Origin of the sequence: Bradyrhizobium sp. 195 (genome assembly GCF_023101665.1) — a bacterium.
Classification (GTDB): Bacteria; Pseudomonadota; Alphaproteobacteria; order Rhizobiales; family Xanthobacteraceae; genus Bradyrhizobium.
The window spans coordinates 7,929,937-7,987,607 of the sequence record NZ_CP082161.1 but is presented as its reverse complement, the minus strand read 5'-3'; the positions used below and the strand labels follow the sequence as shown (position 1 = coordinate 7,987,607).

Here is a 57,671-nt window from a genome sequence, read left to right as displayed (position 1 = left end):
CTTTCCGCTCGAAGTTCGCGCGCTGGCGATCGCGGTGTTCTATGCCGTCGGCACCGGTATCGGCGGCGTGGTCGGGCCGGCGCTGTTCGGCGTGCTGATCGATACGGGGTCGCGCACCAGCGTGTTCGCCGGCTACCTGCTGGGCTCAGCCCTGATGATCGCGGCCGCGATCGTGGCCTGGCGCTACGCCGTCTCGGCGGAGCGCAAATCGCTCGAACAAATCGCGCGGCCGCTCGCCTATATGGAGTAGACTGATGAAATCGGAACTTGCAGAAATGGCGTTGGACCAGCAGCCCACCGTATTCGACGACGACACGCCCGAAACGGTGCCGGTGCCGCATGCGCTCGTGCCGCATCTCAACGAGACCGCAATTCTGCTCGACATCGACGGGACCCTGCTCGACCTGATGCCGACCCCGCGTGAGGTGTGGGTGCCGCCGGGGCTGTCAGAAACGTTGAAGCATCTGACCGAGCGCACCTCCGGCGCGCTGGCGCTGGTCAGCGGCCGCTCGCTCAACGACATCGACCTGATCTTCGCGCCCGACGTGTTTCGCGCCGTCGCCGGCCATGGTGCCGAGATGCGACTGTCGGTCGACAATGAGGCCGATGCCGTGCACGCGCCCCCGCTGGACAAGGAGCTGAAGCGGCGGTTGGCGGCCATCGCCAAGCTCAGCCCGGGCATTCTGCTCGAGGACAAGGGTTATTCGCTCGCTCTGCATTACCGCCTCGCGCCGCATGCGGAGAAAGCGATTTATGAATCCGTCTCGGTGATCCGCGCCGACCTGCCCAATGCGCCCATCGAGGTGCTGCCCGGCAAGTTCGTCTGCGAGATCAAGCATTCCGGATTCACCAAGGCGACCGGCGTGCGTGAACTGATGAATCGGGAGCCTTTCAAGGGGCGGCGTCCGATCTTCATCGGCGACGACGTCACCGATGAAACCGTATTCGCGATCATGCCGGACATGAACGGCCTTGCCTTCTCGGTCGGCCGCCGTGCCATGGGCGTGAACGGCCATTTCGACGCCCCGAGCGACGTACGCGCGTTCCTTGCCCTCCTGCTCGATCCAAGGTGAAACCAAGGCGGCGCCACGCCGCCGACACGAAGCTCTGGGGATGGCGCCCATGCGGACCGCAATGAGTGCTGCGCAACAACGCCGCAAAAGCTGTCTTTGCAGTGAAATTCCCGGTTCCCACAAGCGAAACCAGTTCCAACGCGCACGCCCGATTTTGGTTTCAATTCGTTGAAACGATGATCAGGAACCATATTGATGAACGGCAGTTAAACGGGGTGGAATGAAACAGGAGGGGACGACCTGTGAACTTAGTCGTCGTTTCGAATCGCGTCGCGCGCGGCAAGCCTAACGAGCCCATGACGGGCGGTCTCGCGGCGGCCTTGTTGCCGGTGGTGGAACATTCGGGCGCGATCTGGGTGGGATCTTCGGGCCGGGTGCGCGATGGCCATCAGAAGGAACCATTCGCCGAGATCGAAGCACTGGGAACGGGCGCGATTGCGACGCTGGATCTGCCGGCGGCGCATTACGGCGGCTATTACGAAGGCTTCGCCAATTCGGCGCTGTGGCCGGCGCTGCATTCGCGCAGCGATCTGATTCGCGTCTCCCGCGAAGATTATGTCAGCTATCGCGAGGTCAACGCCTTCATGGCGCGCGCCTTGATGCGCTTCCGAAAAACCAAGACCGCGTTCTGGGTGCAGGATTATCACTTCCTCGCGCTCGGTGCGGAACTGCGTGATCTTGGCGTCAACGATCCGATCGGCTTCTTTCTGCATACGCCGTGGCCGGTCACCGCGGTAATGCAAGGCGTGCCCAATCATCGTGAGCTGATCACGGCGATGCTGGCCTACGATCTGCTCGGCTTCCAGACCAATGAGGATTGCCAGAACTTCCTCGGCTATGTCGGCGGCGAGCTCGGCCTCACCATCGAGGACGGTGTTGCGATCTCCCAGCATGGCCGCACCCGCTGCGAGGTATTTCCGATCGGGATCGATGCGGAGAAGTTCGCAGCCTATGCCGCGAAATCGGCATCGCATCCGGATGTGTCGCGGCTGCGGCGCAGCCTCAACGGCGAGCGGCTCGCGATCGGCGTTGACCGCCTCGACTATTCGAAAGGTCTCGTCAACCGCATCAGCGCATTCGACCGGCTCTGGACGGACCAGCCGCAGTTTGCGCGCAGCATCTCGCTGCTTCAGATCGCCAACCCCTCGCGCGGCGCGATCGAGGCCTATGGCAATCTCCAGAACGATGTCGCGCGCCTCGTCACCGACGTCAACGGCCGCCACGGCGAAGTGGACTGGACCCCGATCCGCTATTTGAACAAGGGTTTCAGTCAGGCCGTGCTCGCTGGTCTTTATCGGACAGCGCAGGTCGGCGTAGTGACGCCGCTCCATGACGGCATGAACCTCGTCGCGAAGGAATACGTCGCCGCGCAAAATCCCGCCGATCCCGGCGTGCTGGTGCTGTCGAAGTTTGCGGGCGCCGCCAACGAGCTCGATACCGCCTTGCTGGTCAATCCGCACGACATCGACGGCATGGCGCGCGCGATCGCGGTGGCGGCCGCAATGCCGCTCACCGAGCGCAAGATGCGCTGGGACGCGATGATGAAGAAGCTGCGCGGCCACACCATCCAGCAATGGTCGGCCGACTTCGTCGCAGAGCTGGAAAAATGCCGGACCGAGAAGGCCGTGGAAGCGCCGCTCGCAGCGCAGCCGCCGCAAGCACTGCGCTGGCTGAGGTCGGCGATATCAGGCGTGCGGTTGATTTAGGTTCCTGCGTCATGGCCGGGCTTTGTCCCGGTCATCCACGCCTCGCCCCAAGCTACAAAGAACGTGGATGCACGGCCTTCGCCGCGCCGAAGCGGCTTCGGCCGCGCAGGCGGACAAGCCCGGGCATGACGGCTAGCCGCAAATAACGAGCTTCAATAGCAATACGACACGCCATCCAGGATCGCGCACTGCCGCTTGTTCGGCGCGTTGGGATCGTCCATCGGCACCATGCCCTTGCCCTGGCCGACGAACACGCCGGGCCCGACATGCACCGAACTCTTGTTGCCGATGATCACGCTTGGATGCGGGCTCGAGCTCGAGCGCGTGCCGTCCGGCCAGATGATGGCATCGCCGGATAGCCCGCCGCGCCGCCCGTCGTTGCAGCTCACATCGACGCCCTGCCGGGTGCAGACCTGGGCCAGGGCCGGCACGGCGAAGACGGGGACAAGGGCCGATATCAGGCCCAGCACGGTGATGGTCTTGCGGATCGTCATGGCATCCCCGGTCGCGTTGGCGCTCTCGTGTGAATCGTCGTCCTAAACCCGCCGCGGGTTCAGCCGCCAGGCCGGCCAAGGCATGTGCGACGGCAGATATTATCTCGCAAATACAACAAGTTGCGGAAAATTCGCGCGATTCTTCTTCGATCCCTTGCAAAATCATCGGCGCCCCTTCAAGAGAGGGCGCTCCGGAGAGATGGCCGAGTGGCTTAAGGCGCACGCTTGGAAAGCGTGTGTGCGGGAAACCGTACCGTGGGTTCGAATCCCACTCTCTCCGCCACGAGTTATCCGCATACCCTTGATGTTAATTGATTTATCGAATTTCAGGGTAGCTGAGCCCCACATTCCGCCCCACACAAATTTTCGGTCAGTGCGCCTCGGTAGTCGGCCTGGCACTACCCAAAGCTCATCCACTCAACCCGCGGCCCCTCCAGTCCACGTGCCTTTGTCGGTCACAATCTTCAGAGTCACCGGTTCACAGCTCAGCCCGACGCCATAGGCGTCACCGGTCTTGATCGTCTTTTCAGTTACATTGATGAACTGCGCTGCCATCAGCATTACGAGGCCGTTGTCCAACACGCACTCTGGCCTGCCGTTGACGACAACCTGCTCAATAGTAATTGGCTGTTCGTTCATGGATACGATCTTTAAGTGGCTCCAACACTGCGTCGCCTTTCGGTCCAGATACCTGCACTCATGGGATACTTTAAGGGACGGCCCTGTCAGAGGAGCGTAGCCGGTAGCCACGTCGATAGCATTTGCGATTGCTGGTTTCAGCGACGGAAACCACGTGTACAGCGCCTGAATGTTGGTAATTGAAAGCGGAATGCCCAGCAGCAGAAGCAGGGTTACAGTCGCGCTGATCCTTTTCATTGAAGCCCCTTGTCCCAAAATACAAATCGGTCAGCAGTTGATTTTTTGAGGCTTTAAAGCCGTGGGCTAATAAACCACAGGTTGGTCTGGTCCGTACATGGACCTTCGCCAAGTTTTCGCGACCAACCTCAGGCGCATCCGGCATGACCGGAAGCTCTCGCAGGAGCGGCTGGCGAACGATGCTGGAGTGGACCGGGCTTACCTAAGCCGGGTCGAACGGGCCGTGACCTACGTCGGCCTGGAGATCATCGAGAAGCTGGCCAAGATCCTGGACGTGGACCCGGCCGAGTTTTTCCGGAAGCCAACCAGGGCTACTAGCCGTCGGAAGGCTGGCTGATTCCCCTTCCGGCCCCGTTCGTCTCTCCGGCATGATCGGAAGGGCATGACCAGCCGCGCTACTCACCGGGTCCAGAGAGCTTCCCGGCTTGGTCCCTACTCGTCCAGGGGTTTACGCGCGAAGCGCTGGACGAAATGGTTTCGTCCGGGAGACATGGCCATGCCGGGCTCAAAGGCAAGCTAGACGAGCGACAACGCGTCGGGGAAAGATGGTTGCCGGCGCAGACGGCCTTGGTGGACGGCCGGGATAAGGGACATGAAGGGCGACGTCGGAAGGACCGGGCCGTTGAGCACCTCACGTCCGAAATTGTCATTCCTCAGTTTGCGTTTGAGCGCCCGGACGAGCGTCTTCAACGGCTCATTAAGACGAATGTGCACCGGAGCGGTCCGTGTCCCGCTGAAAATCTTAGTGGCAATGTGAAGTACAAGCCTTAAGGAGAAACGATCAGCGACGAAGCCTCATGGTCCTCGTCCGGGAGGACTCGGAAAACGGGCCGGGAAGCTTGAAGCCGCCCAGCCCAACCGGAAAATCAAGCGGCTTTCCGGGACCTGCCGATGCCGCTGGTCTTGGCAGCTTGGCTGAAGTGCTCGTCCAGCTCGCCGGCACGGACAGCTCCGATCAGGGCATCGATGACAGCAGGCAGCTTGTCCTTCGAGCCGACGACGATGCCGGCCTTGCCCTTCTCGAACTCCATCGGCTTCGATCCAAACTTGACCGACATGACCACCTGTCCGCTCGCGTCGGTCTTCCACCAGGGACGGACAGCCTGTTGCTTGGTCGTAGCTTGACGCTCGCCGTTGACCTTGGTCCAGCGCTGGACGGTCCGGATGTGGTTCGGATCGGCGAGGAGCAACTTCTGCTCCTCCAGCTTGGCGATGAACTTGGTCCGGCGCATCTGGACCGGGTCATTGGCAGCTTTGGGCAACGCGGTGAACGAGAGGGACTTGAGGATCGGCATCCGGGTTCTCCGTTGTTGGGATAAACCCGCCCGATCCTAACTCGATCAATCGCATTGTACATGCCGTACACCGATCGTTGGTGCCACGGGAAGGTCGCCAGCTTACCCTTGTCGATGATCTTATTTGGATTTTTCCGATTATCGTAACAAGCGTTACACAGGCAAGTTGCCCCTACTATCGAAGTCGAACTTGAAGTTAGGATTTGCATCCCAAGCCTGAAGCAATCGCTTATAATCGCTGTCTTCAGAATGATCGTAACTGACAAAAACCTTGGGCTTAGCCATTCTGTTCACCTGCTCATGCGGTGTCGTTCCTCTATAAAAAATTGTAGTTCCGTATTCGTCGAGTCGCAATCTTTAGTTGTACTTGAGGCCCGAAGTTTACCTCGTCTGGATTGTAATTGCCGCGGTAATTGTTGAGGCTTGATCCTCCGTCGCTAGAAACGCCGCAGGAGCCATCGAAACCGGCTTTGCTAATGAATCAATACAACCACAGGACATGGGTGTCGAATCATGTGCAGCCGCGACGTCCCCATGGGTGCAGGAGGAAGCCGCACAGCAAAGATCTAAACCTCATTGAAGGGCGAGGCTTATCAAATGTTCCATAAAACGATTGGCAGCGATATTAGGCCCGGGGTTCCTAGACGGTTTTCTCTATGGAAGCGCGCCCGCGCGAGTTCCCAATAAAGTGCCCGCGGAATGCCAAAGCGTCCGACGCGCCTGGATCAAGGCAAGACGAAGACGCTACGCGACCCGTCAAAGGCAATGACCTAACATGTATGTTTGACGGTGCCGATTTGGAAAGCTGGTCCCCGGTTTGATGTGTCAGCTTTGGTTTTCCGCAATGCGGCGTCAGTCAGTCTGCTGTACTAGCGGAGACAATTTCCAATTGACAGAGAAATTAGGTGGTGAGAGCCTAGCAACTTTAGGTGACTGTCTCCTATTGCAGCAGGCTGTTTGCCGATGCGCTACATTTTCATTTCCTACGCCAGCTTAGATAGAGCGACCGTGAAGCCCATACTAGGGGCACTTCTGGCAGCCGGAATCCCACTATGGATTGATCGACCGGGTGAAGTTGGCATTGCCGCGCACCGATTAGCGCTCCCGGGTATACGGTCCGGCGCATCGTGGGAGGACGAAATACGCAAAGCGTATGAGGGCGCGGCCTGCGTTCTTTTCTTTCTCTCTCGAAATTCGAACAATCCCGCGCGCTCTGATTCTCTTTTCCGAGAGTTCGACCATGGCAGCGCAAAGAACAAGCTGGTCATAGCCAAACTTGACGATATTGGCCGCGAGGAAATGAGCGGCTTGGTGCGGATCAGGCAGGCCGTCGACCTGTCCGCTTTCGATCGGACGGGCTCCACCAACCTTGATGAATTAATTGCGGAGCTGCATCGATTTGTGTTGAATGAGGGAGTAGCGCCAAATCAGTCGGGAAAAGCGCGGTCGAAAAGATTCGCTCGGCTGCTACCTTATCTGTGCGACCGACGCACGCAACGACGATATTTCCGCGAAGCGATAGAATCCGAGCTGGAGCGGGATGTAGTGCGGCCGCAGATATTCTTCGTGCTAGGCGAGGACTCGCAATGCGCGGACAAATTCGTTGAGCAACTTTTCTTTGTTGATATGCCAGAGCTGCTGCAGCGTAATGGGCTCTCGAATGTGGTCGAAGACCGGCTGCTACGGTGGCCAGCGGACATCGATCCTCGCGCAGACGTTGATGAAATAAGAGATTATCTTAACGAGCTTCAATACGAACTCGCGGATAAGATCGGGCTCAAACACCGGTCGAGCCTCACCGAGATCGAGCGTCGGCTTCAGCGCCAAAGTGGAGCGCTGTTTCTCTATTTTGATGTCGATATCCGCAAGTGGAACACTGCACATCGTCGTCTGCTCGGGGAATGGATCAACTGGTGGAACTGGCTAAGCATGACGGGGCGCCACTATCCGATAATTGTAGTGGGACGATTTTGCTCTGCCGATCAGGGTATTTGGGCATTTGCAAGCAGGTCCCTGATCATGCGTCTCTTAAATGATCTTACGGTTCTCTCAACGAACGCGGGCAATCGAGTAATGACGGCGATTTTGCCGCAGCTCGGCCATATCGGTTTCGAGGATATTGAAGCTTGGATCAACGAGAATGCCGATTTTGCTGCCGAGGCTCCGCCCGATCTGCGCCAACGGCTCCGCAAATTTTTCACCGGATGGCTTGGCATTGGCGAACGTAAAGTGCCGATGGTGCAAGCGGCGACGTTATTGAGGATGATCATAGACGAGATGAAGATCAGTACTGATATTCCTCAATCTCAGGGCGGCGCATCATGACTTTGCTCTACCCAGCGACACCGTCGAGTGCGCCACCCAGCGCCCCGAAACCGCTTCCGCCGTCACCGGGCGCCGAGATGCGCGATCCCCGCGAATACCGCCGCGACCCGGGGCTGGTCGATGCCGTCAATGTCGCGTTGCTCCTGCGACAGCCGTTGATGGTGACTGGGGAACCAGGTACCGGAAAGACTGTGCTTGCAGCCAGTATTGCTTACGAACTAGGGCTTGGGCAGCCACTCATATTCGAGACTAAATCGACGTCGCAAGCGCGTGATCTCTTCTACGGCTACGACACGCTCGGTCGTTTCACCGCGAAGGAGCTCGCATCATCGGTCGGTCGGCCGGCAGACTACATCGCTTACAATGCGCTTGGTGAAGCGATCGTGCACGCCAACGATCCAGAGGACCTAAAGGACGTACTACCGGCAGGCTACGTCCACCACGGCAAGCGTCGCTCGGTGGTATTGATAGATGAAGTAGAGAAGGCTCCGCGCGATTTCCCAAATGATATGCTGAATGAAATAGAGCGTATGTATTTCCGAATTCCGGAACTAGGCAATCGCGCAATTGCAGCCGTCGACCCAAACTACCACCCTATCGTGGTAATGACTAATAACTCTGAGAAATCGCTGCCAGATGCATTCCTGCGGCGCTGTATCTACTACAATATCCCGTTTCCTGAGGCGAATGCCATGGAAGAAATCATACTCGCTCGCCTGCCGAGGTATTTTCCAAAAGACACCGACCTCTCACTGATGCGCGACGTCGTGAGGTTCGCCTTGTTCATTCGAAATGATGTAACCGGGCTGGAGAAGAAACCCGGAACGTCAGAACTTCTCAACTGGCTGAGCGCGATGGTGCGGTTAGGCGCATCACCGTCAAGCTCTCTCACCGATCCGGTAGCTCGAGACATTGCGCTGCGCAGTTTACCCGCACTAGCGAAAATCAGCGGCGACCAAGCACGGGTAAGCGAAATGCTTTCGGAATGGCGCGATGCCGGGCGCAGCTGAAGTTCAGCTTGCTCCTGAAACGTTCTATCGCCGGCTGCCAGAATATCTCGCGCGGCTCAGGCTTGAGGGACTAGCAATTGGCGTCGAGCAGGAATCACGACTTTTTATATTGCTGTCACGCCTTGAGAGCGCTGGCACTTTGCCCAAGATGGCGAGTACGTTGGCGCGCTATGTAGTACCTGTGCTCGCCGGCACACCAGCGCAGCAGGCGATTTGCCACAGCCACTTCCGCGCCATGTTCTCTGAACTGGACGAGGCGCCAGACCAAATAGAAAGGTCCGCCGCCGCAGAAGATAAGCCGGTGGAGTGGAAGATTTCGCTGCGCCATATCACTCGCGGCGTGACGTGGGCAGCGGTTGCCGTCGTGATCTTTGCTACGATCGCGATCGTAGTGTTCGCGGTGAGGTCGTTCGACCGCCGTGTGGACGAGAAGCCACCAATTGTCACGTCTCGAACCGAATCGAAATCCAATAAGCGATTGGACGATTGGATACAACAATACCCTCTCAAGGAATTGGATCTACCGAAACAAGCGCCGTGGAACCGGACTTTTCGCTGGTACTATACCGAGTTCGGCTGGCAGAAATTTGCTGCGGCGGCATTACCTTGGCTTGTATACGCTCTGGGCTTCAGCGCTTTAGTTTATCTAACATTAGCGCATCTTCGACGCGAGGCACTGCGCCAGAACCTTCGAACGCTACCATTCTCCTTTCGTAGCGATCGACCGCGTTTTGGTGACCGCGCGCTACTCGCCGACCTCCAACCCCTGCGCATTCTCGCGCGCCATGAAATTCGTGACATAGATTCCGAAGCTACTGTTTTTGCGACGGCAAAGCAGGGCGGTCTATTAACCCTACGCTGGCTAATGCGACCCATACCAGCGGACTTTGTTGTCTTGATCGACCGGCGCAGCCGGCTCGACCATCTCGCGGCCTACGGTGATGCGATAGTCGAAACGTTGCGTAGCAGTGGCCTCTTCGTCGAGCAGTTTGACTTCGACCGCTCGCCCTGGACCTGTCGGCGCAGGCGTTCCGGCGAGACTGAAACCTTGCGTTCCGTTCTCGGCAGTTTTCCGGGAGCAATCTTCCTGTTTTTCGTTACCGAGAGCGAATTGCTGGATCCTAGTTCAGGCGAACCGCGGACCTGGATCGACGAGATCGGCGGTACGACGAATATCTTCCTAATGGTACCGGCGGCGGGCCTCGGCGCAAGTCCGCTCGAGTTGGCATTTCCTGATGGCATCTCGGTCGCGGATGCTTCACCCACGGGACTTCGCGCGATTGCAAATCGTCTGCTCGGCCGCACCGTACCCACCACCGTGTGCGCTACCGTTCCGGGACTGTCACAGCTGGTCACCCGCATCAATGAACGTGCCGACCGGTGGATGCAAAGCGCTCAGCCAGCCGCGAGAGATCTAAACGCACTCGTAGCGGGACTGCGCCAAGCCGCCGGCGCCGATACCTATCGGTGGCTTGCTGCGACATCGGTTTATCCCGAACTGCGATGGGCAATGACGCTGCATCTACGTGATCGATTGACAAATCGCCGCGGCCTGCCAGCGACACTGGCTCCAGACATTCTGAATGTAGCACAGTTGCCTTGGTTCCGCCGGGGCTGGATGCCCGACTGGGTCCGGACGCGACTGCTCAAGGAGCTATCGGGTTCGGAACATCGTAGGGTGCGCTCGCTATTGATCGAGGCTATGGACATCGGTACTGCGACCCGACCGGCGGCGTCAGTAGACGTCTCGGTCCGGAACGCGGCCGGCGGGCCACCGACGGAACGCCTCCGCTCCGACAATATTCTCGTCGACTATCTGCTGCCCGGTCTTACCTCGAAGAGTCAGTTTTTCGCTGTCCCGGAAGAATGGGCTCGGAAAATCGCACGCCGTCCTTGGCGTAGGCTACTAACCGCCGCTGTTTGCGGTGCAGTATTGGCGGCGGTAGGATCATTTGGTGCGCTCTCCCTGGTGCCGATCGACAAATGCGATCTCTGGGGCACCAGTCCGCTCCAAACGGACAATGTTGGGCCTCCGTTTTCTAGTTTTCTTCTGGACCGTAGCGGTTACATCGACAAGGTGGTTGCCGCGTGCAAAGCGGCCATGGACCGCGAGCCAGATAAAGTGCGCTTTCGTTACCAATTTGCACGTGCACATGCGACAATTCCAAATGATCAGGTCAATGAAATCCTCTTCGAGCTAGCGAAGATCGACTATATTCCCGCGATAAACACTCTCGGGTACATGTATAAGGATGGAGTTTTTCCTCATGATCTGAGGAAAGCGGCTGAATTGTTTTTGAAGGCATACAGCCTCGGTTCCGTCGAGGCAGGAAAGAATTTGGCGGTTACTTACGAAGCACCTGAGTTTGACACGCCTTACTACCGAGGTGAGAGGTCCCGCCTTTTAAAGGAATACGCAGAAAAGGGCGGCTCGAAGCTAGCATCCTACGCGATGTCATTTCGCGACGGAACTTTCGGGTTTTCGTCCGATCAAAAGAAGTTTTTAGAAATTATCCGGCTTGGTGCCGAACGTAAGGATGGAGAATCAGCCGTCTGGCTTGGCTATCTCTACGGGACAGGAGAAATTTGCGAGGGGTGCACGCGAGATCCTAAGACGGCAAGTTGGTATTATTTGAAAGCGATCGAATGGGATGCAGTACCTTCAGCGGCTAGGCTTCTCGCGCGCAATTATTATTCGGGGAACGGCGTCGAAAGGAACATCAATCAGGCGCTTTACTGGGCGATGTTCGCGGCGCGTTTGGCTGAACAGGATGCGATCGAGCTGATCTACGAAATCTTCTCAGCGTCTCCGACAGAGTTCACAAAATTGGGGGTGGAGCCAACGCTGATTATGGCTCAGCTCAAGGAGTCCGCGGAGGGTGGTGATGAAAACTCGCAATATTCTCTTGGTATGATTTTGGAGTATGAACGGAAGATGGACGACGCGATTATCTGGTATCGCAAGGCGAGCAACCAGGGACATAAAAAAGCAACTGAGGCACTCCAACGGCTGTCCTCCAAGTAGAAGAACTTGCCTCGTTGTTCTAGCTAGTGGTTGTGCAGCTTCGTGCCGCGTAGCGCTCAATTACAAGCGCGATTATCAAGCAGCAAAGCACGTACGCCAATTGATTATGGAGTAACCCTTCTATCATCAGTCCCTACAAGTCCCTGACCGGTGGGCGTTTTGAAGACCAGACGGAAGCGACCCCTTCTCAGACCAATTATAATCCAGCATCGCGCTGGCGTTTCATCACGGGTCGCAAGAGTTGGCGAGGTGCAAGGGCTGGTTCGTCTGGTTCAGCTATGGACGAACGGGGGCCGGGGGTAGCCGAAAATGGGTCCCTCGAAGGCAACGCCCAGCGTCAAGCTCACAGTTCACCGTCCCGAAGGCAGACTCAAGTTCGTTGTTGAAAGATGGCCATGTGGGTCATAGAAGACGGTGGCGGGTCGAGGTCTGAGACACTGAAGAACGAAATGGATTTCGATCAGCCAGGCGAACAGCTCGCCGAGTTGTAGGATTAACCCTGTCAGACCGCGTCAATAATTACCTGTTGATCTGCTAGGCGGCAGATCAGACGATGTCATTATGACGCCGACACCCTTCGACCCCTCAGGCCCGTGACCCTTCTCCACCCCGCACTGTCGATCGCCGCCGCATCGCCAATCTTCAGCGCGGGCGTGGACGACTTTACGCAAGTGGAATCGTGGCTGACGCGGGAACTGGCTGCCGGACACCTTAGCACCCGCGAGGTTGGTGACCTGTTCGAGGTATTCGTCGAAGCGCTATTGCGGACTTATCCAGTGATCGGCGCGCGAGAGGTCTGGCCGCACGGCCGGATTCCGGAGCGCGTTCGCGACATCCTGCGGCTCGGCTCCAACGACCGCGGCGTAGACGGGGCATTCTTGACAGATGACCACGAGCTTGGTGCCTACCAGGTCAAGTTTCGCAGCCAGACGGACACGCTGTCGTGGCGGGACCTATCCACTTTTGTCGGTCTTTCGGAGTTTGCGAAGCGTCGGCTAGTGGTCACGACAGCGGGTGGAGTAGCACCCGAGGCGCAGAGCCGTCCGAATCTGAGTTCGCTCCTCGGGAGTGACCTCCGCGGCCTGTCACCTGAGGACCTGTCGCGCATCTTCACGCTGATCCGCGCCGGCGTTGTGTTGGCGCGGGAGCGACCCCACCCCGCCGCTCACCAGGACGCTGCGGTTCGCGCCTTGGTGGACGAGTTGACCGCAAATCCGCGGGCAACTGCGCTGATGGCGTGCGGCAGCGGCAAGACCTTCGTCGGCTTGTGGGTGGCGCAGGGCCTCCTGACACTGGACTCAACGGCGCGTATCCTGATTTTGGTACCGTCGCTCGCGCTGGTCTCCCAGACGCTGAAGGCGTGGTCACTGGCGCAGCCCTGGGGCGGCGCATTCCATTCCTGTTGCGTCTGTTCCGACGAGACTATTGCGGACGACGACGAAATCGAATTGAACCCGAACGAACTGCCGATCCCAGTCACTACGCAGCCAGATGAGATACGTCGCTTCCTGACAGGTTCCGGCGTTCGAACGGTCTTCTCGACCTATCAGTCCTCGGAACGCGTCCGCGAAGCGGTCGAGAGCCTCGGTGGCTTCGAGTTCGACCTGGCGGTTTGCGATGAGGCCCACCGCACGGCGCGCGCCGGCCATTCTGATTTTACGCTTCCGCTGGATGAGGAACGTTTGCCGATCCGTCGTCGGTTGTTCATGACGGCGACGCGCCGGATTTTCGCGCCGAAGATCAAGAAGACTTCTGTTGTCCACTCCATGGACGACGTCCCACTCTATGGACAGATAGCCTATTCTCTTAATTTCCGACAGGCCGCGGACCTCGGCATTATTTGTCCGTACAAGGTCCTCATCTCGGTCGTGACGAAGTCGGAACTGGCGGAATACATCCAGCAGACCGGTGTCCGAATGGATGGACGAACCAAGGCGTTGGAGGAGATCGCGGGGCGCTATGTGCTGTCGCAGGCTATGGCCCGGCTTGGGTTACGCAAGGCGTTCACCTTCCACCAGACGGTGAAAAGTGCGGCGTCTTTCATCTCTCCCGGTGAATTCGGCTTAGAGCGTTTTTTGTCGGACTTCACGTGCCTCCACGTCTCCGGCTCTATGAGAACTGCGGATCGAGAAACGCGTATGGTCCAGTTCAGGGGTGACAACCCAGCGATCATGTCGAACGCGCGCTGCTTGAACGAGGGCATTGATGTTCCCGCAGTCGACCTTGTGGCCTTTATGGACCCAAAGCGTTCGATGGTCGACATTGTTCAAGCGATCGGACGCGCGCTGCGCAAGCCTCGGCACAATTCAACGAAGACGTACGGCTATATCCTGCTACCCGTCTATATCGACGTCGAAGACGGTGCGGAAATCAATACGGCGGTCAATGGATCGGAGTTCAATGACGTTTGGTACGTCCTTCGGGCTTTGATGGCGCAGGATCTTCAATTGACCGAGACCGTTGAGAAACTCAGGGTAAATCAGTTGCGCAATAAGTCGTCCGATGACGCCAACTCACTCTCGGGATTCCTGCAAGTGATCGGCTCCTCCGACGTGGAGGACGTTCTTCAGTCATCAATCGCGGTAAAAGTCGTCGAGGAACTGGGCGAGTTCGCGCGCCTTTACGCACGAGACCCGCAGCCCTACGTTGCCATCGATGACATGGAAGAGAGGGTGCAGGCGTTTCTGGAGCGGCGATTCGGCCAAGAGATCAGGATCAGTCGAAAGCGCGGCGAGACGGTCGACGGCTTGGTCGATTTCTCGATCTCTTGCTCCAATTCGAAGGTCTACATCGAGAAGTACACCTTCTTCAACGCCGTCACGCCCGAAGACCGCACCCGACGGTATTTCGTGATCTGGAGTGAATATTCACGATATGGCTTCGTGATTCCGACATCCGTTTTCGACGGCTTTCTGACTGTTGAGAACAGCACTCGCAAACCGAATGAGAAATACGATTGGAACGTGTTGACCACCTATGGGCCGCACGGCGACTTCCTGAAATTCAAAAACGAACTGCTTGACGTGACAAATTATCGAGTGGACTACCTAGAGAGCCATTAACCTACCCTCTCGCCACGTGATTGGTTATCTGCCATCACGTTCCTCCCCAAGCGACGCCCGCGACGGCTGCAATGGCTCCAGGCAAACTTCCGAGTAAGGTCCCCGGGCTGGGAAGACCCACCGGAAGAGGAACGAAGCAAATCATCAGCCAGAGCGGGCAGGGTGGTAGACGCCGGGGGGTAGCCAAAAATGGGTCCCTGGAAAGGGTAGCACAGCAACTAAAGATCCTTCGTTGCGAGACCCTTCAAGCCATTCCCCTGACTGTCGCAGCTTCTCCACTTGTAAGACGAACGTCTGCTTTCGGCCAAGTAGCGGACGACGATGCCGCAGTCCGCCATGTCGCCTAAGGGCCAGAAGCTGCCATCGCAACCACGCGGCGATTGGTCAGCTAAGGGCGGTTATCGTACTTCAGTTCGAGGAGGGGCAGGGAGGTCAGCGAAGCGCCTAAGCGGAACAGCTATCTCGCCTACCTGTGTCAGCGAACTGGACGGATGCTCTGTAAAATCCTGCTAAGTCTCTGTTGCCTAACATCTATTTCGCTGATCGACGTGCAGGTATCTCTCTCAACGTTTCCGTGTATCCTTGTCGAACGAATAGCTGGTGGCCGCACGTCCGCTAGGGTCGTTTTACCGGAGGGGAGTAATGCGCAGAGTACTGGTACTCACGGCTGGAGTACCCCTGTTCGCGTTGGGCGGCGCGTATGTGGTTTTCGCAATCTGGGACCGGCTCATTCGGTCTGAGATAGTCTCTAACGGCACCCTGAGTTGGTTTCCTACAATAGCGATACTATGGGGCTGTGCGTGCATCGCAGCCGGAGTCTATTTCTTCAAGTCGGAGAAGAAACATGCAACGCGTCGGAAGCGCAAATAGGCCGCGCCGTCTCGCCCGCTGGCTCTGCTTCCCGGCATTGGCCATTCTATTTTCGCTCAATGTCGGACAAGCCGCGGAGAATCCCAACGCGCTATCGTCGTATACAAAGCAGTTAATTGATTTGATGAATCTCTTTGAGAAGCTCGATAAGGCCACGGCCGACCGCATGGCTGCTAACGAGCGGTATCTGATGGCAAAGGCGATGCTTAGGTTGTCAGGCGGGTTCTATCGCCTAAAGGAAGACAAGGCGCGCTTCGCGCGCGCGGTTCTACTAGTCATTGATTCACCACGGTCTGCGTATGACCCAATGATCTATGAATCTTCTGTCTTGTTGCAAAGAACCCTGAATTGTTTGGCGGCGCAGTTCCGCAAGGATGGTCCGCGCATCGGGGCTCTTGTGGGCTTCGACGGACCTTCGGTCGCGAGGCAATTCGAAATCCGGCTCGATGCAAAAGCGCGCACTGTCGATAAAATCGTCAACGAACTCGGCCTCGATCCAGCAGCCCCCGATCTAAAGGAAGTTGTCGTCAAGGATGCTGAGACTGCTTGGGACACAGCCGATGCGCTCTATCGCAAGTCCGTCGAAATCGCACATTCTCTCGACTCTTCGGTAGTTCCACCTGATCGCCCATTTTGCGAGTTTCCGCCATCGTAGTTGGGTACTGTTCGAGGTTCCCGATTTCCGGTGAATGCTGGAGTCCGCTAAGGGTCATTAGCTGCGGTTGGGGTGATCGCCCCCTTTGTCCGCTTCAGCACGGATAGCCGACATTTTGTGGTTCGGTTACGTCGCCTGAGCGTGCTGTGATGTACTCATACTTTCAGTGCCTCAGCTTCTGCCGTAGGAAGGTGAATAGCGAGATTTCGATAAACCGAAATAACGCTTGCTCCGTCGGGCAAAACAGTGGTTGATAGCGTGCTGGTAGTGAAATTGGAGCCAGCACCGTGACTGACGAATACGAGACCTCCTCAGAGCTATCGAAGATAGCCAAGCTCAACGGAGACTTCAGGAGGAACTACGGAGCGCTGCTCGGAGCCTTCCTTTATCTGCGCTCGATCAATGCCGCACGCCGCCGTTCCTGGTTTTTTGCCGGCGTGATCTCGCTCGCTTGTTCAGCGGCGATGGGCTGGCTTGGAAAGCACGGCTTTTCTTGGCTAGTCGGCGGATAGTCCCGTGAAGATGCTCGGTTCCAGGCGTCTTCGCACGCGGCCGACCGCTCGGCTACCCAGCTCGGAGGGTAGCCGAAAGAGGGCCCCGGAAAGGGATGCCTGAAAGACATTCACTGATCAACACGCTCTATCCAATGTGGCTGTACCGGCGGCCAAGAGATCTCCTCGAACTCTGCAAGGAGGCGCGCACCGTACTTCGGCTCGACACTCATGGCCCAACCGATCAGTCCGCGGATATGGTGGTACAATCCGGATACGGATAGCCGTCGGTTCTGAGCGTGTACGGAAGGACCATGGCACCGGAGAAAATAAAGGTGCAGGCGAAGCATGTCCTTGAACTCTCTTGGGAGTCTGGGGGACGGTCCATCGACGAGCATACCGAGCACGATCCGCCGTGTGCCCGGCCCTCTAATCACCGTTTTTCGTAGATTGGGATTGAAACCCTCGCGCGAGAGCTCAGACAACACGAGTCGTTTGAACCGCTCGACATGGGATCTATCGGGTCCTTTTCCGCAGGAAAAGGCAAGATCGTCTGCATATCTAGTATAGCGCATCCCGTGCTGTGCCGCGAGTTTGATGAGCCTTTCATCCAGCTCGCGCATGACGAGATTCGACAGCATAGGACTTGTGGGGGCCCCCTGAGGAAGAACGCCTTCGTATTCGGAATGGTAATACGGAATCGTCAACCACCGCGTGACCGGATCTCTTTGAAGGGCTTCCTTGAAGAGCGGCATCGTCGTCAACCTCGCCAGTTCGAAAGCGAGAAGTCGAGGATAGCCGAGCCTATAGAACATCGCCGAGACACGTCCTTCGGTTATTGAGTGAAAGAAATCCTCGATGTCCACTTTGAGCAACCATTCGCATCCGCAATGTTCTTCAGCCGCGAGAACTGGACTACTGTTGGGATGATAGGCGAAGCTCGCGCGAGAGGGCTCGGAAAAACGAAGTATGTTCTGTGCAATCCATTGTTGCACCTGGAGCAACCGCTTTGGCGGGATGCTGATGACCCGGCGCCGGCTCCGCCCGGGAATACGCTTTCGAAGGTGAACATGGCGGTATCCGCCTAAGATTCGGCCAACCACCCGTCGCAAGTAGCCGTAAGGCGCTCCCGTCAGCTCGCTCAGATGTCGAAGCGTTAGAACTGGCGTTAGACGCGGATCGGAGCGTTGAATGCGTTCGATCGTCGCGATCGCCCGCTCGAGGGTCGTGGAATCTATTCCCAGACGACGTCCTCTGGACCGATAGCGCTGAGAGCTCAGCAGGGACACCTACTTTGACCCACCATGGTGGGTGATACTGCGAGGCTCGACCAAGACGCCGCCAGGCGTGTCTCGTAGTAACGCGCAGCGCGAAGATAACGCTCCGCTTCGCGGACATGGGAAATCCCCTGCCCCAGGCCCCCGAGGAGCCCGTCGCCGCTCTCGCGGCGCATTCCTAGACGCCCTCACCGAGCCCTCAGCTGCGTCGGATAGTAGAATGGCGAATTCACTTTGGGAAGCTCCGGTGCGCGTCGCCGGCGTCGATGCAAATGCGCAAGCTCCTGCCGCCCCAGCGAGGTAAGTCCGTTGTGGCGCGATGTCCATCTTGCGATTCGCGTGTATCCTAAAATCTCGTCGACCTGCGAAAGAGGTAATCCCGACTGCACAGAGATGTCGGAAGGAGACCGGGCACCTGCCTTAATCGCGGCCAGCACCATCAGGGTCGTGATCCACCGCTTCCCTGTCGGATCGGCCAGATATTCATTCGCATTCTTGATTTGGAGCAGTCTCGTTGCGCGATCGGCGACGGTTTCCATGGCGGTCGCCGGAAAACGCGTCTCAGCTCCGGCCGTGCTGCGTTTACGGAACAGCGGCGTCCATCCCCTGGTCCTGCTATGGAGGATCGGGGGCGCATTGTTGGGCATGCCGTGGGCGAACGCCACCAGAGCTCCGCCGTACATGAATCCTAAGGGATGCGGGTGACCTGGGGGGTAACGGCGGCAAAGCTCTATAATGCTCTGCAACTGCGCGCCCGAGAACGTATTCCAAAGGTTCGGAGAACCGGCGATTGTCGCGACCTGGGGCTTAAGACGGCTGGATCGCACCTGGCTGAGACCTTGCTCCGTGGCACAGTACGCCACGACGTTGAACGTGACGAGATGATACGATCGCCAGCTGCGAAGGGTAGCCACTGCTCGGAATGCTTCGAGCATTTCCCACACTCGCTTTCCCGATCCTATGAAGTCCGTGACGATCACGATATTACGGATTCGGTCGCGCCGCATGCGATCAGGCCCAGGATGAGAGAGCACTTCCCCGTCGTGGTGTCGCGACAAATCCGTGATGAGATTTCCGACGAGACCTTCACTTCCCACTTCCTGGTCCGCAGGATTTACCAATATCGGAGCGACGCCCGGCCCGACCGCCCTTCCTCTCTCCGTGTTCGGGAAAAAAGGCAACGCCCTCCCGCTAGCCTTGGCGACCGCCCTCTCCGAGAATAAAGCAATCGGCCTGTCCGGATCCTCGCGATTACGCAGAATGGTCTCGATCAATGACCGGAGCCCACGGGCGAACGCAGTTCGACTCACGAGAAGGATTTCATCAATAAGGGCAGCCGCGACTGCACGGTCCGCTTCCTCGCTGAAGTTCGCCAGCCACTCCTCGCCGAATGGCGTCTCCGATAACCTGCTCATTAGTTGCTACGTTCCGACCTCTGAGCCATAAGCCGGCTCAACGATAAACCGACAATGCTCCAATCTTGTCAGGTGTACAATGTGGGGCGGGTCTTGTTGACGGGCGCATTCGCGAGACGGCAATCGATTGGCCATTCGCGGCCGCGAATGGCGCGCGCTCCCTGGCCATCGCGCATCAAGCAGTGGATAAGGCTAAGCAGGCACTCGGCGAATGGGGTCCCATTTTGGGTAGGACTACGGCGCTCCAGACCTACGACCGGCGTATGGTGAAGGACACGCTCTACGCTGACTGGTATATCCACATCACGAAGCTTGCCCGCGCCCAGGAGGCCGGGGCGGGGGCTAGCCGAATTGGGACCCCCAAAAGGGTAGCACCGCAACTAAAGATCCTTTGCTGATCGATCCTGTGAATTCGGCTTTTCCTCTGGTTCGGCATCGTGCGGACCTCGCTTCCTGTTCCGCGCGAAGTCCAGACCGGTTTGCCCCGATAATCCCGTACCTGCCCTCGGCTTCTTCCCGGAGCTAAGGCCGCTCACGTTCCGCAAGCGGCCTCATTTTGAAAGCTGTATATTGGCTTGAGTCAGGGGCGGCTATCGCCTGCCGGGAATTGCAACACCGGGCATGCCGCCGGGGCTAATGGCGGGACCTCCGCCACCGATCGGAGCCTGCCCCATGCTGTTGCGGAGCGCTTGTTGCGCAATCTGGTCCCGAAGTTGCTGCGCCTGCTGTTGTGCCGCAAGCGCTCTCTGTTGTTGAAGACGTTGTTGCTCCTCGGCCATGCGACGCTGGGAGTCAATTTGCATCTGCTGGAATCTTCGGGTGTTTTCTTCTATTTCCGCCCTTCTCTTTGCCTCCTGTTCGGCAAGGGCTCTACGCTGAGCTTCTGCCATCTCCTCCGTCTGACGACGGTTATACTCATTCAAGGCCGCGCCTCGGGCGGCAGCTTCTCGCTCAGCTGCAGCTTTCGCGGCTTCCGCGTGCGCCGCGGCTTCTCGCTCTTTTTCAATGGCCACCTTCGCGTTCTCGAAAACAGCTTCCGACATTGGGTAGTCAGTCCTCTTCGTCACGAGCTTGCCGTCCTTCTGATAAGTCCAGATCAGAAAGCCGTCTTCGGCCGCGCGATCCATCTTGCTGGTCATCGGTGCCAACTCAGCGGGCGGCGAACGCACGAAGTTACGAACAACTTCGTCCATGTTTTTTCCAGAGCCGATGATCTGCACGTTGCCGCTGTCGCCGAGTTGCTTCACCCCCTCGGAGTTCTGGTAAACGCGGACCCGGATTAGATAGCCATCACCATCTGCCTTGATGAAACTCTGGGCGAGCGTCTTAGATCGCTCGACAGCCTTGTCCACCTCCGCGCCGATGATCCAGTCCTGGAGCATGTCTCGCAGGTGGGTTGCGAAGTCATCGAAATGCTCCGCCGAGAGTGTTGCGCCAGCGCCAGACGTCACGGCCGTTACCTGCGCTGTTACCTGGAATGGGGTGCTGAGGGCAGTGAAACACAACAGCGCCCCGACTTTGAAAAAGCGATTGCCGATCCCAAACACGCCGAAATGCAACTTCATATTCGTCTCCCTTTGGTCCCTCATGCGCACGCTTAGGCTCCACGCCAGCAACGGCACGAAAGCCGCTCAGGACGGTGATCTTTCGACACCGAGCTACGATGCGCGAGACGAGGGTGCCAGAATCAATGAGCCGGCGCCCTTAGCGTATGAAAATTTTCACTCTTTAATTTTTTAGAGACGCTCTGAACCGGGATATCGAGAATCGAATGTTTCTTGATTGGGCTTAGGAGGCGGAGCAGGACAGACCTTCAGAAGGCGCGTCATTTGTTTAGATGTAAAGAAAATGCAATCGACGTTCTTCTGATCGATCCACTCGAGGGAAAACACGCCTTGTTTGTCTTCGCGCTCTGCCCATTTTCGAAGTCGAGCTACTAGCTTGCGCTCTGTCTCGTCATCCCCGTTTATACCAAAGAGCGCTGACGCAATTTGCTTATGAAACGGCTGAAGTTGCGCGAAGGCGACGCCGCTCTTGGCGTTGCCGTGCAGATGTATAGCTAAACTAGCGATATAGAAGCGGCGGTCTCGCTCAATGAATCGCCCATATTGTTTTGGCCATTCATAATCATAGGCACGATCCAAAGCGACAGCAGTCGAGAGTTTTCCGGCAAAGTATTGGCAATCTTCGTTACGCGATTTAGGGCGAGATGTGTTGTTACTAACCGCAGGATCCCACCAGTCGTCGCGAATGGAAAGCATTCTTCAAATTCCAAAGACTTTTGCCACACTGAGAAAGCCAAAAAATATGCTGACGCACGCTCCGGTGGCGCAAACTATCGCAATAGAGCGTCTGCGAAGTAGACCGCTTCCCATCTCAACATTCAAGGGTCTGTTCAGCAATCTCCGTCCGGACAAGCGGGGCAGGTATCGCCGATCGAGTCCAGTACGTCCCGAACCTCGGAGACGGCTTGCTCCGCAGATAAGCCTGCTGGCGGATCTTGTCGTGCGATTTCCAGCGCTCGGTTGCGGGCGTGAGGTTCGGCCGTGTCCTTCATCCAGCCATGCTCCTCGCACTCTCGGATTGCGCCAGCTTCTTGCAGCACTGAGATCGCCCACCCCCGCGACGTCCGAATTGCCGGCCGTCTCTCTCTCGTCATCAGCATGAGATCGCTCCTGCGAGAAGAATCCTCCCGTCCCTTGGTCGTTCCGCGCGATTAGCACGTACCAGGGATTCCGTATCGACGAGGCTGGGCTCGTCCACTTGTTCCGCGCGCGTGCGCAGAACCTAAGCTGTCGTCGCTGGGTCTTCCTTCTCGCCGGTGGCCACGATCTTGAGCGCTCCGTCGGGTAGCGGCCGTTGCAAGGCCTTTGCTTCATCCCAGGGAGCCCGAAGCCAAGCGTCGTATTCTTCGGCCGTCGTCAGAATCGCCGGCATTGCTTTTGGGTGGACGCGCTTCACCTCCGCATTCGGTTCGCAAGTCAGGAAACCGAAAATATCGGCGTTCACTTCGCCTTCCTTTGCCTTCCGAACGGATGTCCAGTTCGTCCAAATGCCCGCGAAGGCGACGAGGGGCCGGGACTCGTCGAGGGCGAACCACACCGGCACCTTCTTGCCCTCGATCGTGTCGTACTCGGAGAACGAGGTCAGCGGGACGAGGCAGCGATTGCCCGGACCGAGCCACCGCTTCCAGTGCGCGCTACTGACATTCCGGATATTAGTTGTGCCGCTGTCCGGCTCCGTCCGGAGCAATTCCTTGAAGTCGACCGTCTTGCCCTTGGCTTCCAGTTTTTCAGCTCGCTTCTTGGTCGCGTCCATAAGTGCCTTCTGCGACGATGGCATGCCCCAACGGGCCATGACGATCTCTCGTCCATCCGAGGCATTGCGGACAATAGGAGCCGGGTAGTCAGGGAAGATCCCCGGCATGCTTGGCAGATTGCCGACGTTGCTATTGAGCGCGCCGAACAGACGACGGATCGCGTCCACATTTTTCGTCATCGAGTACAGATTGCACACGTTCAGGTCTCCAAAGGTGCTTGGCGGGGACGGGGCCTCAGTTGCAGGAGGGTCGCGGCCGGACGTCGGCCGGCCTTAGCGCAGTTGCTGCAACGAAGCCGACTGGCGAGGTCGTGGACCGATGTAGTTGGAGGATGCCGCAACGTGGCCAGGTCGACGTCCCTCTTGGTCTTGCAGCGTGAGCATTCGATTTCAAGTGATGAGTAGCCACCATTCACGGCTTGGTCGATCGTGGGCGACGGATCGATCGGTCCTCCATCTGCCCACATCTTCTCGTTCCAAGATTCGCACAGAAGCTTGTCGGCCTGACGGATGAGAGCTTCGCCCTTGGCACGGACTTCAGCCGACTGCGACCCGAGGATCGTGGTCATCGCGCGGGCCTTGCTAAGCTCCTTACTGAGCGCCTTTCGGTCGCCCCCGGAGAGCGGGGTCGGATGGTGCTTAGGCGCCATCGCCCTTAGTCGAACGTCGGCCAGCAGCCATCCTCTTCGTGACGGCCGGTCCGCTGGGTGCAGGTGTTGTCCAATGTTCGGCGGCCGACCTCCTTCCAGACCGCGTCCGCACCGTAGAGGCGGGTGGCATCGACCCTCTGGATCTCCACCAGCCTGCCGCACCGGCTGCAGCCAACTCGCAGGATATGGTGCGGAATTTCGCACAGCCGCTGCGTCCCTGCGGGGTGCCCGGGTTTCGTCTCTGCACGACGGTCGTCCAGGAGAGCCTGCCAGTATTCCGGCGGCAGGTCGTCCTCTGGCGCCAAGCCGGGGGCCACTGGCATGTTTCTGCGGACGGCGGCGGTCATCTTTTCCATCTGCTTCGGGGTCGGCATGCGCCAGCTCGCGGGTCGGTCGGTTATGCCCAATTAGAACATATCGGGAACAAAGGAGTCGATCCCCCTTCGAAAAAATGATCCTGTGGGCGCTTTCGGCCGGTCGGAACCGGGCGGATCGTTCGTCTTGAGTCTGTGCGTCCCGAAGCAGGAGTTCTGCGTAAATGGCACCGCGCGCCAACTGGAAAGGCTTCCTGCATTGTCTCTGGTTACTTGACCGGTGGCGCTTTACCCCGCCACATCCGAGAGCGAGAAGATCTCGTTCAACCAGCTCAACCGGCAGACCGGCCACCGTATCAAGTACCTGAAGGTGGACGCAGACACCGGCGACGAGGTGCCCAACGAGAACATCGTCAAGGGCTACCAGATCGAGAAGGACCAGTTCATCGAGTCACCAAAGAAGAACTCGAAGAGATCGCGCTGGAATCCACGCGCACCATCGAGATCGATGAGTTCGTGGACAAATCCGACATCGATCCGCGCTACCTTATCAGGCCCTATTACCTTCGCCCGGATGGGAAGGTCGGTCACGACGCTTTCGCCGTGATCCGAGAGACCATCCGAGAGATGAACAAGGTCGCGATCGGACGGGTGGTACTGACCAGTCGCGAGCACATCATCGCGCTTGAGCCGATGGACAAGGGTCTCGTCGGCACGCTGCTTCGGTATCCATACGAGGTACGCAGCGAATGGGAATACTTCGACGAGATCCAGGACTTTCTTGTGAGCGCGATGGGCCGCTCCAAAAGCTTGCTGCAGTGCAAAAGTCAAAAGGAGTTCGTAACGCAGGCCGTCCCCCACAACCGAACCGTGCAGCTTTAGTTGGGGTTGACTGATTAGGTGTGCCCGGTATCTTTGCAGATGGCAAACGGGGGGTACTTCATGAGTCAGAGCAAAATATCGATCATTCCGCTGGCAGCCGCGCTCGCTTCGCTCGGGACCGCCGCAACCGCTGCTGTGCCTGCTTCGACCGGCGTTGTCGCTCAGCCGACGGACCCAGAGCAGGCATCCGCCGAAAAGTCTCAGTCCAACATGTTCTATCAAGTTGGACATGACTTACTGGGCTTGATCGTGACCGAGCGCGAGGACGGCACGCTGTTCGCAGCCCACGGTTCACATTCATCCCACTCCTCGCACTCGTCCCATTCGTCTCACCACTCAAGTCGCTAGAATGGCGGCAAAAACCATCGAATTCGATCAGGCGACCCAATCGCTTGAGGCCTTGAATGCTGCTGCCTACAGATTGCTTGGTTCGGCGATCTGTAAGGTCGAGCTGGTTGGGACGAAGTATGTGGTCTCGGTGGAGGCGCCTACGCCGGGCGCAACCAACGCCGACGACTTGAGCCAGCGTTTCATAGCCACCGTTATCGACGAAAACGTCAGGCAGCAGATTGCTCGACGAACCGAGCCGGTACGGAATCTCATCTTGGCCCTCGCGTTCGGGTCGCTTGCTTACCCACAGGGCGAAAACTCGTAGCAGAAGATGTCTCGCTTCTTCCCACCCGGCGATTTTCATGGAAGTGAAGCGCCGTTGCAACTTATGCCGCTTCGCTTTGAGCGGAAGAGCGCCACGGAATATCTTGTCTCCAACATCGTTGGTGACTTTATCCGCCTCAACGCGAATGAATTCCAGCGGCTGATCGACCTCCAACTGCAGCCGGGTGATGGCCTGTACGAGCGAGCGTACTCGGCTCACCTAGTCTCCCGAGAGGGACAGAGCGCGCAGCATCAAATCCTGGCTATGCGGCTGCGAACTCGGATGTCGTTTCTGCGTCAGCCGACAGCACTCCACATGTTTGTCGTCACTCTCCGGTGCGAACATTCGTGCCCTTATTGTCAGGTATCTCGACAGAGCACAGATCACTCGCTTTTCGATATGAGTGAGGAGACGGCTCACCGCGCGCTTTCCATCGCGCTTCAAAGTCCATCGTCTCACATCAAGATCGAGTTTCAGGGAGGCGAGCCACTTCTGAACTTTTCCTTGATTCAGAAGGTCGTTGAAGCTGCAAAACGGGAGGCCCCAGGCAAGGGCAAGGAGGTTGATTTCGTCATTGCGTCGAACTTGGCGCTGCTGACTGACGAGATCCTTTCGTTTTGCAAGGCGAACCATGTCTCTCTATCAACATCGCTGGATGGGCCGCCGGACCTTCACAACCGCAACCGTCCGAGGCCGGGTGGAGATAGTCATGAACTCGCCATCCAAGGAATTAAGAAGGCTCAAGCAACATTGGGGCTTGATCGCGTCAGCGCGCTGATGACGACCACGAGGCACAGTCTTGACCGTGTCGAAGAGATCATTGATGAGTACGTTGCGCACGGACTGGATGGCGTCTTCCTAAGGCCATTATCGCCATACGGCTTCGCGATTAAAACCAAGCAGTTTCAAAAGTATGACTCTGCCGAATGGATGGGCTTCTATCGGCGCGGGCTCCGATACATTCTCGATCTGAACCGCAAGGGTCGCAAGTTCTTCGAGTTCTATACGCTCCTGCTCCTGCGGCGAATCCTGACGGATCAGCCCATCGGGTATGTCGATCTCCGAAGCCCTGCGGGCATAGGGCTGGGCGCTCTCGTTTACAACTACGACGGCTTGGTTTTCGCGTCTGACGAAGGACGCATGCTTGCCGAGATGGGAGATCGCAGCTTTGAGCTGGGCCACGTCGTGGACAACGACTATCGTTCCCTCATTCTATCCAACAAGCTTGTATCGAACGTTGCTGCGTCACTCAGTCAATGTGCGCCAGAGTGCCACGACTGTGTGTATGAGAGCCACTGCGGCGCTGATCCGGTCTATCATCACGCCACTCATGGCGACCCCCTGGGCATCAAGCCGCTTTCCGGCTTCTGCCAGCGACAGAAGGGGGTGATATCCACCATACTCGATCTGCTTGACAACTCCCCGGAGGACGCGGCCGTGCTCAGGTCATGGAGCATGATGTGATGCTGCCGCTTCGTGGCACTGCATCCTATGTGCGCGGATTCGAGACGCCGCACCCTTCAGAGGTTGTTCGTCTGGCTGCGCCGACTAGATCGCCACGTCACGCGGTTGATGCGGCCGTAATCAAAAGCTCAGAAGAGATTGGAACCGCCGTCAAATCCGGATTCACGAAGGCCGTGTTGGTGGGAAATCACACCACCATCCCTGGAAGTCAATTCCGTGATCTCTTGGTGGTCACGCCCGAATATAGCTATCTGGCGGACGGGGACTTAATTGGGCTGCAGCCTCAAACAGGGAAGTTCCGGTCACTCTATCGACGCGAGTCAAATCATAATTCGTTCTTAGTAACCGAACGATGCAACCATAACTGCTTGATGTGTTCGCAGCCGCCGCGAAATGTGGACGACAGATGGGTGCTGGAGGAGATTAGTCGCGCGTTGCCGTTTGTGGACCCTACAACGAAGTCCTTTGCGTTCACCGGCGGCGAGACTCTGACTGATTGGCGGGAGTTCATAGATCTCCTCGCGCAATGTAAGTCATCTTTGCCTGATACCGCCATTCATGTCCTCACAAACGGACGAGCCTTTGCACGAACAGAGGTGGCCGCTGCTTGGGCAGATTTGCGACATCCCCAACTGACCGCTGGCATACCTATCTATGCCGCTGTGGACCACATTCACGATTACGTAGTCCAAGCTAAAGGTGCATTCGACGAGACGGTCCTTGGCGTGCTAAAGTTAAAGGATCGCAAACAGCGGGTGGAAGTTCGAGTTGTCCTCCACGCTTTGACGGCTCCAATCGTCGCGGAGACATGCCGTTGGCTTGCGCGCAACCTTCCCATTGTGGATCATGTCGCTTTGATGGGCCTTGAGAACACCGGATTCGCAATCGCGAACGATGCAATGCTCTGGATTGACCCACTCGACTATCAAGATCAGCTTGCCGAAGGAGTGGCCGCCCTCAATTCGGCCGGGATCAAGGTTTCGATTTACAATCTGCCTCGGTGCGTGCTGCCTCGAACTATTTGGCCTCAGGCAGTTCAATCTATCTCAGATTGGAAGAACGCATATGTAGAAGCGTGCTCAGGCTGTCTAGAGAAAGAACGCTGCAGCGGCTTTTTCACGACTGGTCGGCCACGCATCAGTCGGGGAGTTTCACCGATTTTAGGGGCTACTTCGGCCTAAGTGATTAGCTCGGGACGGCGGCGTGTGAGTCAACAAACCTTCGCATACGATCTCCGTGAGTCATAAGTCGATCTCGCGATGAGGGCCGGCGTATTGCGGAGCCCAGCCGGGGGGTAGCTGAATTTGGGTCCCTGGAAAGGGTAGCACAGCTCGCGAATTGACGCTCCGAGAGCAGTCTTTCCGGTCGCCAGCTCTGAGGTATCAGCATGTACGAATGATCTGGACCAATTACAGTCCAGCGTCCTGTTAGCCGTCGATCCGACGTCTGGAGGACGAAAATGGGTTTGGGGAAGCAAGCGAAGACGCTGGCCAAGGGGCAGGCTGAAGCCATTCTCGCCTATCTCTCGACTACCAGATACCCCGAACGAGACAGGCTAATCTTCCTGCTCTCGGCAAAGGCCGGGCTTAGGGCGAAGGAGATAGCTCACCTGACTTGGCGGATGGTGTGTGACGCGGCTGGGCAGGTCGGCCATGCTATCCACCTGACCAACGATGCAAGCAAGGGCACGTCTGGCCGCGTGATCCCGATGCACCCGGCAGTAAGAGCCGCGCTCACTGCGTACCGGAAGACCACGGCAACAGCGACCGGAGACTACGTGATCGGCACAGAGCGATCCCCCGGTACGTCACCGCAGGTCGTCGTGAACATGTTCCAGCGTTGGTACCGACACTTGGGCTTCATCGGCTGCTCCAGCCACAGCGGCCGACGGACCTTCATTACCGGCGCGGCGCGAAAGATTTCTACTGTTGGCGGATCACTCAGGGATGTCCAGGCTTTAGCCGGACACTCCAACCTTCGGACGACACAGCGATACATAGAGGAGAATGCAGACGCGCAGAGGCGGGTGGTACAACAGCTTTGATGGATCTACTGCGACAGTCCCGGGAGAGGTTGGGGGTCGCAACTGGAAGAGACCAAATAAAGGTCGATCGAGTACGCGTGATCTTGAACGGCGGCTTAGCGCTTTCCCCGCACTAGCATCCTCCATACCGGCGACACCCCATCCCAATGACGAAGTCGCCCCTTGAATCGCACCCGCACCCCAGCTTCCCTAAGTCGCTCGACGACCAGATGCAGTGCGATCACGTCAGCCTCGGCCAGCTCCACGCAGCCACGCTTTCGGGACCACGTCGCCCCCGGGAAGCGAAACAGGTTGTGCTTCAACCATCGGCCGCCGCGCTCCGATAGCGGCTGCAAATCGACCTGTGCGCCTTCCCGGGGTCGTAGGCCGACATCCGGCCTACGGAGCAAATCCGCAATCCAACCCATCGAACTCAGCGCCACTTAGACCCCGTTGCTTTTCGACCATGTTCCTGCCCGACAAGATAAGCGAGAACTGCATATCTAAACCGCGAGCCTAGCGGCCATACTGCGATCGCCGATCGCGTGGCTCTTGTATAGATAACAGGAAATCTCAGCGTCGTGCGCTACACCGTGACCTCTGAGCAAGAGCAATCGCGGAAACCCCGGTGGGCTGGCACATCGGTCGGAGCGTCAGACTCATCGTCCGGCCCACTCCTGGAAATGAACGACCTAAGCAGGCAACGGTCGCTAAACGAAGCCTGACGAGAGACGGGAAAGCTTTAGACCGTCGAGGGTGGCATGGATCGTCGGATCGGTCTTGCCGCGATCCTGCGCAGACAAGCAGAGGAGTAACGGGGCTCACCGCACTGCCGGCCCCGACCACGATGGTGGTTCTTCTGGTCCGATGCTGCCGATGCCGTTAGACGCACGGGTCACTTGCCGGCAAGGCAAAGTGATGACCTTCTCCGTAACCGCACATTAAATCTCGACGACAGCCGGGGTCCGACCGCCTGTTGGTTCGTTCACCGACGGCAATTGGTAGATGACTAGCATCTCTTCCGACTTGTTTGGACAATTGCCTAGCACGTGAACCGTGTCAGACCCGGGGGGTATCTGAATCTGGGTCCCCGGAATGGGTAGCACAGCTGCTCAAATGATACTTCGCTCAAGGCTCCCTGTAACTGCCCGGTGCTTCATTTTCGCTGATAATGGATGATTTCGTCGACCCGACATGCGGCTCGGTAGATCTGGCTCCGGTGTTTCTCCGCGTTATCTCTCTTTAAGCATTCGTGTATTATCGGTCGGACTTTTTCGATCTCTTCGAAATCGTTGGGTAGACCATGAAGTGCGTAGGCAAAGGCGCTGAGATCGACGTCGTTTTTGGGAATTTTGATCTTGCCCGCTCGCAGATCGTTCAACATCGTTTTTGGCTTTCCGGTGTAAATCTTATAGGCCGACAGCGTGCCGCGCAGCCGTTGTACGATAGCGTCGCGACTAGACGGCATACACGCCGAAAGTTGGCGCAAGTCCTCAACCAGATCATCGATGCTCATGGAAAGCTGGCGCACGTAGTGCCAAATTGGCATCCACTTCCGTTGGTAGTAGGCTTGGGCGTGCAGATAAGCCAACGGATCCCTTACTTGATTGTCATCTAAGAAGTTTTCGACAATCGAGTTCGGCGGAATATTGTCTCGCACGACGTGGATTCTATCCCGATCCGCAGCCGACATCGGCTGCACATCCCCAACAAGTCGCAATGTGGGAGCGCCTTTTGTTTGCGAGAAGTCTCCTTCTCGAACGAATTGGATCGAGGGAAGCAGTTCTCGGTCTATGACGAAACTGCCTGTCCTTCCCGTCACCTCACCGGTATCGAGATCGATAGTGGCGCCTGCGCCGGAGGCCACGCGACTCATTCTCCTGCTAAATTCGGCGACCGCGCGAGCCTCTCGCGCTTCGATAATCGCCCTCATCTCTCCTGGCTTGATCTGCCGCGTTTCACCGACATACCGGAAATACACGGCACCCTCACGAAGGTCGCCACCCATTCCTTTGAGGACGATTATCGGCGGCCTTTCATGCTTCTCTACGTGAAGCACTCCGATCTTCCTGCCTCCAATCACATGTGAGATGCGCGTTACCGTCGGAACTGGGTCGAGAAAGCTCACCAAATGTGAAGTCAGCAGCGCTGGATCGAGTGTTTCGAACTTGTCGTCCGACATGCCGTCAACGATGGTTGCTTCATTTCTGATTCCGAACAGAATGTGCCCGCCTTTGTTGTTTGCAAGCCCCGCGATGGCTCTAAGGATTTTGCCACTGACGGCGTAGTTGAGTTTGCATTCAACGGTGTCGGTCTCGCCGTGTCGTACATGCCAACTGCTCTTGCGCTTCTCGAACAAGGCATCAATAAAGTCAGACTCAGTGGGCGATTGCGGGCCTTTTGTGTAAATGGCGGCGTGCTCTGCATCCCACTTAGTGATGAAATCTGCCAGTTCATCGTCGGTAGCCGCAGCGACGTCCTTGGCGTAACTGCCGTCCTTGATCTGCGCAATACGACCGGAGCTGATCAAACGGTCGGCGCGGTTGAAGTAGAAATGCACCTGATCGTTCTTCATGCCCTTCGCGAGCATGGCTCGTGCCAGGCCGACTTCGACATCGGTCATGTTTCGCTTTTTGGTCATGTCCTCCTCGGATCTCAGCTTCGTTGCTAACCGCTTGCCAAACGGGTTCTTTGAATCTCTTTGCAGGTGGATGCGCAATTGTCCCCAGAAATGTATCGCGAATTGCGCGTCAGCGCCTACCGTAGCCGCAGTTCAAGATCGCTACCGGGAGTAGCTGAAAAAAGTCTCCGATGAGATGCTTTCGGCGGGTCCCAAGTAGCTAAATAACGCGCAGGCCTTTGCGTCTTGTTGGATGGCCACATGAGCATCCCTGCGACCCGGAGTTTTACAGAATGCCACCGGCTACGGAAGGCATATGGTCTTCTATTGCTACATTACAGACCAAGCTCGAATATCCAATCCATCAAACGGAGCTTGAACGAGACATCGATCCTATCCAAGCCGTTCATCAATCTTCCGTCCCATTCAAGCAGCTTTTCCCGGCTAGCCGATCCCTGCAATTGATGATCGGCGGGTACTCGCGGCTGGTATCCGACCGAATGGAAGATGGGTGGTCGGCATATCTCGTGACCTTCGTATTTGATCATCTCCGCGGTCCACGTGCATCCGTCGTCGGCCAGATGCGAGATGAGGTCCAACGAGTTTACTCGACCTTTGTGACTAGGACGCATCGCAAGCCCAGGGCCATCCCCATCTACCAGCTTCCCGTCCTGATCGCGGTGGCGGACCTTCCGGTTGCTAAGTCCGCTCGCTCGAACGAGCCCACTTCGTGCAATGGCGGCCTGCATTTTCATGCCGTCTTATTGGTCCCACCGCTCACCCGCTTGAAGGAGCCCCTAGCCGAGCATTTCAAGAACCAAGCGGACTTGTATGCCGGGCCGAGGAAGCTGGTAGCTCGCATCCACGTCCAGCCGATAACCAGCACGCCGGATTGCGTGGTCGAATACGTGTTCAAAACGGTACTCCGCGGACGAATTTCCTATGACGATGCTCTGCTTGTATTACCCCGAGCTAATGGCGAGCTCCAATGAGCCAGCTGGCTCGGACGACTTCGCCCAGCTGGCTGAGTCCTCAGTCCTCCTCGGGTTGGAGGATGACCGGACACGTACCGAGGCCGACGACCGATGGGATTATCCAGCCCGGTTGGTCGGTCCGTCAGGCCGCCGACTTCAGACTCCGAGATCCGCCTGTTCGAGCCGAAACGCGAGCCCAACCATGTTCAAGGCTGCCACTCGCATGATCACGTTCGGCGCCGGGTAGCAGTCGATCGTCCGAGAGGGGTTGGACGGATCACGGACGACCATGACTACCCTGACGATGCCTCCGCAGCGATCGACAGCATGCTGGAGGTGCCGGAAAAACTCGCGCTTGGCTATCCCGTTCGTCCAGTCTCTAGTGTCTGCCTTGTGATAGACCATCGCTCCCGCCGGTCCTTCAAGCTCATCTTTCCAGAGGCTGACTGCTGCGGTCGACCCGTCAGCGGAAACCCCGGACCACCGGTTCATGGCCGAGCGGACGCCGTACCGGCCGAATGCTGATGTTCGCGTCATTGCAATACTTCCTTTCTCGATTTGGGTGGGTTGGACAGCAGAAGAGAACGGCGGGGTGTCATCAAGAATCAACTGTGCCGACGTGTCGCGGTTTTACTCGGTAAAAACATTGGTCCAGCGTGGTGCTATATCAGCGCCACGAAGGCCACAAACATGTGCCCCCTCCAGTAGGACTCTACGTCACGGAAGCCGGCCAACACCAAGATCTCTCGCAGCTCCCGCTCGGTCATTCTGGTCATCTGACCCCGGAGGCTGCTCTGCTTCTCCAAGATCTCTTCCGCGCGGAAGCCCTGCCTGCGCTTGAAGTCCATGTAAGCGGCCTCCGCGTCGCTTTCCTGACGCGACGTCTCTGCCAGCGTCTTCTCCGCGATGAGGAGCGCACCCCCTTCGACCATCGAGCTCCGGATGCGCTTAAGCAAAGGCAGCTTGTGAGCCGGCCGCAGGAACAGAAGCGTCATGATGCAGCATGCCAATGAGACATTGTCGAACGGATGCGTCAGCGCGTCGCCGACCTCGCAGCGGAAGTTCATGAACGAATGCTTCTCCCAGCAGGGACGAAACCGCGGCTCGATGTCGATGCCGAGATAGTCTGCGTCCGGCCGCGCCGCTTGGTTTACCCGCCGGATGGCTGCTAGCGTCCGCCCGGTCGAGCAGCCGACGTCGACGACCGTAGTCTCCCGCTGGACGTATGTGACCGACCGGTCGACGGTGTAATCGACCAGCTGCTGGAAGCCGGGTATCGACGCACGGATATGAGCGTCGAAGGTTTCGGCGTAGTCTCCAAAGGAGAAATCTTTCTTGGGCCGGCACTTGGTCATTTCAGGGTCTCTCTGTAGGGCTTCAAGATCTTCCGGTGGATGCTCTCGGCGATCGCCTCGGCTACGAAGGGAGTGACCATGCGGCATATCCTTTCCGCCGCTTGCCCGAGCGTGCCGGTGAGCGCGTAATCGTCGGGAAGGCCGGTCAGGCGCTTCAGTTCGGGGATAGTGAACTTGCGGTCGTGCTCGGGATGGATGGCGCCGGCCAATCCGCTCGGTTGCTGCCCCGTGACCGTCAGCGTCGGCGCGGGCAGATCGTAAGAGCACCGCGTGAGCGTATAGTTGCCGGTGACCTGAAGGCCCACGTGGTTGGGCCGCAACAGCCGGGCCGGGCTCTTCGGTAGCCTGGCGGCGGCCGTCGCGATCGTGGTCGTCCGCGCAGAGGCGATCCACGGGCGAACGTCTTCGTGTGACTGGTTCAGATCAGCGAACGCATCTCGAACCGTGGTGCCCGTATGTGTCGGGTTGGGAAACAGCAACGACGCCGCGAACTCGCTCGTGATCCCAACGGCTTCTGCGACGTCCTTTCGAACGGCCAGGACGAACAGCCGGCGCCGGGTCTGCGGAACGCCGAAGTCGTTCGCGGATAAGACGCGCCATGTCACGACGAATTCGGCGCTCAGCATCTTGAGCAGGGCTTTGAAGATCGCCTCCCCGCGGGAGGCGAGCGCAGGCACGTTCTCCATCACGACGACCTTCGGGCGGGCGATCAGGGCGAACCTCGCGAACTCGAAGGGGAGCATCGAGATGTCCTTTTGAGTTCGGTCGGAGTACGCTTTCAGCACGCCGGGCTCTGTCGGGCCGTTTCCCGCGGTGCTGAACTCTGAGCAGGGTGGAGAACCGTCGAGCAGGTCCAGTTCGCCAACCAGCAGGCCGATCATTGCCAGGAAAGCGATGACGTTCGCCCGATCGCGAACGATGTCGCGGATGTCCCTTTTATCGATAATGGTCCCGGGAAAGTTGCGTGAGTAGGTGCGAGCGGCTTCCGCGACGAATTCGTTGATTGCCCGGACGTCTCCGCCCGCCAGCCTGTACCCCATCGAGGACCCGCCGCCGCCCGCGAACAGCGAAACGACCGTGAAGCGCTTGCGCAACGACGCCGCATTCACCTCGGCCATCGTCGGGCGACCGACGTTGGCGCCCCGAGCCTGGATCACGGTCGCCTTGCGAAGCGGGGGAGCCGCGGCCAGTTCATTGAGGTATTGGTCCGGATTCGCGCGCACCTCCGACGCCCAGCGCTTGCAGAGCGCGCTCAAGGTCGCGTACTTCGTCTCAAACCGATTGATAATCGGATCGTCCACCAACGTCCTAAAAAGCTCGTGGACGCCGCCGCCCTTCTGCAGCTTGACGCCCTTGGCGACCAAACCCTGAGGAAGGCGGCGAAAGGCGTCAGCAAAGATCTTTCTGATGATGGGCTTGTCGAGCCGCGACAGCTCGTCGTGGGAAAACTGGCGAAAGAACCGGCGCACCGGTTCGGCCGTGGAAGGGTCGACGAGCCGTTTGCCAAGTGCCGAAGCGATCCGGGTAGCGAACCAGAACGTGTCGGGGGAGCCGGCCGCGTCCGATTTCGCATACTTTGAGGCTCGCAAGGCGTCGAAATGCACTTGCAACTCGGCGCAGGAGAGCCCGGCCCGCTTGAGCCCAGCCATTTCCATAATGTCTTCGCGGGTATTGCCGTAGTGATCGTCAAAGTTCCAGCCCGTGAAGATCTCGCATTCCGCCACTTCGGGGATGACGTGAGCGATCGGGTATGTGACCTCGAACTGGGTCTTCTTCGAGCAACCGTGTTGGATCGCTAACCGCAGGAACGCCGCTCTCAATCCCCCAGTCGGCACGCGAACGATCCGAAGTGGCCAGCCCATGTGGCGGGCTATCGCTTCTGCGGCCGGCCGCTCAACCGAAGGGATGCCATCAAGTTCATAGGTGTAGGCGACGACTCTTTTACCGACCTCCTCACAGAAGTAACCAACGACGAAGCTGTCGGCACCGCCGGACAATAGGAGAGCGACTTGGCTGCACGAACTCCGTGCCGCTACTTCGGCGCGAAGAATGGTGCGAAGATCGTCGCTCATCGGATGGTCGGCCTTTCCGTCCAGTTCTCGTCCCCAATCGAGCAGGTCCAGCCGTCGGCGCGCTGGTCTGCATGCGGATTCCGATCGATGTCGCCCAGGATTCCGAGATGATCTCGCCCACCATTCCGATTTGAAGTCGCCCACCCGTTCCGAAATGATGTCGCCCACCATTCCGGGATGATGTCGCCCGGGTGACGAGGCCTCTTCTGGCTCCCATAGGGTCAACTCTTTCGGCTTTGCGAAGGGGACCCTGGATGCCGACGGAGAGGCTTGCGATGCGCCGTGTGCGCGATGTGATCAGAATGAAGGCGGCCGGGCTGCCGAGCCGCGAGATTGCGCGACGGGTGGGCGCGGCGCCCTCGACGGTGCGCCTGGCGCTCCGGCGGTTCGAGGCCGCGGGCTTGAGCTGGCCGTTGCCAGACGACGTCACCGACACGGTTCTGGAACTTCGCCTGTTCGCGAAGACCGGCAATGGCAACCGTCAGGGTCACCGCCGCATCGCCGAGCCCGACTGGGCGACCGTGCACCGCGAGCTCAAACGCAAGCACGTGACGCTGTCGATCCTGTGGGAGGAATATATCGCCACCGAGCCCGGCGGATACCGGTACTCGCGCTTCTGTGAGCTCTACCGCGCCTGGGAGGGCCGCCTGTCGGTGACGATGCGCCAGGCCCATGCGGCCGGCGACAAGTTGTTCGTCGACTATGCCGGCGATGGCGTGCCGGTGGTGGTCGACCGCCTGACCGGTGAGCGCAGAACGGCGCAGATCTTCGTCGCCGTGCTCGGCGCATCGAGCTTCACCTACGCGCAGGCGACGTGGACGCAGGGGCTCGCCGACTGGATCAGCGCCCATGTTGGCGCCTTCGCGGCGATCGGCGGCATACCGGCGCTGGTGGTGCCCGACAACACCAAGGTCGCGGTCATTAAGGCGAGCCTGTACGACCCGCAGATCAATCGTACCTACGCGGAGATGGCGGCGCATTACGGCACCGCCATCTTGCCGGCGCGGCCGCGCAAGCCGCGCGACAAGGCCAAGGTCGAGCAGGCCGTCCTCATCGTCGAGCGCTGGCTGCTCGGCCGCCTGCGCCATCGCACCTTCTACAGCCTGGCCGAGGTCAATGCGGCGATCGGCGAACTGCTCACGAGGCTGAATGAGGAACGGCCGATCCGGCGGCTCGGCGTGACACGCCGCCGGTTGCTCGAGGAGGTCGACCGGCCGGCGCTCAAGCCATTGCCGGCGTCCCCCTATGTCCTCGCCGAGTGGCGGATCCGCCGCGTCAGTCTCGATTACCACGTCGAGGTGGAGAAGCATTACTACAGCGTTCCGCATCGCTTCGCCCGCGCCGAGGTCGAGGTGCGGTTCACGGCCCGTACCGTCGAGATCTTCCACAAGGGCGAGCGGATCGCCGCGCATCAGCGCATGAGCGGCAATCACAAACACACCACCGTGCCGGAGCACATGGCCTCCAGCCATCGGCGCTACGCCGGCTGGACCATCGCGCGTATCCGCCAGGACGCCGCCGCGATCGGGCCGGCGACCAGCGCGTTGTGCGACCTCATTCTCGACGAGCGCTCGCACCCCGAGCAAGGCTTCCGCGCCTGCCTCGGCATCCTCAGGCTCGCCGCCTCCTATGGGCGCGAACGGCTGGACGCCGCGGCTGCGCGGGCAATCGACATCGGCGCGCGCACCTATGGCTCGGTCAAGTCGATCCTCGCCAACAATCTCGATCGGCGTTCTGCTCACCAGCGTTCCGCGGACGATGCGCCGATCCTGCATGCCAACATCCGCGGACCGCGCTACTACAATTAGGAGATCATCCCTTGCTCACCCATCCGACCCTCGACCGCCTCAACGCCCTCGGCCTCCACGGCATGGCCAAGGCCTTCGCCGACATCGAAGCCACCGGTGAGGCCGCAAGCCTCGGTCACACCGAATGGCTTGCGCTGCTGCTCGAACGTGAAGCCTCGCTGCGGCACGACAAACGGCTCGCCACTCGCCTGCGCTACGCCAAGCTGCGCCAGCAGGCGTGCGTCGAGGACATCGACTACCGCACCCCGCGCGGTCTCGACCGCCCGCTGTTCGCTAAGCTTGTCGAGGGCCGCTGGATCGACGACCACGTCAATCTCCTGATCTGCGGCCCGGCCGGCGTTGGCAAGAGTTGGCTCGCCTCGGCGCTCGGCCACAAGGCCTGTCGCGACAATCGCTCCGTGCTCTATCAGCGCGTCCCGCGACTGTTCGACGATCTGGCGCTCGCCCGCGGCGACGGCCGCCATCCACGCCTGTTGCGCGGCCTTGGCCGTGTCGATCTGCTGATCCTCGATGATTGGGGACTCGAGCCGCTCGACGCCGGTGCCCGTCACGACCTCCTGGAAATCCTCGAAGATCGCTACGGTCATCGCTCCACCATCGTCACCAGCCAGCTCCCCGTGGACCAGTGGCATCTGCTCATTGGAGATCCCACCTATGCCGACGCCGTGCTCGATCGCCTCGTCCACAATGCCCATCGGCTCGACCTCACCGGTGAGAGCCTGCGCCGAACCCGGCAATCCGCCCGAAAGACCTGAGCCCGTGGCGCTGTGGACATGCCGCTGCGCTTGGACAACGCAATCGCGTTGCCCACATGCCCACAGCAACTGCAGAAGAAGAAAAACAGGTCGAAGTCGCGATTCCAGATTGACCACGCGGCTTGACCGATGCCAGAGAACCAGCCGGCCAGAACGCCTCGCCGCTGGGCGAGATCAAATCGGAAAGGTGGGCGACATCGTCTCGGAATCCACGGGCGACTTCATATCGGTACGCCTGGGCGACTTCGTCGGAATCCGCAGTCTGCAAACAGCTGGTGCTTAGCGGCGCAACCGGGAAAGAAGAATTCTGCTAGGTCGAGCACATTCTCTGCGTCTCGAAACTCGGTCAGTGCTTGCGCGCGAAAGCTCCCGCGCCCGGCGACCACAATGACGTCGAAGTCTGTAATTTCGGGGTGGTGCGGGTCGCTTTCGAGAAACAGCCCATCGATCGAACCGAAGCCCAACACGGGCATCAGGTTGCGCTCGAAGGCGCCCAGCGTGGCAATGGGAACGACTGCCACGAGGCCGGCATCATCTGCAGGCAGAGGGCACCGAAGGCAATTGGCGAGGGTGTCGGATTGCGCGTATTCGGTGACGAAAAGCCGCGCATCACGCCCGGTCAGCCGCATCGCAAACAACTGCGCCGCGCCATCCAACGAATCCTGCTTTTTCTCGTGGGACACGCCTTTGGGCGACCTCAGTGTTGCGCGGATTCTGACCACATCGTCGCGGGTGACCTCCGGATGATTGGATAATTCGGCCAGCGCTCGCACAACGCCGGCCTCCTCGATCAGCAGACAGACTTGATAGGCGACGGAGTAACCCCTCAAGGCCAGCACCCGAAGAAACGACTGCTGCAGAAGAACGTCAGCGTGCTTGCCGATCTTCGACAGCATCGCCAGTTTCCCATTTGCTTTGAGCCGCGCCAGCACGTCATTCTCCGAGAGAATCCCCCTGGCAACGAGGCGGCGCAGGAAGGCCTGGATCTTTTCAGGTTGGTTTTCGAAGTCTTGCAGTGCCGCAACCAATTTCTTGCAGCCTAGAATCAGGAAGTTGGCGGCGCGGATCCAATGATCGGCGACCTCGTCAGCCGCCGCCTCGGCATCCGATGCTGCGGCGCAGAGTTCGTGCGAAGTTTGGGCTTTGTCGGCGATCTGCGCATCGAGGCCAGTCGGGTGCTGACTTCGTTCATCTGCTTCGTTTGGCGCGAGGATCATGACGCGTCCCCATTCCCGGGGGCGATGGCTACTCGCGGGATGCCTTCTTGAATTAATTGCTGGATGTCAGAATCCCGCCAAGCGGTGATCCTCGGTCCGAGCTTAACGGGAGCGGGGAACCGACCAGACTTCACGCCGGCCCACCAGGTCGATTTCCCCACGGGGATGGGCCCGTTTGGCTTGATGATAGTGGCCAGCCTTCTCAGGCCCGCCGTCGTGGTCGTCTTCACTGTCGTACTCCATCGGTCTGAGCTGCGATGGAGTGGACAATTAGAGACTAGTGCCGGGGACTAAAAAGGGGCCTATTGCCCCTCCTGACTTGAGGTGCTGCTCGTGCTGCGAGATTTCTCGAGCGCGTCGTTCACGTCGTCTGCCATGTCTAAAATTGTGCGGAGATAATCCTCGCTGCGATCCAGTATCTTGCGGCGGAGATGCCGATCGGCCCCCTTGTAGAACTCGTCGGGAAATAGGTCTCTCAATCGGCGCAGTGAATTGTCATCCATAGAGCCGATGAGCTTAAATATCTGCTTTATACGGTCCTCTCCGATGCCGGATTGATCGCCTGCAGATGAGTACTTGCTATAAACTCTGATATACCTTTTGTCCGTCTTAAGCACTTCGCAGAAATCGCTGATAGTCCACTTCTTGTCCGGACGCGTGCTTTTAATATCGTTCAAGTCAAAAGCCAGTTCGATCATCTTTCCTATAGGCCATGGCGGGCGGCCGCGCGGCGCCGTAAAAGCCCTGCAAAAGATTTCAAGAAGCGTCCGCCAGAAGATCGGATCATCGTGCTCCGGCTTTAGGCGTTGAGCTAATTTTTCAGCGCCAACAAAGCTTCCCTTTGATTTCGGGGCGATATCATTAGAATTTAGAAGCCCCATCTCAAGCGCTGTAGAAACGCGGGAATCCTTGAGCACAATCGGACCGACGCGCGTTGCGTCTCCTAGTTGTTGTACGGCCTCTCGTGCAGCATCGTGCTTATGCAATACCTTCCATTCGCGCCGAGCCTTCTTCCGCTCCTCTGTTTCATTGGCTTCGCTGCCATGGAGGGGAACAGCGAACAGATGGGCCCAGTCATTGTCCATCAGTCCTTTTTCTGCTTGCCAAGTCTCGAGGTCCTCGCGGAAGTATTCATAGATTTCCGCGAAGGACTCGGCCTCCTCCATAACGCGCTGCTTGAATGTCTTATCGCTCAAGTGTGCCCTCCCGCATAGTCCGCCCACGCTCGCATAAGTTCCACACGTTTGACGAAGAGGTCGCCACGCCGATAAGCCGCTTCCGTCTTATCTTTGATTGAGTGCGCCAGCGCCATCTCGCAGACCTCCCTTGGGAAATTTGTGCACTCGGCCGCCCAATCTCGAAATGCAGAGCGGAAGCCATGTGCGGTGAAGCTAGCCCCTATTCGACGAAGCATCATTAAGAACACCATGTTGGACATCGGCGTTCCGGTCGTTCGACCGGGAAAGATCAGCTGTGATCCGTCAGTCTTCTCACGGGCGGACTGCAGCAATGAAACGGATCGAGCAGCTAGAGGCACGCGATGATCTCTCCCGACTTTCATCCTGGCTCCTGGAATGGTCCAGACGGATCGCTCAAAATCCACTTCAGACCATTCGGCTCTCAGAACTTCATTTGTTCGAGCCGCAGTCAGGATCAAGAACTCGAATGCGAGCCGAGCAAAGTCGTTAGTGGGGAATTCCGGCAGCTTCCTCACGAACTCGGGTACGTCGGCGTAGGGAATCGCGTTAAAATGACCGCGCCGTTCGTTTTGGCGAGGTAGTCCCTTCCCAACCCCCTCAACCGGATTGTCGCCGCTCCGATGACCCGCCGCTTTGGCCCAGTCTAGAACGATAGCTATCCGTTGACGGATACGGCGCGCTGTTTCGGGCTTGGAGAGCCATATCGGTGAGAGGGCTCGAAGCACGTCGGAAGTCTCGATGCGGTCAACCCGTTTGTCGCCCATGACAGGAAAAACGTAGTTGGATAAGCTGTTCAGCCATTGCGAGGCACTTTTCCCATCCTTCCAACCCGGTCGTCTTTGTTCAAGCGCGGTACGTGCGGCGTCTGTGAACGACGGTACGCCTACCTTAGCCGAACGCCTGGCTGCGACCGGGTCACCTCCATCCCGTGCTAGCTTCCGGTACTCGACCGCTTTGATACGAGCCTCGGCAAGAGGGACGAGACGCAGGCTACCGAGCCCCATGTCCCTTCGCTTCCCATGCACTACCGTCCGGAGCACCCAACGCTTTGCACCGGACTCATCGACGACGAGGTACAGTCCATTCCCATCGCCGTAGCGGCCGGGTTTAGACAAGCTGTTGATCCGAACCTGGGTAAGGGCCTTTTGGGGATGCTTGCGGCGGGCTTCCATACCACAATCCATACCACAAAAGTTTCTGGATTTTACAAGGTTTGATTGGACTCCGTTGGAGGATCAATCGGTTTAAGTGGCTGATTACAATTGATAAATTGGACGCGGTTGGACTTCTTCAGAATTTATCGCTAAGGACACTCTCTCCGCCAATTGCGCGATTTCTCCCGCAAAACTCCGATCGTCCACGAGTCTGTGCTCTTGAGGGCCGCGGCCCCTATCCCTTGCCACGAACGCGGGGCGTTCTGGAAAGACGGCGAGCGTCAGAGCGATCAGCGATCCGGCATCCTCTGCAATACTCCCGCGAGCGATGACCGCAATCGTATCCCGGATAGCTGCATCGATGGCGCTTTCTGCCTCGTGTCGCACTGACGATCAGGCGCGCTGCCCCCAGCCGCGCATCGTCTCGCGGCCGAACGAGAGCTGAGCCGTTCGGTCGACTGGCGTTGCGAGACGAATGGCCCGGGCAATTTGATCAGTCTGATCGCGCAAGTCCTCGTAGGCGAGGAGTCGCTGCGGAGCGACGCCTGGCTCGGTTCTTTCCGTGCGGCGGCCTGGCAGGCTCATTGACCGGCGCACAAAGGCTATCGTAACATGTCAACGTGTTTTAACAAACTTGTTAGAACGATAACAGGGGGAAGCACTATTATGAAACGCATCACTGCGCTTGCGGCCGGCGTTGCTATTGGCCTTGTCGCCTTGCAATATTCCAGTCCCGCATCAAGCCAAGCTGACGGCGGCTGGGTCACGCTGCTCGACAATACCAAGATGGGCGAGTGGGACGAGGTCGGCAAAGCCAATTGGGAATTCAAAGACGGCACGCTCGTTGCGGACAAGCTTACGGCTGGCACGCCGGGCAAGGACGATTCCTATCTCGTCACCAAGAACGCCTACAAGAACTTTCAGCTAAAGGTAGAGTTCTGGACCGACGAGGAGGCCAACAGCGGCATATTCATCCGCTGCGATGGCGGCCCCAAGGTGATCAATGCCAAGGTCTGCTACGAGGTCAACATTTTCGACAAGCGCCCCGACCAGACTTACGCTACCGGCGCGATTGTCGACGTATCGAAGGTGCCCGCTTCAATGCCGAAAGCGGCGGGCAAATGGAACACCTACGAGATCACTGCGCAGGGCCCGCATCTGATCGTTGTTCTCAACGGCGAGAAGACCGCCGACGTGCAGGACTCCCAGCATGCCGAAGGGCCTTTCGCCCTGCAATACGGCTTGGGTGTCGTCAAATTTCGCAAAGTGCAGATCAAGCCGCTTTGATTTTGCCGGCAGGTCCGGTGCAGCGATCGGCCCGACAAAATTCGCTCCTTGTCGGGCCGGAACGGCCCCTCGATGTCGCAGCTAATGCGACAGAGGCCCTGACACCACGGTTCGGCTGGAGTGGAAAGCCGCAGAATCAACCATGAAGCATGGCTTCGAGCACGCGCTGCTTCGAACTCTCGATATGAGCCATCATAGCTGCGATGCCAGCGTTCTCGTCTCGCTTCCTCAGGGCGCCGAGGATGACGAGATGCTCCTGCATGGCCGGCAAGACTCGTTGACGCACAACCCGATCGGCATCGATCCGGATCAGCCGTACGTGCAGGCTGTTGACGCGATAAATTTCGGAGAGGATCTCGTTGCCGATGGCGTCGACCATGCGATCGTGCATGCCCCAATCCACTGCTCTCGCCTCAGCGTCAAGCGCTTCTTCGTCATGCGAACCTTCAACGCGCCGCAGAATATCGCGATGGGCGGCCTCGAGCGCGTCGAGTTCCTGGTCGGAGGCCGTCCTCGCGAAATGACGAACGGCTTCGCACTCGATCATGCTGCGAACTTGAAATGCGTTGCGCACGAGTTTGAGATCGACGGGAGCGACCTGCAGGCCGCGCTTTGGAACGGTGACAATCAGGCGCGCAGCCTCGAGCCGTGGAATCATCTCGCGAATGGCGCCGAGCGGTAGACCAAGTTGCTCAGTCAGCTCACGCTGCGAGACGAACTGCCCAGGGCGGATTTGTGCGCTTATGATCTTCTCGCGGAAGCCCTCATAGGCGAGCAGACGCTGGGACACGACCGGCGTTTTTCTTTTTCTCAATGCTTTGGACAAGTTGGCTCCTCGTACCCGCAGGAGCCTATCACTCCGGCCTCCGCATTTCCAGCGGGTCGGCGTGATTGCTTGACAACGGCGTAAGCCAATGCAAAACACGCTGTAGCATGTTAGTGAGTGTTCACGGCGTCTGCTCATCGGCCGGCCAGGTGAAATCAAAAATTGCAAGGACCCCGGAATAGCTGGCGGCTTCCGCCCGCTCGACGGGGCGGGAGGAGATATGCTCGGCCAAGTAGTCGCCAGCGGCCTTGCGATGGGCTGCATCTACGCCCTTGTGGCGCTGGGTTACGCCTATGTCTGGAACACGATGGCGATCGTGAACTTCGCTGCTGGCGAGTTCCTGACCTTCGCGGCCTATGTCTTTGTCGCCACCTTCACGATGAGCCTGGGCCTGCCGTTCTGGTTGTCGCTGCTTTTGACGGCGATTGCGATGGCGGCGCTCGGCGCCCTGTTCTCGCGCCTCGTCTTCGCCCGCCTGCAGCGCCAGCGCGCGCTCGTGGCGATCATTGCGACCGTCGGCTTCGGCATTTTCCTGAAGGAGATGGCGCGTATCCTCTACGGGCCTGAGCCATTGCTTTATGTCAGCCCGTTCGGTGATGACATGCTCGATTTCGGCGCATTCCGCCTGTCCGTGCAGCAGCTTCTGATCATGGTCGTGGTTGTCGTCGTCACCGCGGCTCAGTATCTCGTCCTGCGCTACAGCATGATCGGCAAGATCATGCGCGCCACGGCGCTCGACCGCGAGACTGCAGCCTTGATGGGCGTCCCGGTCAATGCAGTGCTGGCCGGGACCTTCGCCTTTTCCGCGGTATTGGCCGCGCTCGCAGGTATCCTGCTGGCGCCGCTTTTCTACGTCACCACGGAGATGGGCACGCTCGTCGGCCTCAAGGGCTTCGTTGCGATGATCATCGGCGGCTTCGGCAGCGTCCCGGGCGCGATTATCGGCGGCGTTCTGCTCGGCGTCATCGAGAATGTCGGCGCCTTCACCATCTCGTCCACCTACAAGGACGCAATCGCCTTCACGCTGCTGCTCGTCTTCCTCGTGGTGCGCCCCGAAGGGCTCATCCCAGAGCGCAACGCAGACCGCGCCTGAGGTGCTCGCGATGTCTTCTTTCCTGCGTCTAACTGCCTGGCTGCTGATTGCAGCCGCGATTGTTGCGCCCATCGCGATAGGCATGAATACCTATTATCTCCACGTGCTCAACCTGGCGTGGATCTTCGCCATCGCCGCGCTGGGGCTCTCGGTCGCGACCGGAGTCGCCGGGCAGATCGTGCTCGGACAAGCCGCGCTCGTCGGGATCGGAGCCTACGCGACGGCGCTGTTGATGATGCGCCTGTCTCTGCCCTGGTGGCTCGCCCTGCCGCTGGCGATGGCGCTGACCGGAGCGGTCGGCGCTCTGCTCGGGCTGATCTCGACCCGCATCAAAGGCCATTACCTCGCCATCGTCACCCTCGCCCTGAACGAGATCTTCCGCATCGTCGCGGTCAACGAAGAGGCGCTGACCGGCGGCCCGATGGGGCTGCGCAACATCCCGACGCTGCGGATTCCCGGGCTCGGCGAGACGGTCACCCAGCAGCTGTATCTGCCGCTCGCCGGCCTGATGCTTGCGAGCTATCTGCTGATGATCCTCTTTCATCGCTCTGCGCTCGGCCGCGAGTTGCGCGCCGTGCGCGACGACGAGATGGCAGCGGAGGCGATGGGCGTAAACTCCGTGCGGGCCAAGACGATCGCCTTCGTGATCTGCAGCCTGTGGGCGTCGCTCTCCGGCGGTCTCTACGTGCTGCTGGTCGGCTTTGTCGCGCCCACCAACTTCACCATCGCCGAGAGCGTGAAGATGATGTTGATGGTCGTTATCGGCGGCCTCGGTTCAATTCCCGGCACGATGCTCGGCGCGATCGTCGTGACGATCTTGCCCGAGGCACTGCGCGATCTGCAGACCTACTACATGGCCGCCTTCGGCGCCGCCGTGGTGATCATCATGCTGGTCTGGCCGAAGGGACTGGGCGTCTTCGCCGACTGGCTCTGGGGCAGCATCCTGACAGGCCGGCGCGAGCCGGAGGCGGCTTCTCCGGCTGGCCCGCTCAGCCTGGCCGCGGCGGTCGCGGCCGCCAGTTCCGGAGTCGCTGCGGGGGCGGCGTTGCCGGATTCCAGCGGTCCGTTGATGCGCATGCGCAAGGTCTCGCGCAGCTTCGGCGGTGTGCGCGCATTGAATGACGTCTCCTTCGACGTCATGCGCGGTGAAATCCTCGGCCTGATCGGCCCGAACGGATCCGGCAAATCGACCATGATCAACGCCTGCTCGGGCGTGATCCATGTCGACGGCTTGATCGAGCTGGACTCCCATCCGCTGCAGAACCGGCCGGCCTGGGAGGTGCATGCTCACGGCGTCGCCCGAATCTTTCAGAACGTGCGGCTGTGGGAATCCATGACCGTTCTCGAGAACGTCATGGTCGCCTGGCGACGAATCCCCGGCCAGCCGGGCGGGGAGGCCGCGATCCGTCAGGCCTCGCTGGCAGCGCTGGAGCAGATGGGTGTGCGCCATCTCGCCAGGCGCCAGGCGGGCGACCTCTCCTTTGGCCAGAGCCGCCTCGTCGAGATGGCCCGCGCCATCGTCGGGCGGCCCAAGGTGCTCCTGCTTGACGAACCGGCGGCCGGCCTGCGCGGCGGTCTCGTCATGGAGCTGTCGACCATCCTGCAACGGTTGCGCGCGCAGGGCATGACGATCCTCGTCGTCGAGCATCGCATCAAGCTCGTGACCAGCATGTGTGACCGCGTCGTCGTGCTCAATCTGGGCGACCTCATTGCGAATGGCGCTCCCGCTGCCGTGATGGAGTCGCCTGTTGTCATCGAGGCCTATCTCGGCGAGCGCGCCGGCACGGCCTCTCAGGAGACGAGGGCACGCCAGATCCGGCGCCGCTCCGTTGATCATGCCGGAGCGCATGGTTGAACAAGACCAAGTTTCCAATTTTCAGGGGAGGACGACCGTGAACAGGAAAAGGACAATGGGGGTGCGCGGCCTGCTGGCTCTGGCTGGCGCTAGCGCAGTGCTGGTGACAATGTCGCTGGGTGGGGCTACGGCTCAGGAACAGCCGCTGATCGGCGTCTCGCTGCCGATGACAGGAGCGAAGGCTCTCGTCGGCCGCAACTTCAAACAGGGTGTCGAACTCGCCATCGCCGACATCAATGCCGCGGGTGGTGTGCTCGGCAAGCCTCTGCAGGTGGTCTTCGAGGACGACCAGGGTGACAACACCAACGGCGCGATCAACGCCGTCAACAAGATCATGCAGGTGCACAAGACGCCCGTGATGATCGGGCCGCACTATTCGGTGACGCAGATGGCGACCCAGAACATCTACTGCAACGGCAAGATTGTCTCGCTCACCGGCGGCACCGGCGTTCCCGTCACCAATAGCGGCTGCAAATTCGTCATCCGGACCCGTTCCAACGATGACGTCCAGGCAAAGGCGATCATCGATTATGCCCAGAAGGCACTGAAGGCTGCAGACAAGGTCGCGATCTTCTATGCCAATGACGATTTCGGCAAGTCGGGCCAGGCCCGCGTGGTCGCGCAGATGGCGGCGCTCGGCCTCAAGCCGGTAGCGATCGAGAGTCACAATCCCAATGACAAGGACTATTCGGCTCAACTCAGCAAGTTGAAGAATGCCGGTGCGGCGCTCGTGATCCTCTGGGCCCACGACACCGATGCCGCGCTGATCGTCAAGCAGGCGAAACAGTTCGGTCTGCCTTTCCGGTTCGCGGGGGCAGTGCTCAGTGAAGACGCTTTTCTCAAGCTCGCCGGCAGCGGGGCCGAAGGCGCGATAAGCGCTTCCTATTTCGTCCCGACAGATCCCAATCCGGCAGTGCAGACCTTTGTCAAGCGCTATGAGGAACGCTTCAAGATGGCGCCCGACGTCTGGTCGGCAACCTACTACGATGCGGCGATGCTCGCGGCGAAAGCGATCAACGCTGCCGGGTCCGCTGATGTTGCCAAGATCCGCGACTCCTTTGCTACCGTGAAGTACGACGGCCTGCTTGCGTCGTATGGATGCGACGAGAAGGGGGACTGCAACCGCCAGGTCAACATCGTCGAGATCAAGGGCGGGCAGCCCGTGGTCCTCGAAGCGGTCCGCTACTGAACGCCGGACGCCTCGATGCTGAAGATCCCCGCCACCGAACCGCCCGAGCTGGAACTGTCGCATGTCGACGTGTTCTACGGAAAGGCGCAGGTCCTCTTCGACCTCTCCATCCGTGTTGAACGCGGTGAGGTCGCGGCGATCATCGGCGCCAACGGCGCCGGCAAGTCGACGACGCTCAATCTGATTATCGGCAAGCTCAAGCCGTCGGTGGGCACCGTCAGCTTCGCCGGCGAGCCGATCGCCGGCCGCCCGATCAACAAGGTCGTCGCCGGCGGCATCGCCTGCGTGCCGCAGCGCCGGCGGATCTTCAGCACGCTGACCGTGATGGAGAACCTCGAGGTCGGTGCCTATGTGCGCCGTCACGACAAGGGTGGGATCAGCGCCACCCTCGACGAGGTCTTCGAACTGTTTCCGGTTCTGAAGCGCAAGGCGGCTGACATGGGCGGCGTGCTCTCGGGCGGCGAGCAGCAGGCGCTCGCGATCGGACGCGGGCTGATGGCCGGCCCGCGGCTGCTGCTCCTCGACGAACCCTCGATGGGCCTGTCACCCAAGCTGACCACCGAGATGTTTGCGAGCATCCGCAGGATCGCCGAGGGCGGCCGCACCGTCGTGATCGTCGAGCAAAACGCTTACGCGGCCCTCGGCGTCGCCGACTACGGCTATGTGCTCGAGGGCGGCAGCATCGCGCTCGAGGGCCATGCCGACGAGCTGCTGCGCGATGATCATGTGCGCGACGCCTATCTCGGCGCCTGATGCCATTCCTCTTATTCACCCAACCCCAAGCAGAGGCAAGTACCACATCATGACGAAGCTTCACGGCATCATACCCGCACTCACCACACCCTTCGACGAGAAGGGCGACATCGACGAGGCCAAGTTCCGAAACCAGATCCGCTTCATGCTCGGCAAGGGTGTGCACGGCCTCTGCTTCGGCGGCTCGACGGGTGAGGGCCAGGCGCTGGAGCTCGGCGAGTTTCGCCGGCTCGGCGAGATCACCATGGAGGAAGTCGCGGGCCGGGTGCCGGTCGTCGCCGGCATCATTGCCAACTCGACGCGCGAGGTGATCAAACGCGGCGAACTGATCGCCGATCTCAAGGTCGATGCCTTGCAGGTGACGCCGGTCTTCTACGTCTTCCAACCCGACGACGATTCGAATTTCGGCCACTTCAAGACGTTGACCGAAGAGCTGAAGACGCCGGTTCTGCTCTACAACGTCATTCCCTGGAATCTGCTTTCGACGCCGCTCGTGCTGCGTATCCTGAACGAGATTCCGTGGGTCGTCGGCATCAAGCAGAGCCAGGGCCACATCACGCGCACGGCCGAGCTCGTCGCCAATGCGCCGAAGGACAAGGTCATCCTCGCCGCCGTCGATAACCTTCTCTACTCCTGCTTCCAGTTCGGTGCTCACGGCACGCTGGCGGCTTCTCCGACCGCAGCACCGGGCCCCTGCGTACGCCTGTGGAACGCCGTCAAGAAGAAGGACGACGAGACCGCGCTCGCCATCCACCACCGCCTCGTCAACTTCTGGTCGGTGCTGCCGCATGGCAATTTGCCGGCCTGCGTGAAGTATTCGCTCCATCTCCAGGGTCTCGACTGCGGCATCTCCCGCCAGCCCATGCCGATGCCCGACGCGGCCACCCGCGCCGCCATCGAGCGCACGCTGCCGGCCCTGCTCGAATACGACGTCTGATCGAGATCGTTCGGGGAGAACCGGTCCATGAAGAAGCTGATGAATACCGCCGACGCCTTCGTCGACGAGATGCTTGACGGGCTGGTGGCGGCTCACCCGGCACTGGTGCGGGAGGCGCGGGTCGTCCGCGCCGCCCATGCGCCGAAGCGCGGCAAGGTCGGCATCGTATCGGGCGGCGGCTCGGGACATCTGCCGCTGTTCACCGGCTATGTCGGCCAGGGCCTGCTCGACGCCTGCGCGATCGGCGACGTGTTCGCGGGACCGTCGGTGGATTCCTGCGTGCAGGCGATCAAGGCGGTCGATGGCGGACGAGGCGTGCTGCGCCTCTACGGAAATTACGGCGGCGACCGCATGAACTTCGATCTCGCCGGCGAGATGGTCGAGATGGACGACATTCCGACCACGACCGTGCTCGGCACGGACGATATCGCCTCCGCGCCGCCGCAAGAGGCGGGCAAGCGCCGCGGCGTCGCCGGAATCATCTATGCCTACAAGATCGCTGGCGCGAAGGCCGATACCGGTGCCGATCTCGCCGAGGTCACCGCGACCGCTCAGTCCGCTGTCGATGCCTGCCGCACCATCGGCGTCGCACTCGCGCCTTGCCAGATCCCGGGGGCCGCGAAGCCGACCTTCGAGATCGGCGCTGACGAGATCGAGATGGGCATGGGCATTCATGGCGAGCCGGGCATTTGGCGCGACAAGCTCCGTTCGGCAGACGAGATCGCCGACGAGATGGTGAAGCGCTTGCGTGCCGATGCCGTCGCGCACGGGTCCGACCGCGTTTCCGTGCTCGTGAACAGCCTCGGTGCGACGCCGCTCGAGGAGCTGTTCATCGTCTATCGCCGTGTTGCAGCGCTTCTCAGGAAGGACGGGTTGACCATCGTGCGTCCGCTGGTCGGGCACTACGTCACCTCGATGGAGATGGCGGGGCTGTCGATCAGTCTGATTCACCTTGATGCCGAGCGAGAGAAGCTGCTGGCAGCGCCCTGCGCCTGTCCGTTCTGGAGGGTGTGACGTGGCAATCACGGCCGATACGCTCCGCAACGCAGCCTTTCGTGCCAGAGACGCGGCTGCGGCCGCCCAGGATGATCTCAACGCCGCCGACGGCAAGATCGGCGACGGCGACACCGGCGTCATGCTGCGCCGCCTGTTCGACGCCGTCGCAACTGCCATTCCCAATGAAGAGACCGACGTCGGCCTGGTGTTTCGGGCCTGTGCCAAGGCCTGCGCCAGCGGAACGGGATCGAGCCTGGGAACGCTGGTCACGGTTGCGATGATGACGCTGGCCAAAACGACCATGGGGCGCGATGAGATCGGCTGGGACGAACTCGGCGGCTTACTCGCTTCGATCCGCGACCAGATGATGACGCGCGGCGGCGCCGGGATCGGCGACAAGACGGTTGTCGATATGCTCGATGCCGTCGCGATTGCACTGGCGCATTGCAAAACGCGCGATGAAGCGATCGCCGCGGCGCAAAAGGCCGCGCGCGAAACGCTCGACGCGTTCCGGGAGCGGCCGAACAGGCTCGGACGTGCCCGTATGTTCGGCGAGCGGACGATCGGGCTCGATGATCCCGGCATGCTCGCCTTTTCCCGTCTGCTGGCCGCAGTCGCGGCTTGAACGCCGGATTGCGGTGGTACAGGTGAGGGCAGGGTCATGAAGGAGGCCGCGATGTACGCCGAGGTTCTGCGACGTCCCGGGCCGGAGGTTATCGCCGCCGTGCGAGCAAAACTCGTCGAGCGCCTCGGCACGCGCGTGAGCGTTTCGCAGGCCATGCTCGACCAGCACAGTCATGGCGAGGGTCTGCCGGCGATCGGCATGCCCGATCTCGTGGTATTTCCCGAGACCAACGAGGAGGTCGCGTTCGTTCTCGCGCTCTGCAACGAACACCGCGTGCCGGTCACGCCGTTCGGTGCCGGCTCATCGCTGGAGGGCCAGCTCGCGGCGGTTGCCGGTGGCGTTTCGCTCGACACCAGTCGCTTCGACAAGATCCTCGACGTCTCGCCGGATTCGCTCGATTGCCGGGTCCAGGCCGGCGTGACGCGCGAAGCGCTCAATGCACATATCCGCGACACCGGCCTGTTCTTTCCAGTTGACCCCGGAGCGAACGCCTCGATCGGCGGCATGGCCTCGACCCGCGCGTCCGGCACCAATGCGGTGCGTTATGGTACGATGCGCGAGAACATCCTCGGGCTCACCGTCGTCACGCCCGATGGCCGTATCGTGCGCACCGGCAGCCGCGCGCGTAAATCCTCAGCCGGCCTCGATCTCACCCATCTCTATGTCGGTAGCGAAGGCACGCTCGGCGTCATCACCGAGATCCAGCTCAAGCTCTATGGCCTGCCGGAGACGATCGTCGCGGCGGTTTGCCAGTTCCAATCGCTCGAAGGGGCCGTCGCCGCCGTGGTGACGGCGCTGCAATCGAACCTGAAGATGGCCCGCGTCGAACTGCTCGACGAGATGCAGATGCGTGCCGCGATCAATTACTCAAAGCTCGATTATGCGGAGACGCCGACATTGTTCCTCGAATTCCAGGGCACGCCGAATGGTGTGCGCGAGGACGTCGAGATGATGCGGACGATCACGGAGGAACACGGCGGCGGAGCGTTCCAGTTCGCGGAGCGGCCAGAGGATCGCAATCGCTTGTGGAAGGCGCGCCACAATTCCTATCAAGCCGTTATGGCGCTGAGTCCCGGCAAGAACAATATGGGCACCGACGCCTGCGTGCCGATCGCGGCCTTGCCAGACTGCCTGCTGGAGACCAAAGCCGACATCGTCGCGTCGGGATTGACTGCGCCGATCGTCGGGCATGTCGGCGACGGCAATTTCCATCTCGGCATCCTGTTTGATCCCAAAGATGCAGACGAGACGGCACGGGCCGAGGGACTCGCATTCCGCACCGCGCGCCGCGCCATCGCGATGGGCGGCACCTGTTCGGGCGAACATGGCGTCGGACTGCACAAGATCGTCCATATGGAAGCCGAGCATGGCGAAGGCGTCGCGCTGATGAAGGCGGTGAAGAAGGCATTGGACCCAACCGGGATCATGAATCCGGGCAAGGTCTACCCTTGACGGGCATGAGCGGATGGCGCGACTTGGGCGCCGCGAGCGCCCGGGATGAGCCAGTTGCTGGTAGCTAGGACCGTAGGTTTGCACGTGCTGGAATGAAAAATACCTTGTTCGACAACGAGGATTGACTGACACTCTCTCCGCCAGCCTTCGCGAACGAAGTTTGCGCAAGGCTCGCGCGCCGAAGCCCGCAGGGCGAAAGCGGACTCGTTGCCGTTTGCATCGGCTCGGCAAGCCGGGGACGAATTTTTCCCAAGCCCTCCGCTCCGACGCATTTGCTGGGACGGAATGCCGATGCCAGTCATTGTCTGCTGATGATCCATCGCGAACGCCGCACGAGCGTTCAGCACCGACCTGACGGGAAGCCGGCACGAGTTGGATTACACTCGGGCGGCTTGTCCAACGAGCTGCCAAACCATTTGCTCGTCAATGAGCCATCACTGTCGATCCACGGGATTGGCGGCAGTTGCGGCAGGTAGGACGCATACGGCATGACTTTCGCAAGCGTCACTCTGCCCGGAAACTGTGTGAGGAACGCCTTGTTCATTCCGCCGTCCAGTCCGCTGTAGATCGGGGCAGCCGGCACATTGTCTTGAAGCGATCGCGCGTATTCGAGTTCGTCGGCGCGGCTCTTCTCCAGCGCCCGCCGCGCGATTTCCGGATTGACGACGAAGGGAGGACATTTTTCGGCAGGGTTGAACACAAGAAGGGATGGTGAATTTGGGAGAGGTTGCGCGTTGAATACGTAGCGGCCACTGCAGACATCCACCCTCGGTTCGAGTCGTGTGGTCTCGAAATGATCGTTGCCGATCTTGAGCATTTTCCAGAAGGCCAGGTTGGGACTATTCCGATGCCGCGCCAGATTTTCCGGCGTCAGGCGGAACGGATAGGCCTGGACCTGGAATGACGGCCTGCCGCTAAGGGAGTCGCGGGCCAGCGAATAGATTTCGCTGATTTGTTCGTCGGTCATGGCATAGCAACCGCTCGACCAGCAATCGCCGTGGATCATGAGGAAGCTGCCGTTGCGCTTGTTCGCCTTGTCGAACGCGTTGGGGTAGCCGAGGTTGATCGCAAGATAGAAGTTGGAGTTGGGATTCATCAACTCAGGTGTAATTGTATAGAATCCTTCCGGAGCCTGTCGGTCGCCCTCGTACAACTTCGGCCCGAGATCGCCCGACCACCGGCAGATCAGATAGGTCTTGAGGATCTGGAAACGGCCGCTTGCGTCCTGCTTCCAAACCTCGAGCTCGGCCTCCTCCTTGAAAAGACGCACGAGGATAGGTGAATATTTTGGCATCTTCTTCTGTTCGAGCAACGAGAGCAGCTCAGCGGGCAGTTCCCTTGTTGCCTTGGCCGGCAACGGCTTGCTGCTTTCGCCAAGACAAATGACTGGCGTCATGGCAGTGGCGAAAGCCGCCGCCAGCACAAGGACACGTCGGACCATCGCGCGGATCACTGCTGTGCCTCCAGCCCTTCGGACCGCGCGCGGCTAATTCTCGAACCCGACGAACACCGTCGCTTCATCGACGGACTTTCGCTCCGACACCACCGCATTCGCCGGAAACGTCTCATCCGGCCAGCCCAGCGCGATGCTTTTCATGATGACCTGATCGTCGGCTATGCCCGCGTGCTCGCGCACCACGGGGGATTGCATGATGCCCTGGCTGTTGATCACGGCGCCGAGCCCCCGGGACCAGGCGGCATTGACGAGGGCAGTCGCCACGGCGCCGCAGTCGAAGGGCGTATCGTCGCTGCCATCAAGCACGCGGTCATAGGTGATGATCACGCAGACGGGCGCGTCGAACTGGCGGAAGCCGCGCAGGACCCAGTCCTGGCGCTTGTCCTTGTTATCGCGCTCGATTCCCATCGCGGCGAACAATTGCTTGGCAACACCGACCTGCCTGTCGCGGTGCTTGCCTGCAAAGGCCTGCCCCGTGCGGAACTCGCGCGACTGAGGAATGCCCGCCACCATCCGTTCGGTGTTGCCCGCGCGGATCCGATCCAGCGGTTCACCGGTGATGACATAGAAATTCCAGGGCTGGGTGTTCATCGACGACGGAGCGCGCATTGCCAAACCAATGATTTCAGCAATCAGCTCCTTGGGTACCTGATCGGGTTTGTAGCCGCGGATACTCCGGCGGCCGAGGATGACGTCGTCGAACTGCATCTGTGTGGAATTCCCCTGACAAGTTTTGCAACAGTTGGATTTTCGCGGAAAATTCTTGATCTTTCAATCTGGATTGACTGACACTCTCTCCGCCAGCCTTCGCAAACCGCGTTTGCGCGAGGCTGTCGCGCCGAAGCCCGCAGGGCGAAGGGTGGGCTCGTTGCCGGTTGCTTCGGCTTGGCAAGCCGCCGTCTGCCTCATCCCGCCAAATTCCATTTCCCGTCCCCCGCCCGCTTCAGCGCGGGATCGCTCACCCGCACGTGCTCGGCGAGAAAGTCGATGAATGCGCGGACCCGTGCCGGAAGCGGCGCGGTATGGCCGACATAGACCGCGTGGATGTCTTCGCGGTCGCCCGGATTGTAGTTTTGCAGCACCGGTACGAGACGGCCGGATTCGATATCGGGCCAGATGTGGAAGAGGGCGAGGCGGGCGAGGCCGACGCCGCCGAGGCAGAGACGGCGGGCGGCTTCGCCGTCGCTGGCGCGCGCGACGGGCGGCGGCATGGCTTCCTCGGTGTGGTCGCCGCGCTTGAAGGGCCAGCCGCGGATCGTGCGTGGAAAGGTCCAACCGATGCCGCGGTGATCGGCGAGATCGGCCGGAATCTTCGGTGCGCCGCAGCGGGCGAGATAGCTTGGCGCGCCGACCACGACCATGCGGCTGGTGCCGAGCTTTCGCGCGACGAGACGCGAGGCGCGTAACGGGCCAACGCGGATGGCGACGTCGGCGCGCTCCTGCATCAGGTCGATCAGCGTGTCGGTCAGCACGAGATCGAGCGTGACGTCGGGATGCTGTTCCAGGAAGCGCGGGATCAGCGGCATCACATGCAGCATGCCGAAGGGGATGTTGCTGTTGACGGTGAGGCGGCCGCGCGGCGCCGCGCCCGAGGCCGCCTCGCGCTCGGCCTCGTCCATCTCGGCGAGGATGCGCAACGAGCGCTGATAGAAGGCCTGGCCCTCCTCCGTCAGCGTCAGCTTGCGCGTGGTGCGGTTGACGAGCCGCGAGCCGAGCCGGGCTTCGAGCCGCGAGATCAGCTTGCTCACGCCCGATGGCGTCAGGCGCAGCTTTTGCGCGGCCGGGGTGAACCCGCCGAGATCGACGACGCGGACGAAGACCTCCATTTCGGCGGAGCGGTTGGTGTCGAAACGGGCCATGTTGAATTCACGTCACAAATGATTGGATTGCGGACATTCTAATGGCTTTGCCGCGGCGCGGCTATCTGCGTGGCTCGTCTCAACCATCGGAGCCACGCATGCCTCCCGCCGTTCTCGCGCTCACCGCCGGTGCCTTTGGCATCGGCACCACAGAATTCATCATCATGGGTCTCCTGCTCCAGGTCGCCGCCGACATGCATGTCTCGGTGCCGGTCGCGGGCCTGCTCATCTCCGGTTATGCGCTCGGCGTATTTATCGGCGCGCCCGTCCTGACGCTGGCGACGCGGCGGATGCCGCGGAAAACGGTGCTGCTCGCGCTGATGGCGATCTTCACGCTGGGCAATGCCGCCTGCGCGCTGGCGCCGAACTACGAATTGCTGATGGCCGCGCGCGTGCTGACCTCGCTTGCCCACGGCACGTTTTTCGGCGTGGGATCGGTGGTGGCGACCAGCCTCGTCGCCGAGGACAAGCGGGCTTCCGCGATATCAACCATGTTCATCGGCCTCACGGTCGCGACGCTGCTAGGCGTGCCCTTCGGCGCCTGGTTCGGCCTGATGCTCGGCTGGCGTGCGGCGTTCTGGGCGGTGACTGTCATCGGCGTGATTGCCTTCGCGGTGGTTGCGGCGCTCGTCCCCGGCCATGTCGGCAACGGTGACAAGCCGGTCTCTCTTGCCGAGGAAGTCGCCGTGCTCGGCCGTCCGCAGGTGCTGCTCGGCCTCGCCATGACCGTGTTCGGCTTTGCCGGCCTGTTCGTCGTCTTCACCTACATTCAGCCGATCCTGACGCGCTTCACCGGGTTCTCGGAAGGAGCGGTCTCGCCGATCCTGCTGGTGTTCGGCGTCGGGCTCGCGATCGGCAACGTTGCTGGCGGCAAGTTCGCCGACCGTGGCCTCGCCGGCGCGCTGATCGGAACGCTCGCCGCGCTCGCCATCGCGCTTCTTGGGCTCGGCGCCGTGCTGTCGGTGAAGATCGCAGCCATCGTGCTGATTCTGCTGCTCGGCATCGCCGCCTTTGCAACCGTCGCTCCGCTCCAGCTTCGCGTGCTGGAAGCGGCCGGCTCCAGCGGGCGCACGCTCGCCTCCAGCCTCAACATCGCCGCGTTCAATCTCGGCAACGCGCTGGGCGCCTGGGCCGGCGGCGTCACCATCGATCGCGGGCTCGGCCTCTCTGCGCTGCCGCTTGTTGCGGCTGGCATCACCGCTGTCGGGCTCGTGCTGGCGCTGTGGAGCCTCCGGCTCGACCGCGCGCAAGCGGCCGTTGCGGCCTGTCCCGCGGAATAGCGTCGGTGGCGCGACCCGCAGACAATTCG

Annotated in this window: 51 protein-coding genes, 1 tRNA gene and 1 pseudogene (1 of these 53 running past the window's edge); 30 read left to right on the top strand and 23 right to left on the bottom strand. The window is 59.8% G+C overall.

What is annotated here, in order from left to right:
- The 3 genes from IVB26_RS37245 to IVB26_RS37235 form a co-directional block, all read left to right on the top strand.
- Positions 1–250, top strand: the 3' end of a protein-coding gene (locus IVB26_RS37245; RefSeq protein ID WP_247973367.1) for an MFS transporter. It extends 1,235 nt beyond the left edge of the window; the window shows 250 of its 1,485 coding nt (coding positions 1,236–1,485); the start codon falls outside the window, past its left edge; its stop codon occupies positions 248–250.
- Positions 251–254: 4 nt separating this feature from the next.
- On the top strand, positions 255–1,073 hold the full coding sequence (gene otsB, locus IVB26_RS37240; protein ID WP_247969830.1) for a trehalose-phosphatase: 819 nt from the start codon (positions 255–257) through the stop codon (positions 1,071–1,073).
- Between the two features lie 242 nt (positions 1,074–1,315).
- On the top strand, positions 1,316–2,779 hold the full coding sequence (locus IVB26_RS37235) for a trehalose-6-phosphate synthase (RefSeq protein WP_247969829.1): 1,464 nt from the start codon (positions 1,316–1,318) through the stop codon (positions 2,777–2,779).
- Between the two features lie 152 nt (positions 2,780–2,931).
- On the opposite strand, the gene IVB26_RS37230 is transcribed toward IVB26_RS37235, so the two are convergent.
- Positions 2,932–3,273 (bottom strand): hypothetical protein, encoded by a 342-nt coding sequence (locus tag IVB26_RS37230; protein WP_247969828.1) that lies wholly within the window; start codon positions 3,271–3,273, stop codon positions 2,932–2,934.
- A gap of 193 nt (positions 3,274–3,466) precedes the next feature.
- Here IVB26_RS37230 and IVB26_RS37225 point away from each other — a divergent pair.
- Positions 3,467–3,556: transfer RNA gene (locus tag IVB26_RS37225), tRNA-Ser, on the top strand.
- Positions 3,557–3,690: 134 nt separating this feature from the next.
- On the opposite strand, the gene IVB26_RS37220 is transcribed toward IVB26_RS37225, so the two are convergent.
- Complete coding sequence (locus IVB26_RS37220; RefSeq protein WP_247969827.1) at positions 3,691–4,149, bottom strand: hypothetical protein; 459 nt, start codon at positions 4,147–4,149, stop codon at positions 3,691–3,693.
- Between the two features lie 97 nt (positions 4,150–4,246).
- Between IVB26_RS37220 and IVB26_RS37215 the strand changes: the two genes are divergently transcribed.
- Positions 4,247–4,486, top strand: coding sequence for a helix-turn-helix domain-containing protein (locus IVB26_RS37215; protein ID WP_247969826.1), 240 nt, complete (start codon positions 4,247–4,249; stop codon positions 4,484–4,486).
- 529 nt (positions 4,487–5,015) lie between these two features.
- Here IVB26_RS37215 and IVB26_RS37210 read toward each other — a convergent pair.
- On the bottom strand, positions 5,016–5,444 hold the full coding sequence (locus IVB26_RS37210) for a DUF6641 family protein (RefSeq protein WP_247969825.1): 429 nt from the start codon (positions 5,442–5,444) through the stop codon (positions 5,016–5,018).
- A gap of 963 nt (positions 5,445–6,407) precedes the next feature.
- On the opposite strand from IVB26_RS37210, the gene IVB26_RS37205 reads away from it, so the two are divergent.
- From IVB26_RS37205 to IVB26_RS37180, 6 genes are all read left to right on the top strand, one after another.
- Positions 6,408–7,769, top strand: a complete 1,362-nt coding sequence (locus IVB26_RS37205; protein ID WP_247969824.1) for a TIR domain-containing protein — start codon at positions 6,408–6,410, stop codon at positions 7,767–7,769.
- Between the two features lie 77 nt (positions 7,770–7,846).
- The gene (locus IVB26_RS37200) at positions 7,847–8,779 is read left to right on the top strand and encodes an AAA family ATPase (RefSeq protein WP_247969823.1); all 933 of its coding nucleotides are present in this window, start codon (positions 7,847–7,849) and stop codon (positions 8,777–8,779) included.
- The gene (locus tag IVB26_RS37195; protein WP_247969822.1) at positions 8,763–11,804 is read left to right on the top strand and encodes a tetratricopeptide repeat protein; all 3,042 of its coding nucleotides are present in this window, start codon (positions 8,763–8,765) and stop codon (positions 11,802–11,804) included. The genes IVB26_RS37200 and IVB26_RS37195 overlap by 17 nt, the downstream gene beginning before the upstream one ends.
- 593 nt (positions 11,805–12,397) lie before the next feature.
- Complete coding sequence (locus IVB26_RS37190) at positions 12,398–14,866, top strand: DEAD/DEAH box helicase family protein (RefSeq protein ID WP_247969821.1); 2,469 nt, start codon at positions 12,398–12,400, stop codon at positions 14,864–14,866.
- A gap of 844 nt (positions 14,867–15,710) precedes the next feature.
- Entirely contained in the window at positions 15,711–16,391 is a 681-nt protein-coding gene (locus IVB26_RS37185; RefSeq protein ID WP_247969820.1) for a hypothetical protein, read from the top strand.
- A gap of 287 nt (positions 16,392–16,678) precedes the next feature.
- Positions 16,679–16,903, top strand: coding sequence for a hypothetical protein (locus IVB26_RS37180; RefSeq protein ID WP_247969819.1), 225 nt, complete (start codon positions 16,679–16,681; stop codon positions 16,901–16,903).
- A 110-nt stretch (positions 16,904–17,013) separates the two neighbouring features.
- Here the strand turns inward: IVB26_RS37180 and IVB26_RS37175 are convergent, their stop codons facing one another.
- From IVB26_RS37175 to IVB26_RS37140, 8 genes are all read right to left on the bottom strand, one after another.
- Complete coding sequence (locus IVB26_RS37175; RefSeq protein WP_247969818.1) at positions 17,014–18,171, bottom strand: reverse transcriptase family protein; 1,158 nt, start codon at positions 18,169–18,171, stop codon at positions 17,014–17,016.
- A gap of 176 nt (positions 18,172–18,347) precedes the next feature.
- On the bottom strand, positions 18,348–19,574 hold the full coding sequence (locus IVB26_RS37170) for a phosphoribosyltransferase-like protein (RefSeq protein ID WP_247969817.1): 1,227 nt from the start codon (positions 19,572–19,574) through the stop codon (positions 18,348–18,350).
- A gap of 590 nt (positions 19,575–20,164) precedes the next feature.
- Positions 20,165–21,139, bottom strand: a complete 975-nt coding sequence (locus IVB26_RS37165; protein WP_247969816.1) for a hypothetical protein — start codon at positions 21,137–21,139, stop codon at positions 20,165–20,167.
- Positions 21,140–21,310: 171 nt separating this feature from the next.
- A complete protein-coding gene (locus IVB26_RS37160) occupies positions 21,311–21,835 on the bottom strand; it encodes a hypothetical protein (protein ID WP_247969815.1) in 525 nt (174 codons plus the stop codon).
- Between the two features lie 134 nt (positions 21,836–21,969).
- On the bottom strand, positions 21,970–22,239 hold the full coding sequence (locus IVB26_RS37155; RefSeq protein WP_247969814.1) for a hypothetical protein: 270 nt from the start codon (positions 22,237–22,239) through the stop codon (positions 21,970–21,972).
- A gap of 122 nt (positions 22,240–22,361) precedes the next feature.
- Entirely contained in the window at positions 22,362–23,090 is a 729-nt protein-coding gene (locus IVB26_RS37150) for an SOS response-associated peptidase (RefSeq protein ID WP_247969813.1), read from the bottom strand.
- A 2-nt stretch (positions 23,091–23,092) separates the two neighbouring features.
- Complete coding sequence (locus tag IVB26_RS37145; RefSeq protein ID WP_247969812.1) at positions 23,093–23,542, bottom strand: hypothetical protein; 450 nt, start codon at positions 23,540–23,542, stop codon at positions 23,093–23,095.
- Between the two features lie 5 nt (positions 23,543–23,547).
- Positions 23,548–23,916 carry a hypothetical protein gene (locus IVB26_RS37140; protein ID WP_247969811.1) on the bottom strand — a complete coding sequence of 123 codons (369 nt, stop codon included), beginning with the start codon at positions 23,914–23,916 and terminating at the stop codon, positions 23,548–23,550.
- A gap of 164 nt (positions 23,917–24,080) precedes the next feature.
- Between IVB26_RS37140 and ku the strand changes: the two are divergent.
- The 6 genes and pseudogenes from ku to IVB26_RS37110 form a co-directional block, all read left to right on the top strand.
- Positions 24,081–24,645, top strand: a pseudogene (gene ku / locus IVB26_RS37135) (non-homologous end joining protein Ku); the annotation flags it as partial.
- Positions 24,646–24,798: 153 nt separating this feature from the next.
- A complete protein-coding gene (hxsA2, locus tag IVB26_RS37130) occupies positions 24,799–25,086 on the top strand; it encodes a His-Xaa-Ser repeat protein HxsA2 (RefSeq protein WP_247969810.1) in 288 nt (95 codons plus the stop codon).
- A 1-nt stretch (position 25,087) separates the two neighbouring features.
- Entirely contained in the window at positions 25,088–25,393 is a 306-nt protein-coding gene (locus tag IVB26_RS37125) for a hypothetical protein (RefSeq protein ID WP_247969809.1), read from the top strand.
- A 6-nt stretch (positions 25,394–25,399) separates the two neighbouring features.
- The gene (hxsB, locus tag IVB26_RS37120; protein WP_247969808.1) at positions 25,400–26,857 is read left to right on the top strand and encodes a His-Xaa-Ser system radical SAM maturase HxsB; all 1,458 of its coding nucleotides are present in this window, start codon (positions 25,400–25,402) and stop codon (positions 26,855–26,857) included.
- The gene (gene hxsC / locus IVB26_RS37115) at positions 26,857–28,038 is read left to right on the top strand and encodes a His-Xaa-Ser system radical SAM maturase HxsC (RefSeq protein WP_247969807.1); all 1,182 of its coding nucleotides are present in this window, start codon (positions 26,857–26,859) and stop codon (positions 28,036–28,038) included. The genes hxsB and hxsC overlap by 1 nt, the downstream gene beginning before the upstream one ends.
- A 278-nt stretch (positions 28,039–28,316) precedes the next feature.
- On the top strand, positions 28,317–28,901 hold the full coding sequence (locus tag IVB26_RS37110) for a tyrosine-type recombinase/integrase (RefSeq protein ID WP_247969806.1): 585 nt from the start codon (positions 28,317–28,319) through the stop codon (positions 28,899–28,901).
- A gap of 1,135 nt (positions 28,902–30,036) precedes the next feature.
- Here the strand turns inward: IVB26_RS37110 and IVB26_RS37105 are convergent.
- Positions 30,037–31,503, bottom strand: coding sequence for an AlbA family DNA-binding domain-containing protein (locus IVB26_RS37105; RefSeq protein WP_247969805.1), 1,467 nt, complete (start codon positions 31,501–31,503; stop codon positions 30,037–30,039).
- A gap of 290 nt (positions 31,504–31,793) precedes the next feature.
- Between IVB26_RS37105 and IVB26_RS37100 the strand changes: the two genes are divergently transcribed.
- Entirely contained in the window at positions 31,794–32,492 is a 699-nt protein-coding gene (locus IVB26_RS37100) for a hypothetical protein (RefSeq protein WP_247969804.1), read from the top strand.
- Between the two features lie 138 nt (positions 32,493–32,630).
- Here IVB26_RS37100 and IVB26_RS37095 read toward each other — a convergent pair whose 3' ends face one another.
- The 3 genes from IVB26_RS37095 to dcm all read right to left on the bottom strand — a co-directional run bounded on the left by IVB26_RS37095 (position 32,631) and on the right by dcm (position 36,072).
- A complete protein-coding gene (locus tag IVB26_RS37095; protein WP_247969803.1) occupies positions 32,631–33,011 on the bottom strand; it encodes a patatin-like phospholipase domain-containing protein in 381 nt (126 codons plus the stop codon).
- Positions 33,012–33,136: 125 nt separating this feature from the next.
- Entirely contained in the window at positions 33,137–33,829 is a 693-nt protein-coding gene (locus IVB26_RS37090; protein WP_247969802.1) for a methyltransferase, read from the bottom strand.
- Positions 33,826–36,072, bottom strand: a complete 2,247-nt coding sequence (gene dcm / locus IVB26_RS37085; protein WP_247969801.1) for a DNA (cytosine-5-)-methyltransferase — start codon at positions 36,070–36,072, stop codon at positions 33,826–33,828. The genes IVB26_RS37090 and dcm overlap by 4 nt, the downstream gene beginning before the upstream one ends.
- A gap of 104 nt (positions 36,073–36,176) precedes the next feature.
- Here dcm and istA point away from each other — a divergent pair, with 104 nt between their 5' ends.
- Both istA and istB read left to right on the top strand, forming a co-directional pair.
- Positions 36,177–37,709 carry an IS21 family transposase gene (gene istA, locus IVB26_RS37080; RefSeq protein WP_083843304.1) on the top strand — a complete coding sequence of 511 codons (1,533 nt, stop codon included), beginning with the start codon at positions 36,177–36,179 and terminating at the stop codon, positions 37,707–37,709.
- Between the two features lie 11 nt (positions 37,710–37,720).
- Entirely contained in the window at positions 37,721–38,464 is a 744-nt protein-coding gene (gene istB, locus IVB26_RS37075) for an IS21-like element helper ATPase IstB (protein ID WP_007605871.1), read from the top strand.
- A gap of 221 nt (positions 38,465–38,685) precedes the next feature.
- Here istB and IVB26_RS37070 read toward each other — a convergent pair whose 3' ends face one another.
- From IVB26_RS37070 to IVB26_RS37055, 4 genes are all read right to left on the bottom strand, one after another.
- The gene (locus IVB26_RS37070) at positions 38,686–39,681 is read right to left on the bottom strand and encodes a hypothetical protein (RefSeq protein WP_247969800.1); all 996 of its coding nucleotides are present in this window, start codon (positions 39,679–39,681) and stop codon (positions 38,686–38,688) included.
- Positions 39,678–39,815 carry a helix-turn-helix transcriptional regulator gene (locus tag IVB26_RS37065; RefSeq protein WP_247973366.1) on the bottom strand — a complete coding sequence of 46 codons (138 nt, stop codon included), beginning with the start codon at positions 39,813–39,815 and terminating at the stop codon, positions 39,678–39,680. The genes IVB26_RS37070 and IVB26_RS37065 overlap by 4 nt, the downstream gene beginning before the upstream one ends.
- Positions 39,816–39,983: 168 nt before the next feature.
- A complete protein-coding gene (locus tag IVB26_RS37060) occupies positions 39,984–40,877 on the bottom strand; it encodes a hypothetical protein (protein ID WP_247969799.1) in 894 nt (297 codons plus the stop codon).
- On the bottom strand, positions 40,874–42,052 hold the full coding sequence (locus IVB26_RS37055; RefSeq protein ID WP_247969798.1) for a tyrosine-type recombinase/integrase: 1,179 nt from the start codon (positions 42,050–42,052) through the stop codon (positions 40,874–40,876). Before IVB26_RS37055 ends, IVB26_RS37060 begins: the two co-directional genes overlap by 4 nt.
- Before the next feature lie 648 nt (positions 42,053–42,700).
- Here IVB26_RS37055 and IVB26_RS37050 point away from each other — a divergent pair.
- Positions 42,701–43,321 (top strand): 3-keto-disaccharide hydrolase, encoded by a 621-nt coding sequence (locus IVB26_RS37050; RefSeq protein WP_458309302.1) that lies wholly within the window; start codon positions 42,701–42,703, stop codon positions 43,319–43,321.
- A gap of 136 nt (positions 43,322–43,457) precedes the next feature.
- Here IVB26_RS37050 and IVB26_RS37045 read toward each other — a convergent pair whose 3' ends face one another.
- Positions 43,458–44,285, bottom strand: a complete 828-nt coding sequence (locus IVB26_RS37045) for a GntR family transcriptional regulator (RefSeq protein WP_247969797.1) — start codon at positions 44,283–44,285, stop codon at positions 43,458–43,460.
- A gap of 82 nt (positions 44,286–44,367) precedes the next feature.
- On the opposite strand from IVB26_RS37045, the gene IVB26_RS37040 reads away from it, so the two are divergent.
- Genes IVB26_RS37040 through IVB26_RS37005 form a run of 8 tightly spaced genes read left to right on the top strand, consistent with a single transcriptional unit; the run spans position 44,368 to position 53,047 of the window.
- Positions 44,368–45,240 carry a branched-chain amino acid ABC transporter permease gene (locus IVB26_RS37040; RefSeq protein WP_247969796.1) on the top strand — a complete coding sequence of 291 codons (873 nt, stop codon included), beginning with the start codon at positions 44,368–44,370 and terminating at the stop codon, positions 45,238–45,240.
- Positions 45,241–45,250: 10 nt separating this feature from the next.
- Positions 45,251–47,095: a branched-chain amino acid ABC transporter ATP-binding protein/permease gene (locus IVB26_RS37035; protein WP_247969795.1), complete on the top strand. Its 1,845-nt coding sequence runs from the start codon at positions 45,251–45,253 to the stop codon at positions 47,093–47,095.
- Positions 47,096–47,132: 37 nt separating this feature from the next.
- Positions 47,133–48,284, top strand: a complete 1,152-nt coding sequence (locus IVB26_RS37030; protein ID WP_247969794.1) for an ABC transporter substrate-binding protein — start codon at positions 47,133–47,135, stop codon at positions 48,282–48,284.
- 15 nt (positions 48,285–48,299) lie between these two features.
- On the top strand, positions 48,300–49,037 hold the full coding sequence (locus IVB26_RS37025) for an ABC transporter ATP-binding protein (RefSeq protein WP_247969793.1): 738 nt from the start codon (positions 48,300–48,302) through the stop codon (positions 49,035–49,037).
- Between the two features lie 49 nt (positions 49,038–49,086).
- Positions 49,087–49,974, top strand: coding sequence for a dihydrodipicolinate synthase family protein (locus tag IVB26_RS37020; protein WP_246929411.1), 888 nt, complete (start codon positions 49,087–49,089; stop codon positions 49,972–49,974).
- 27 nt (positions 49,975–50,001) lie between these two features.
- Entirely contained in the window at positions 50,002–50,988 is a 987-nt protein-coding gene (locus IVB26_RS37015; protein WP_246929412.1) for a dihydroxyacetone kinase subunit DhaK, read from the top strand.
- Between the two features lies 1 nt (position 50,989).
- On the top strand, positions 50,990–51,595 hold the full coding sequence (locus tag IVB26_RS37010) for a dihydroxyacetone kinase subunit L (RefSeq protein ID WP_247969792.1): 606 nt from the start codon (positions 50,990–50,992) through the stop codon (positions 51,593–51,595).
- A 51-nt stretch (positions 51,596–51,646) separates the two neighbouring features.
- Positions 51,647–53,047 (top strand): FAD-binding oxidoreductase, encoded by a 1,401-nt coding sequence (locus IVB26_RS37005; RefSeq protein ID WP_247969791.1) that lies wholly within the window; start codon positions 51,647–51,649, stop codon positions 53,045–53,047.
- A 340-nt stretch (positions 53,048–53,387) separates the two neighbouring features.
- On the opposite strand, the gene IVB26_RS37000 is transcribed toward IVB26_RS37005, so the two are convergent.
- From IVB26_RS37000 to IVB26_RS36990, 3 genes are all read right to left on the bottom strand, one after another.
- Positions 53,388–54,500 carry a L,D-transpeptidase family protein gene (locus tag IVB26_RS37000; RefSeq protein WP_247969790.1) on the bottom strand — a complete coding sequence of 371 codons (1,113 nt, stop codon included), beginning with the start codon at positions 54,498–54,500 and terminating at the stop codon, positions 53,388–53,390.
- Between the two features lie 33 nt (positions 54,501–54,533).
- On the bottom strand, positions 54,534–55,211 hold the full coding sequence (locus IVB26_RS36995) for a nitroreductase (RefSeq protein ID WP_247969789.1): 678 nt from the start codon (positions 55,209–55,211) through the stop codon (positions 54,534–54,536).
- Between the two features lie 197 nt (positions 55,212–55,408).
- Positions 55,409–56,362, bottom strand: a complete 954-nt coding sequence (locus tag IVB26_RS36990; protein ID WP_247969788.1) for a LysR family transcriptional regulator — start codon at positions 56,360–56,362, stop codon at positions 55,409–55,411.
- Positions 56,363–56,460: 98 nt separating this feature from the next.
- Between IVB26_RS36990 and IVB26_RS36985 the strand changes: the two genes are divergently transcribed.
- A complete protein-coding gene (locus IVB26_RS36985) occupies positions 56,461–57,642 on the top strand; it encodes an MFS transporter (RefSeq protein WP_247969787.1) in 1,182 nt (393 codons plus the stop codon).
- Positions 57,643–57,671: the final 29 nt, after the last annotated feature.

Excerpts from the sequence above, each read along its gene's own strand:
- IVB26_RS37020 (WP_246929411.1), top strand. The coding sequence starts at position 49,087 with ATGACGAAGCTTCACGGCATCATACCCGCACTCACCACACCCTTCGAC.
- IVB26_RS37025 (WP_247969793.1), top strand. The coding sequence starts at position 48,300 with ATGCTGAAGATCCCCGCCACCGAACCGCCCGAGCTGGAACTGTCGCAT.
- hxsC (WP_247969807.1), top strand. The coding sequence starts at position 26,857 with ATGCTGCCGCTTCGTGGCACTGCATCCTATGTGCGCGGATTCGAGACG.
- IVB26_RS37165 (WP_247969816.1), bottom strand. The coding sequence starts at position 21,139 with ATGAAGTTGCATTTCGGCGTGTTTGGGATCGGCAATCGCTTTTTCAAA.
- IVB26_RS36985 (WP_247969787.1), top strand. The coding sequence starts at position 56,461 with ATGCCTCCCGCCGTTCTCGCGCTCACCGCCGGTGCCTTTGGCATCGGC.
- IVB26_RS37205 (WP_247969824.1), top strand. The coding sequence starts at position 6,408 with ATGCGCTACATTTTCATTTCCTACGCCAGCTTAGATAGAGCGACCGTG.
- IVB26_RS36995 (WP_247969789.1), bottom strand. The coding sequence starts at position 55,211 with ATGCAGTTCGACGACGTCATCCTCGGCCGCCGGAGTATCCGCGGCTAC.
- IVB26_RS37045 (WP_247969797.1), bottom strand. The coding sequence starts at position 44,285 with ATGAGCAGACGCCGTGAACACTCACTAACATGCTACAGCGTGTTTTGC.
- IVB26_RS37015 (WP_246929412.1), top strand. The coding sequence starts at position 50,002 with ATGAAGAAGCTGATGAATACCGCCGACGCCTTCGTCGACGAGATGCTT.
- otsB (WP_247969830.1), top strand. The coding sequence starts at position 255 with ATGAAATCGGAACTTGCAGAAATGGCGTTGGACCAGCAGCCCACCGTA.
- IVB26_RS37125 (WP_247969809.1), top strand. The coding sequence starts at position 25,088 with ATGGCGGCAAAAACCATCGAATTCGATCAGGCGACCCAATCGCTTGAG.
- IVB26_RS37055 (WP_247969798.1), bottom strand. The coding sequence starts at position 42,052 with ATGGAAGCCCGCCGCAAGCATCCCCAAAAGGCCCTTACCCAGGTTCGG.
- IVB26_RS37090 (WP_247969802.1), bottom strand. The coding sequence starts at position 33,829 with ATGACCAAGTGCCGGCCCAAGAAAGATTTCTCCTTTGGAGACTACGCC.
- IVB26_RS37070 (WP_247969800.1), bottom strand. The coding sequence starts at position 39,681 with ATGATCCTCGCGCCAAACGAAGCAGATGAACGAAGTCAGCACCCGACT.
- IVB26_RS37105 (WP_247969805.1), bottom strand. The coding sequence starts at position 31,503 with ATGACCGATGTCGAAGTCGGCCTGGCACGAGCCATGCTCGCGAAGGGC.
- IVB26_RS37040 (WP_247969796.1), top strand. The coding sequence starts at position 44,368 with ATGCTCGGCCAAGTAGTCGCCAGCGGCCTTGCGATGGGCTGCATCTAC.
- IVB26_RS37145 (WP_247969812.1), bottom strand. The coding sequence starts at position 23,542 with ATGGCGCCTAAGCACCATCCGACCCCGCTCTCCGGGGGCGACCGAAAG.
- IVB26_RS37170 (WP_247969817.1), bottom strand. The coding sequence starts at position 19,574 with ATGAGCAGGTTATCGGAGACGCCATTCGGCGAGGAGTGGCTGGCGAAC.
- IVB26_RS37210 (WP_247969825.1), bottom strand. The coding sequence starts at position 5,444 with ATGCCGATCCTCAAGTCCCTCTCGTTCACCGCGTTGCCCAAAGCTGCC.
- IVB26_RS37195 (WP_247969822.1), top strand. The coding sequence starts at position 8,763 with ATGCCGGGCGCAGCTGAAGTTCAGCTTGCTCCTGAAACGTTCTATCGC.
- istA (WP_083843304.1), top strand. The coding sequence starts at position 36,177 with ATGCGCCGTGTGCGCGATGTGATCAGAATGAAGGCGGCCGGGCTGCCG.
- IVB26_RS37230 (WP_247969828.1), bottom strand. The coding sequence starts at position 3,273 with ATGACGATCCGCAAGACCATCACCGTGCTGGGCCTGATATCGGCCCTT.
- hxsB (WP_247969808.1), top strand. The coding sequence starts at position 25,400 with ATGTCTCGCTTCTTCCCACCCGGCGATTTTCATGGAAGTGAAGCGCCG.
- IVB26_RS37155 (WP_247969814.1), bottom strand. The coding sequence starts at position 22,239 with ATGCTGATGACGAGAGAGAGACGGCCGGCAATTCGGACGTCGCGGGGG.
- IVB26_RS36990 (WP_247969788.1), bottom strand. The coding sequence starts at position 56,362 with ATGGCCCGTTTCGACACCAACCGCTCCGCCGAAATGGAGGTCTTCGTC.
- IVB26_RS37140 (WP_247969811.1), bottom strand. The coding sequence starts at position 23,916 with ATGCCGACCCCGAAGCAGATGGAAAAGATGACCGCCGCCGTCCGCAGA.
- IVB26_RS37110 (WP_247969806.1), top strand. The coding sequence starts at position 28,317 with ATGGGTTTGGGGAAGCAAGCGAAGACGCTGGCCAAGGGGCAGGCTGAA.
- dcm (WP_247969801.1), bottom strand. The coding sequence starts at position 36,072 with ATGGTGGGCGACATCATTTCGGAACGGGTGGGCGACTTCAAATCGGAA.
- IVB26_RS37035 (WP_247969795.1), top strand. The coding sequence starts at position 45,251 with ATGTCTTCTTTCCTGCGTCTAACTGCCTGGCTGCTGATTGCAGCCGCG.
- IVB26_RS37185 (WP_247969820.1), top strand. The coding sequence starts at position 15,711 with ATGCAACGCGTCGGAAGCGCAAATAGGCCGCGCCGTCTCGCCCGCTGG.
- IVB26_RS37005 (WP_247969791.1), top strand. The coding sequence starts at position 51,647 with ATGTACGCCGAGGTTCTGCGACGTCCCGGGCCGGAGGTTATCGCCGCC.
- IVB26_RS37050 (WP_458309302.1), top strand. The coding sequence starts at position 42,701 with ATGAAACGCATCACTGCGCTTGCGGCCGGCGTTGCTATTGGCCTTGTC.
- IVB26_RS37220 (WP_247969827.1), bottom strand. The coding sequence starts at position 4,149 with ATGAAAAGGATCAGCGCGACTGTAACCCTGCTTCTGCTGCTGGGCATT.
- IVB26_RS37100 (WP_247969804.1), top strand. The coding sequence starts at position 31,794 with ATGCCACCGGCTACGGAAGGCATATGGTCTTCTATTGCTACATTACAG.
- IVB26_RS37200 (WP_247969823.1), top strand. The coding sequence starts at position 7,847 with ATGCGCGATCCCCGCGAATACCGCCGCGACCCGGGGCTGGTCGATGCC.
- IVB26_RS37215 (WP_247969826.1), top strand. The coding sequence starts at position 4,247 with ATGGACCTTCGCCAAGTTTTCGCGACCAACCTCAGGCGCATCCGGCAT.
- IVB26_RS37160 (WP_247969815.1), bottom strand. The coding sequence starts at position 21,835 with ATGCTTTCCATTCGCGACGACTGGTGGGATCCTGCGGTTAGTAACAAC.
- hxsA2 (WP_247969810.1), top strand. The coding sequence starts at position 24,799 with ATGAGTCAGAGCAAAATATCGATCATTCCGCTGGCAGCCGCGCTCGCT.
- IVB26_RS37095 (WP_247969803.1), bottom strand. The coding sequence starts at position 33,011 with ATGACGCGAACATCAGCATTCGGCCGGTACGGCGTCCGCTCGGCCATG.